The sequence below is a fragment of the Caulobacter sp. LARHSG274 genome, assembly GCF_052871235.1.
This window is the reverse complement of the sequence record NZ_JBIXJO010000023.1, coordinates 1-57,671: the sequence shown is the minus strand read 5'-3', so window position 1 is coordinate 57,671 and position 57,671 is coordinate 1. Positions and strand designations below refer to the sequence as shown.

Below are 57,671 nucleotides of genomic sequence, written 5' to 3'. Positions count from 1 at the left end.
GTCGTCTTCGGACCTGTTCCGAGGACCCCTGCTTCAGCTTCCTGGACGATCGCGAGGCTCGCGCGGCGACGACCACGCCCCGTTCAGCAGCGCCAAGGCGGCGGAACGAGGGGGCCTCGGAACAGGTCCTTTGACCGAGGCCTCAGCGCCGAGGGCAAGCCCCGGCTCTGGAACGTGTTCCAGGCACCCTAATCCGTGACGCAGAGCTTGTGTCCGTCCTGGAGGTGTCCGACCCACGTTGGGCACCTTGCAACTACAGTGGAGTCTGTCTGGACGGGCGCCTAGTGAATGCGCTCGCCCTGAGCAATCTCATCGAGCCCTCAACGGGGCATTCTTGCCGATGCGGTCCGCCGCGAGAGCTCGTTCGTCCGAGGTCAGGTCTTCGGTTCGATAGAGGAGGCTTCGCGTGAGGCCGCAGGGCGTCCAGCCCTCTTTCAGCGCCGCCAGAAGTAGAAGATCCCTTGTTGGCGGATAGTCTGGCCTGAACGTCGCTAGTTCGGCGTCGGCGTCCTTGCAGGCTTGTTTGAGCGTGGCCGCGCTTGACGGCACGCCAAATCCCGTAAATTCCGACAGCGCCTCGGTTTTCATCCCCTCGATCCTCAACGTGCACATCGCCTCGCTGGTCCCCAACAACGCCGGCGTTCTGCAGATCAACCTCGATACAGCCCGCACCGGACTGCCCGCCTGCACCACTGCGACCTACAGCTTCTCGGTGAATACGACGACGCTGGCCGGCCAGACCTTGGCGGCGACGCTGCTGACCGCCATGGGTTCGAATCTGCCCATCGATGTCATCGGCACCGGAACGTGCGAATTCGCCAATTTGGAAGCGGTGGGCATCGTTTCACTGCACCGCTAGTGGTTTCGCCCTAACATTAAGACTCCCCTTGGGGATTCCCTCGGGAGGTGGGGTCGTGCGAGTCTGCGCCATGCGCGCAGGGATTTCCATCACCGTCACGCCTGAGGATCGGCTCCGATTGGAGGCGATCACCCAGGAAGTCTGGCGGGCGCGGATCATCATGCTGACGGCCGACGGTGTCTCATCCGCTTCCTCAACGCCGTCGAGGCCGCCGTCGCGCCGAGCAAGTCCGTCCACGCCATCCTCGACAACTACGCCACCCACAAACACCCCAAGGTGCGCGCGTGGCTGGCCAGGCATCCGCGCTGGGCAGAGCTCTGCCAATCCTTCGATAGACAACCCGTCAGATCCTCTGGGGAAACGACAAGAGGGCGCCTCAATAACCCTGAGCGTAGAGCGAGATGTACTCGATACGCGGCTCACTGCCGCAACCGGTCGTTACGTTGGGCGTATAAAAAATCTGCACTTCGCGACCCGTCGACAGGGCCGTCAACGTCACCGCCATGACGCCATCCTCGCTGTTGGTCGCTGCGATGCGGAAGGACATCGTCTGCCCATTGTCCTTGCGTTTGAGAACGACAGTCCGGCACGAAGGCGAGATGTGCCCCTCGGTTTGAATGATGACGCCGCGAACCGCGTCGGCGTGCGCCGACGCCGCAAAGGACAAGGTTGAGGCAGCGATCAAAGCAGCGATGCTGCGAGCGTTCTTCATCTTCATCGGAGCGATGTCCCAAAATGCGCGGATGGCCTTCGGCCGCTCCGAAGCTCCTGATCCTAAGCGCCCAAGCTTAGGCCCGATTCGCGTGAGAAGGCATCCACCTCACACTCGTAAACAGCCGTATCAGGGGCGTGCGGCGGTTGATCGACCAAGACCTGGCGCGCGTGGATCAGGGCCAGATCGTCTATCGCGCCGGCGACCGGGTCATCGCGATGGGCGCGCTTGAAATGGCCGAATGGGCGCGGCTCCTTGGCCCACGCCATCATCGCCGAGCTGCCGGAGCTGGGACGGCTTAACCGCCGCCAGATAGCGACCCTGGTCGGGGTCGCGGGCAACCGCCTAGCGACTCTCGCAGAAGATGGCCAGCATCACTTCGCTCAACGTTGCCGGCGGGGTTGGACGGCTGGTGAACCTCTCCCTGGCCGCGTGCGCAAGTCCAAGTTGGAAATCGTTCAGGCCGCTGTCGCCGCCTACCTGTCACAGACGGGGACGAGATGGCCGAGGCGGAGTGACGCGCCGGCTCGATAGTCGGGCGGGCGTCCGGTCCTTCCAGCGGGGCCTCTTCACGCTGTTCCACCGGCGCTGGAAGGAAAGGTCAAAGCCTGCGCAGCGCCAGCAGATGACGATAACCGGTCTGGGTCATCCAGCGGGCGCGCGCCAGATGGGTTTCCCAGCAACGGCGACCAAGGTCGGGCGCTTGGTCTGGGTCGCGGCCCAGGACCAGGCGCGTGGCCTCACGCCAGTCGGCGCCGTCCTGGTCGGCGTCGAGCAGGCGTAGATAGGTCACCAGATGACATTGATCGTAGTCGGTGAGCGTCTCCGACCATGGCGGCTCGTCGGCCACGGGATGTTCGATCTTGGACGTCAACCTTAAGCCTCTGCGTGCGGATGCCATGGCGCGCCACTCTATCAGGCGCCTCGCCCGACGCCCTAGTGGCATGGCGCCGGCGGCGTCCATCGCAAACTTCGCCGCACGCGCGCCTGGAGGCGCCGGCTCGACAGGCCTGCCGACGTCCGAGACACTTGTCTGGTGGAACGACGAGCAGCCGCCATGGACGATGTCCACGCCTGCAAGCCTGACTGGCGAAAGGCGCAAACCTATCTGCCGCTCCTGGGCGCCGACCCTCAGGTCTGGGCCTGGGAGTTCGCGCGGCGAGGGCTCGCCAGGGCGGCGTCGGGGGGCGGCGGCCCGGCGGCGGCGGGCGGGGCGCCGGAGCTCTGCTTCGTGGGCGAGGGACCGCCCGGCGACCCGCTGCCCACGGCCCTGTGGCGCTGGCAAGCCGATGGCGCGGTTCCGGTCCTCAGCGCCCGGCCGGCCAGCCCCGGCGACCCCGCCGCCATGGATCTGGCCAGCCTCGACACGCCGATCCTGGTGGTCCGCACGGCCGATGGCGATCAGCACGTCCTGATCAGCGACGGCTTGCGCCGCCTGCGTCTGGCCGTGGTCGAAGGCGATGTCCTGGCCGGGCCGGCGGTCTTTCGCTTCCATTTGCCGGCCCTGGGAAGCGGGCAGGGCGCGCTGGACAATCTTCGTCGTCTGATGGCGCTGCGCGACACCGGACGCCTTGTCGGATCGGGCAGTCGGCCCCTCGCAAAGGCGCCCCGATGGCTGCAGATCCTGCGGGTCCATGACGCGCGCGCGGCCGGCGCCAGCTATCGCGACATCGCCCTGTCCCTGTTTGGCGAGCGCCGTGTCCGGGAGGATTGGGCCGCGGGATCGGACTACATGCGCATGCGCGTGCAGCGGCTGGTGCGAGCGGCGGAACAGACGGTGGCCGGAGGCTATCGGGCGCTCTTCGGGCTCCGTGTGACCGGATTGGAGCCCTCGCGTCTGGTCGAGGTCTGGCGCTCGCCGGCCTGGCTCGGCGGCCGGCTTGCGGGCCTGTTGTGCGCCCTCACTTTCCTGGGGACATGTTTTTCGCCAACCCTTTCATGGCACGGCGCATGCCAATCTTCTGGAGCAGCGCGCCAAAAGTCGGTTGAACCCTCCCGTGTCATGGCGCGCGCGAGCCTCGCACCGGAAAATTGTCGATCGCCTCGGGCGCCAGAGCGCGGCGTCAATTCCAGCTTGGCGACATGAAGCGCTCAATGGGGCCATGGCCAAGTCCCGCGTCGCCCGCTGCAGCCCCGTTCCGCCCGCCTTTCAGCGCGTAGCGGCGCCGCCGGAGGTGATCGACCCGCGCCAGGCGGCGCTGGCCTGGGAGTTCCTGCGCCGCAATCTCGATTATCGGAACGATTATCAGCGCTGGCGCGCCGGCGACCTGATCGGCCTGGCCGAACGCTGGGGCCTGCGGGCGCCGCTCGATCCGGACCTGCAAGACATCGACGCGCGTCGGATTTGGGGAACCGCTGCGAGCGACCACGAAGGCGGGGACCCGGGGACAGCCGCGCCGCAACCCCGGGCTAGGTGTCGTCCCGCGGGATCTTGGGCATGTTCTGCGCCAACCAACGCTCGGCGCCGCGATCGATCTTGTCCTTGTGACCTTCAAGGCTGTCATAGGCCCGGGTGAAGGCCTCGATGAAGAACTGCGGCTGGATGTTGGTCATCCCGTCGCCGACCTTCTGTTCGAACCGATGGAAGGCGGCCAGCTTGATCGAGGCGGCCTGGTTCTCGGCGCAACGCAGGGCGTGCTCCACCGAGCCAAGCATCAGCGCTTCGAAGATACTGACCGGATCGGTGCTCGTGGCGTCGCCAAACCTGAAGATCCTGGCGACGTCCAACGCTCCCGTTCCGGACTCGAAGTTGTAGTAGGTGCGCAGCGGCAGGCCTATGGCGTTTGCGACCTGCCGCGCCGGCAAGTGTCGCAGCTCGCGAAGTTGCTTCAGGATTTGGGACAGGAGCTGGCCCTGGCGTCTCAGCTCCTCGGATGCGCGTTTGACCAAAGCGTTACTCGGCACTTGCTGTGTCTATCAGGCGACAAAGCGAACACCACGTCAAAGCACAACCCTACGTATTGTCGGAAAAATTCGTCTCTGCGCGACTTTCTTCCGCCGAGCCCCAGGGGTCTGCTCACGCGGCGCGCCACTCTACGGGAACGGTTTCCCGACTTTTGGCGCGGGCCATGCCGCGTAACGGTTTGCGGCGTCTCCAGCTTGGCGTCCGAAGGCCAAAAGCCGGCGATCGTCGCTCCGAGGACGGACGAAAGGCCATGTCGGGGCGGCGCGGGGCGCAACGTCAGGTGATAGTGGCGCCTCCATCGTTCGAGTCCGTGCCTTGCCTCCGAAACGCGACGCCTTCGCCCTGGCCTTGGGCGCCCTAAGACGCCGGCTTCGGCAAGGGGAGGATGCGCCCGGCGCGGCCCTGCCGATCCAGCTGATCGCCGCGGAGCTGCGCCTGTCCACGACCCCGGTGCGGGAGGTCCTCTCGCGCTTGGCCGGCGAACACCTCGTCGACAAGCGCGGCCCGGTCTACACCCGGCCGCATCTGGCCGAGCTCTACGCGCTTCGCGCCCTTTTGCTGGAGACCGCTCTGACCCCCGACGCCGGGCGACGGGCGCGGCGGCGGATCTTTCCAGAGCGCCCCATGCTGGCCCTGGGCGACGAACTGGCGCTCAGTCGGACGCCCGCCGATATCGTGACGACCTTGTTTTTCGAGTTGGTCCTGGGCGCCGGCGACCTGATCTTGGCGCAAGCCTACCAGGCCGCCAGCGAGCGCTTGGCGCCGTATCAGCCGCTCGAGGCCCAGGTGTTTTGCGACCTGGACGCGGAGGCCTGGGGCCTGATCGCCGCGTTCGAAGCCCAGGATCCGCGGGCGCTGCTGCTGGGCGCCAAGGCCTATCACCGCCGGCGCATCGCCGCGGCGGCGGCGATCTCCAGCCTCGCCCTGGGTGAAAAATATCGAACGGATATGGTTTGAATGTCGAACCTTCGGGGCGCCCCCTTGAGAGGCCGCGATTGGCGGCGATCTCAAGAAGGAGCCTGTCATGACCCCGATCAACACCGCGTTCCGCCTGCTGCGCTTCGGCTCGGCCAAGACCTTGACCCAGGCCGGCCTGCCGTTCGGCAAGCAGGAGGCCAGCGACATCAGCGACCGCTACGTCTGATCCGCCGCGCCGCGCGCCGCCGGCGTCCGTGACGCCGACGGCGTCGTCCTTCACCTCCATCCCATCAAGGATTTCGTCCAATGACCAAGGTCGTCCAATTTCGCCTTCTGAACCTCGGCTCGGCCAAGGCCCTGACCCAGGCGCAACAGCCGTCCGGCCTGCAGGAAGGCGTCGACATCACCGACTGCTGGGGCTGACCCGCAAGGCCGGGCGTCCCAGGGGCGTCCGGCCCGATCATCCGCGACGACGCCTGGACCCGGGAGGAGGCGATGACGGTTTGGCTGGGAGAGCAGGTCCACGCCGCGCAGGTCGAGACCGACGTGGTCTTTCTCGACATCGCCTCGGACGCCTATTTCTGCCTGGCGGGGGCCAGGGACCATCTTCATCTCGGTCCAGGTCGCCAGGTTCAGGCCAGGCCGCCGCAGGCCGCCGACGACCTGATCGCCGCCGGCTTGCTGACGGCGGCGGCGTCGAGCGCGGTCGATCGCCGCCCGCCGGCCGTCACGCGCGGTCTGGAGGGCGAGACCAAGGCCGTCACACTCCGGGCCTTCCTGGACGCGGCCGACGCTAATCTCCGGGCCGCCGAGGCGATCGCCAAGCTTCCCTTTAGCGCGGTCCTGGCCCTGGCCGGACCGCTGGCGCCGAGCGCCTTCGATCCCCCGGACGCGCGCCTGCTGGCGGAGGCGGGGCGGTTTGACCGCCTGTCGCCGTGGCTGCCCAGGGCCGGCCTTTGCCTGATGCGCAGCCTGCAACAGCGGCTCTATCTCCAGCGCCGGGGCCATCACGCCGCCTGGGTGTTCGGGGTGCGCACCTGGCCGTTCGAGGCCCATTGCTGGCTGCAGGCCGGGGCGGTGGTGCTCGACGATCGGCCAGACCACGTCGCCGGCTTCACTCCGATCCTGGTGGTGTGATTGCATGCGCGACTATCTGGTCATCGAAGCCTACGTCGACGCCGATCCGTCCGCTTGGCGCGCCGCCGAGGCCCTGGTCCTGGAGACCGGGGCCTGGACCAAGGTCGCCGAGCGCCGGCGGTTCTCGATCTTCCTGGAGGCGGGGCGGCCGCCGCCCTACCAGCATCTGCCCAATGTCGCCGGCGGCCTGATCGGCGATGTGTTCGACGCCGACGCCGCCCGTCAGGGTCTTGGTCGGGACTTCGACCTGCTGGGCGTCGGCGGCGATGCGCGAGAGATCGCCGATCGTCTGGTCGACCGGGCCTTCGGCCGCTACGTCGCCATCCTCAGCGACGAACACGGATCGGCGCGGGTGTTGCGCGATCCGCTCGGCGTGATGGAGGCGATCGGCTGGCGGCGGGGCGGCCTGCGCTTCATCGCCTCGCGCTTGCCCGACCTGCCGGCCCTGTGGCCGCAGGCCCTGGCCATCGATTGGGACGGTCTGGCCGCCATCCTGCGCCAGAAGAATCTCGCCAGCCTGATCTGCCCGCTGGTCGGGGTGACCAGCTATCCGCCCGGCGTCCTGGCGGGGCCTGACGGCGCGGGGCCGCGCCTGTGGTCGCCGTCGCGGTTCGCGCGCCGGCCTCGGCGCAAGGCCGACCCGGCGGAATTGCGCCATGCCGTCGACGGCGTTGTCGCCGCCTGGGCCCTGGGACGTCAGGGCGTGTTCTGTGAAATCTCCGGCGGGCTGGACTCGGCGATCGTCGCGGCCAGCCTGAAGCAGGTCGGCGCGCCCCTGGTCTATGGCGTCAATCACAGCTTTCCGCGGGACGAGAGCGACGAGCGTCGCTACGCGCAAGCCGTCGCCGAGCGGATCGGCGTCCCGCTCGAGGTGGTCGCTCGCGAGAGGCTGATCCTCGCCCCGAAGAAGCTTTGCGGGGCCGCCGGCGGCCCGCGTCCCAACTATGTCGGCGGCGATCCCGACCACGACGCCGACCTGGCCGCGCGCCTGGCCGCGCCAGGCGTGGAGGCGATGTTCACCGGGCGGGGCGGGGACGGGGTGCTCTATCAGATGGCCCATCCGGCCCTGGTCCGCGACGTGCTGGGCGGCTTGTCGGCGGGCGGGCTGGGGCGCGGCCTGTCGCGGCTGGCCCGGCGCAACGCCACGACCGTCTGGGACCTGCTGCGGCGCGGGCTGTCGGCCCGGGACCTGACCGGAGGCCTGGGCGTCCAGGCCTTCCTGTCCGACGCGGCGGCGGCGCTCGACCCCGCCCGCCATCCCTGGCTTGAAGAGGCCCGCGTCCTGGACCCGGCCAAGCAACTTCAGGTCCTGGCCCTGGTCAATGGTCTGAGTTCCTTCGGCGAGAGCCAGCGGCACCGGGCCGGCGACGTCATCGACCCGCTGATGAGCCAGCCGGTCGTCGAATTTTGCCTGTCGGTGGCGGCCGGGCGGCTGGCCGTGGGCGACAATGATCGGCCGTTCGCCCGCGCCGCCTTCGCCGACCGCCTGCCGCCCCTGGTGCTGAACCGGCGCGGCAAGGGCGACCTGACGACCTATTTCGCCCAGAGCCTGGGCGGGAGCCTGCAGGCGCTGCGGCCCTATCTGCTCGACGGCCAACTGGCGGTGGCGGGCCTGCTCGATCGGGCGCGGCTCGACGCGGCCCTGACCCCCGAGCGGCTGGTCTGGACCAACATTTCCTCGGAGCTGTTCGTGATCCTGGCCCTGGAGGCCTGGGCCCGGTGCTGGAGCGACCGCCTAGCCGCCGTTTGCGGGGCCGGGGCGCGCCAGGCCAGGGCCTGCTGAGGCCGGGCCCATCGTGCGATCGAGCAGGTCGAACACCCGCCGGAAATAGTCGCGGATATTGCCCGGCGAATAGAAGACGTGACCCTCGCCGCGATAGGTCACGAAGATCGCATCCTTGTTCTGGCGATAGAGGGCGCCGAACAGGGCGGCCGACTGGTCCAGGCCCTTGTCGTTGTCGCCGTGAAAGATCGCCACCGGCGCGGTGATCCTGTCGACATAGGTGATCGGGCTGTTGCGCAGGTAGAGCTGCGGGTCCTTCCAGGGCGGGACGCCCATGCGCGCCTGACCGCTTTCCTGCCAGCCGGCCGAGGCGAAGACCGTCAGTCCGTCCTCGGGAACGGCGTAGACCACCGGGCCCAGGCGCCCATAGGCGCTGGCGAGATTGACGGTGGGGGCGGTGGCGATCACTGCCTTGAACCGCTTGCTCTGGGTCGCCGCGGCGATCACCCCGTAGCCGCCATAGCTGTGGCCCCAGATCGCCACCCGGCCGGGATCGACCAGGCCCTGGGCGGCGGCGGCGTCGACCGGGGCCAGCATCTGGTCGGCCAGGCCCTCGATCGGCTCACGGCCCGCCAGATAGGGCATGGCCGGGACGATGGCGGCGTAGCCGCGCGCGGCCAGGATCTGGGCGTTGACCGTCGGACTGAACACGCCCGGCCCCTGAGCGCGCGGCGGCGTGGCCGAGGCCGCGCCCGGATAGGGCAGGACCACGACCGGCGGCTGCACGCCGGCCGGCAGGTTCGGCGGCAGATAGAGCCAGCTGGTCAGGGCCTTGCCGTCGAGTCCCTGGTGATGAATGGCGATCGGCGCCGCGAAATCGACGTCGGCGAGCGCCGCGTTGACCGTGACCAGCACCTTGGGCGCGGCGCCGGGCGCGACCAGGCGCACGGTTTCCACGCCATGGCGGTCCTGGGCGACCTCGATCCGGGCCCGCGGCGCGACGTCGGTGACGCGGACCTCGGCGAGCGGCGCGGGCAGGCGCTGGCCGGGCCAGGGCAGGGCTGGGCGGGCCGCCGGATCGGCCAGGGCCAGGTCCTTCAGGGCTGGCACGAAGTTCTGCTCGCCCCGGAACCCGGCCGGCGCCGGACCGAACGCGCGCACGGCGCCCTGGGCCAGGCCCCAGGATTGGGCCGACCCAGCGGTGACCCGCCAGACCTGACCCGCGGCCGCCACGGCCCAGACATCGGCGTCCGCGCCGATCGCCCGGCCCTCGGCCGGCAGGCGCGCTGTCAGATTGATGCGGTGATCGCCGTCCAGGCGCCAGTAGTCGGCTCGCCCGCCAGCCGCCGGGCGGGCATAGACCACCGGCGCGCCGTCCAGCCAGCCGCCGAGCGGCAGGCCAGCGGTGTCGTAGGTCTCGCCAAGCGCGGGCGTCAGGCCGTCCAGGTTCAGCGGCGCGCCGGGACCGGCCGCCGGCATGCGCCAGAAGCGCCCCCGCGAGAAGCCGACCTCGCCCTGGCGGGCGAAGACCAGCAGGTCGCGGCCGTCGTCGGACCAGGCCAGGAAGCGGGCCATCAGGTCGCAATCGGGGCAGGGCGTCGTCGTTCTTCCGCTGTCGAGATCGACCATGACCAGGCGCTTGACCGTGGCTTCGGAGGCCGGCGTCGTCGGCTCCGCGAGCGGGTATTGGATGTCCTCGCCCTCGACGATCGCCGCCGCCGTGCGCCCGTCCGGGGATAGGCTGAGGTCGCGGACGTTTCCGGGCGTCAGGATCCGCTGCTCGCCCGTCTTCAACTGGACCTGGACCAGGCCGACCACCGGCGCCTGGGGGCGAAGGCCGCGATCCTGGCCGCTGCCCAGCACGCTGGCGCCCAGGTCCCCCTGGGCCGTGGCCGCCCACTGCTGGATCAGGCGTTGATGGCCGAAGAACCCGAAGCCCATGATCGGGTCGGGAAAGTCCGCGGGCCGCGCCGCCACCAGAAGCTCGTCGTCCGAGCGCCAGATCACGCTGGGTCCCCAGACTTCCTGACGGGGGCTCAGGCCCAGCCACCGCGCCTGGCCGCTCTCCAGCTCGACCACGCCCAGCTCGTAGGCATGGCCGGTCAGCCGCGCCACCGCCAGCCGGCGTCCGCCCGGCGAGACCCCCAGGGCGGTGTAGCCAGGGCCCGCCGGCAGATCCAGTTTATGTTCGATCCCGCCCTGGGCGACGTCGAAGACCTGGATCCGGCCCAAGCCCAGCTTGGTGTTGAAATCCAGGTCGTAACGCGGGGCGCGGTCCCAGCGCTCGGTACGTTGGACCACCAGCCAGCGGTGGCTCGGATCGAGCTTGGCCGAAACCAGCTGTTCGACCGCCAGCAGGCGATCGACCGTGTAGGGGGCGGCCCAGACCCCGGTGGGCGGGGCGAGAGGGGCGATCAGCGCGCAGCCGACCGCGAACGCCGCGAAGCGTCGCATGGCGTGGTCTCCAGACGGGAAGGGGTGTTTGGGGCGGGGGCGGCTACCAGGCCTTGGTCAGGGTCAGGCTGACCACGCGGCCGAGCGGGTCGGCGTTGACCGGGTCGTAGCCGACCGCCAGCGGGTTGTCGTAGAAGGGCGGGTCCTGGTCGAACAGGTTCTGAACGTTCAAGGTCATCGCCAGGCCGTCGACCGCCAGGATCGTGCCCTGCCAGCGCCCCTGCAGGTCGAAGGTCGTCCAGGGATGGATGCGCCGGCCGGTGTCGGCGTAGCTGTCGCCGACATGGTTGAGCCCGGTGGTCACCGACACCGGGCCACGGCTCCAGGTCGCCGAGACCCGGCCGCGCAGGTCGGCCGGATAGCCGGCCTGGCCGGCCAGTTCGGTGCGCGCCGAGGTCGGGGTCAGCTTGCGCCTGTAGCGGGTCAGCCATGACAGGCTGGCGTTGAGGACCAATGGGTGGCCGCGCAGGGTGGTCTTGTACGCGGCCGTGGCGTCCAGGCCCTCGACCTCGAGACGGCCGGTATTGACCTCGCGGGCGTCGATGATCGCCCCATAGGTGTCGATGTCGTAGGCGCTGGTTCCCGAGGCGTTGGGGTCGGCGATCACCGCCAGCACCTTGGCGCGGTCGGCGGGGTTGGTCGCCGGACTGACGCGGGTGCGGAAGGCGGCGTATTCGTCCGGGGTCAGGGCCTGGTTGATCACCACCGGCTGGCCGACCCGGTTCTTGAACACGGTCCGGTAGACATTGAGGCCGACGGTCAGGTCGGGGGCGGCGGCCGGCCTGTAGCTGAGGCCCGCCGTCCAGGAGGCGGCGGTCTCTGGCTTCAGGTCCGGATTGCCGCCTTGATAGACCAGAGCCGGCAGCAGACCGCCCTGATAGGTCACCGGGATCGGGGTGATCGTATAGGGCAGGTGCAGCTCATAGAGCGACGGCGCCCGGAACGACGTGCCGTAGCTGGCCTTGAAGGTCAGGCTCGTGCTGGGCGCCCAGATCAGTCCGACCTTGGGATTTTGGGTCGAGCCGGTGTCGTCATAGTCCTCGATCCGTCCGGCCAGCGACAGCTCCAGGCGCTCGACCCCGGGCAGGGCGTTGTCAGGACCGACCAGGGGCGCGTTGAGCTCGGCATAGACGGCCCTGACCTCGCGGCTGAAGCGGGTCGCAGCCTTTTCGACGGCCGTGGAACCCGACAACAGGCGCGCGCCGCCCGTACGCACCGCCTCGCGGCGGACCTGGCCGCCGACCGCCAGCCGCAGCGTCCCGCCCGGCAAGCGCAGGAGCGGGCCCTCGAAATCCAGGTTGGCCGACTTGAATTGGCTGCGGGTCTTGGTCAGGTCCCAGCCCGACAGGATGAAGTCGAGCACGGCGGCCGGGTTGGAATAGCCCGCCCCGACATAGGGATTGAAAAAGCCGTCCCGGGCGGCGCTGAACGAGGTCAGCGGATTGTCGGGGGCCAGGCCCGCCGCCTCGCTGAGGCGGGTCGTGTTGATCTGGCCGCGGGTGCGGCTGATCCCCAGCTCCTGGGCGTAGGTGCCCGACAGGTCGGCGGTCCAGTCCGCGCCCAGCTTGGTCTTGGCGCCGAGCGCTGCGCCGAGGCTCTCCGAGGTCCCCCAGTTCTTCACCCCGCCGCGCTCGTTGAGGAACGAATAGGCGATGCGCTCGGAGGCCTGGCCGGTGGGCGAGACATAGTAGGGATTGGCCGCGGTCAGGATCAGGGTCGTGGTCGGGGCCACGTTGCGGGCGAAGATCTGGCGGTGGGCGAAGCGGAAATCCCCCGACAGTTCCACCGGGCCGGCCGATTGAGCGACCGAGACCACCGCGCTGTGGCGGCTCGAGCGCGGGATCACGTCATAGGCGGCCTTCTGGTTCTGGGCGTTGACCGTCCCGAGGATGAAATCGCCGGGCCTCAGGCCCACGCCGTTCTGACCGGCCGGTACGGCGTAGGTCGAGACATAGGCGCCCGCCGCGTTGAGCCGCAGGATGTTGGCCGGTTGGCTGGCGGTGACGCTACGGCGATCGGCGCCGCCCAGGGACCGCAGGTCCGCATTGCCGGTATAGGGCCGGTCCAGGCCGTGCAAGGCGTCGCTCTGGGTGTATTCGTAGGCGGCCAGGACGTGGCCGCCCGACCAGGTCCTGCCGAACGCCTGGCTGGCCAGAGACCGCCCATAGCCGCCCTGGGTCGCCGTCCCGGCCGACAGCCGGGTCTCGCCGCCGTCAAGGTCCGTGCGCAGGCGGATGTCGACCACCCCGCCGACCGCGTCCGAACCATAGAGCGCCGAGGCCCCGTCCAGCAGCACCTCGACCCGGCCGACGGCCGCGTAGGGAACCGACGAGATGTCGGAGAAGTCGCCATAGAGGCCCGCGCCGGCCATGCGCTTGCCGTTGAACAGCACCAGGGTGGCGTCCGCGCCTAGGCCCCGCAGGTCCACGCCCGTGCCGCGCAGGGTGTTGTTGAAGTTGGAATCGGCCCCGGTGGCCAGGCTGTCCTCGCTGGCGCTTGCGCCCGAGGCCTGGGGCAGGGACGTCAGGGCTTCGGCGACGCTGGCGTAGCCGGCCCGGTCGATCTCCTCACGGCCCAGGACCACGACCGGCGAGGCGCGGTCCTTGACGCCGCGGATGCGGCTGCCGACCACGACCTCCGACAGCATGGTGGCGTCGTCGCTCGCCTGGACGGGCGGGGCCGCCGCCATGAAATCGGGGCCGGGCGAAGCCAGCAGGTCCGGCGGGGAAGCGATGGCCGAGGTCGGGGTCAGGCCGGGGCGCGGCCGGATGACCAGCACGCTTGGGCCGGCGCGTTGCGCCTCCAGGTCGCTGCCCGCCAGCAGGCGGGCGAGCGCCGCCTCGACGCTGAAGGCGCCGTCGAGGGCCGGGGCCTGGCGGCCCTCGACCGCCCGGCTGGTGAAGATGATCTGGACGCCGGTCTGGCGGCCCAGGGCCAGCAGGGCGTCCTTGAGCGGCCCCTTGGGCGTGCGCACCGCCACCACGGGCGGCTGGGCTGACGGCGCCTGGGCCGACGGCGCCGGGGCGGCCTGGACTTGACCGGCCAGGCCGGCGGTCAGGGCCAGAAGGGAAAGGCCCAGCAGGCCCCGGCGAACCGACTCAACCATGACGGTCATCATCCCCAAAGGCGCGCCGGTTCGCCACGGTGACGAACGCTTTTTCTCGGGGCGCCTATAGTGGAGACCCGCCAGGGGGCGGCTGACCTTACCGGCCTGTGAAAAAATATGACGACGGTCGGCGAACCTCGGGCGCCGGCGTGAAACCGCGCCCTCGCCGCGCGGAGCGCGGACAGCCTGGGCCTGGGAGCTGGCGGGGATCAGGACTTCGGCGCGACCGGCGCCGCGACGGGCCGGTCCAGGCCGGTCAGCTCGATCACCCCGTCGGCGCGGGTCGTGCTCCGAAGGTCCAGCAGCCTGCTGACCCCGTCGACGAAGGCGGTGGTGTCGCCGGCGTTGAAGATCGCCGTCACCGGCTCGTCGGCCGGGACGCCGGGGCCCAGCGCCACCTTCGTGCGGCTGTAGCGGTTGGCCTCGGCCACCGCCTGGGCCAGCGGGGTGTCCCGGAAGGTCAGCCGTCCGTCCGTCCAGCCGGTGGCGGCGGCGACATCGACCGCGACGGGTCGGGCCGGGACCTGGCCGGCCACGTCCAGCCGGGTCCCCGCGCGCATCATCGTCGGGGCGGGGGCGTGGGCCTGGATCACCTGCACCTGGCCCTCGGCCAGGGTGACGCGCACGACCGCGCCGGTCCTGTAGACCTCGAACCGGGTGCCCACCGCCCGCACGGCGGTGTCGCCGGCCGTGACGATGAACGGGCGCGCAGCGTCGTGGGCCACGGAAAACAGCGCCTGGCCCCTGTCCAGGCTGATCGCGCGCCTTTGGCGCGACAGCCGCACCCGCACGACGCTGTCGGTGTTGAGCGCGATCGTCGAGCCGTCGGCCAGGGCCACCACCCGGCGCTCGCCCACCTGGGTGCGATAGGTCTGGCCGAACGGCTGGCCAAGCATCACCGCGCCGGCCACCACCGCGGCGGCAACGGCCAGGCCGGCGATCCACGGTCCAGAACCGCGCCGGATCCAGCCCGGCCGCGCCGGGGGCGCCCGGCGGGCGTTGGCCGCCTGGGCGATGGCCTGCAGCCGGGGATCGTCGGCCTGGGCGGCCACCCCGGCGGCCAGAGCCTCGATTCGGCCATAGGCCGCGTCGTTCAGGTCGTCCTCGCGCCAGGCGTAGAAGTCCGTCACCTCGCGGTGGCTGATCCTGGGGCCGCGCATCTTGGCGTACCAGGCGGCGGCCTCCTCGCGCGCGCGCTGCTGGTCCGCGCGCGTCGGCGCGCCGGGCTGGGCCTGGGCGGGGTTGCGGGTCCGATTATCGCTCATGGCGTGATCCGCCTAGCTCCCGATGAACGCGTCGCATCTGGCGATCGCCTGCCTCATTCGCTTTTCCACCGCGCCCAGCGAGATCCCGCAGGTCCGCGCGATCTCCTCGTAACTTTTGCCTTCGACATGCGCCTGGACGAAAACATCGCGCAACTTTGACGGTAAGGCGAGCAGCATCTCGGCAAAAATGGCCGCCGCGTCCTGGTCGCCCTCGGTGGTCCGCCGATCAAGGCAAGGATCCTGGGGATCGGCAGCCCGTTCCCAGGCCGCTTTGCGGTAGCGGTTGGACGCCAGGTTCAGGGCGATGCGCATCAGCAGCGACTTGGGGCGGCGGATCGGGGCCGAGGGCACGTAGCTGTGCACCCGCAGATAGGTGTCCTGGGCGATGTCGGCGGCGTCCTCGCGGCCATAGCGCAGGGTCAGCACCGAGGTCAGCCAAGCGCGGTGGCGCAGGTACTCAGCGGCCAGGGGCGGGGCCGCCGGGGCGGGGGACAGGGCGTCGTCGGGGGCGATGATTTGAGCGTTGAGCGGGGGCATACTTCATCCCATGCCGAGCAGGGCGAGGGTGAATCCTACCGAAATACGGAAAAACTGCATACGCGAATTTTCCGTATATCTGGTTCGCCGGTCAATTATCGGTCGGCGTCCATGCCAAGCTCGATCTTCGATAGCGTGCATAGACGCCTAGTCGAACTTCTCGTTGAAGCCCGAAAGAGAGATCGCCTTACCCAAAAGATGGTTGGCGAGAGAGTCGGTAAAAGCCAAAGTTTCGTGTCGATGATTGAGCGCCACCAACGACGTGTCGACGTCGTTGAATTCATCGCGCTGTGCAGAGCACTCGGAAAAGATCCAGAAGTTTTCTTTGCATTGCTCGTCGCCGAGCAATCGTGAACCCCTCAACCGTTCGACTGCGACGCCGCGTTGGCGACGAATCTCAAATACGGAAAAACTGCATACGCGCTTTTTCCGTATAGTTGGTTCGCCGGTCCAAACCGTGGTCGGCGCGCATGTCCAAATCCATTTTCGACGGTGCGCACGCTCAGCTCATCGAAATCCTCATTGCCGCGCGGCGCCGATCGGGCCTGACTCAGGCTGAGGTGGCCGCCAAGGTTAGCAGGGATCAGACGTTCATATCGCTAATCGAGAGATCTCAGCGGCGTGTTGATGTTCTGGAGTTCATCGCGTTGGCGCGGGCGATGGGGGAGGATCCTCAACGGCTGTTCGCCGAAGTGATCGCGACAATCCCGGCGTCATTTAAGATCTGAAGTCAGTCTTGGGCGTCTCGCGCGCTGCGCGCGCGACCGCGCTCTACGGCGCCGGACGCGGCAAGCCGCGCCGGCCGCCGCCGAGCCCGCTGCGCGGTCTCGGCCCATTCGGGTGACGATCGCTGACGCGGCCCGCCGGGTTGAAATAGACGGCTCGCGGCTCGGACTGGGTCTGAATTCATCGGGGAAGTTGGGAAAGGTCTGCTTTCCGGCAGCGGCAAGGTTGAGCGCGTCACGGTCTCAGGCAATGCGCAAACCTGACTCATTGCCGACCTTGGGAGGGTCCGCTTTCTGGCCGTGGCAAAACGGGAGCGGTCGGGCTCCCTCTAACGAGAGCCATGACGCTTTTCTGATTTTTGTAGGTCGTCCTTAGGGGCCATAGGCCGGTAGCCGATGCGGCCACTGACCGTCGCCAACTGGCAAGACGGGCATATTCCCGAAGCGGAGGGTATGCAGCCGATGATCACCGATCATCGATGCGAGAAATCTGCTCGGTAAACTTGTTATCTGTGGCGGGGTCGCATCGGGAGACGTAATGTCAGCTGAAATCACGGGGCGAACGAAATGGTAAAAACTATTGCTATTTTCAATAACAAAGGCGGTGTCGGAAAGACTACGTATATGTACCACGTAGCGCACCTTCTTGCCGAGCGCGGCCTCTCTGTTTTGATGGTCGATGGCGATAGTCAGTGTAATCTCACCTCGTACAGTTTGAGCGATGCTGCGATTCGCAAAGCATGGTCGGCCGAAGGCAATAGCATCTACCGCGGCATCGAGTTGGTTGCTCGCGGTATGGGAGATATCCGTCAGCGTGCGCCGAGCCCAGTAGCCAGCGCGAAAGGTAAGCTCTACATAATTCCTGGAGATCTTAGACTTAGCGATTTTGAGGATTTGCTTGGCGATACGTGGAGTGCCGCGCGAGGCGGAAACGAACCCGCGATTAGAGCGCAGTCCGCTATTCATCGATATATTAAATGGGCTGCGGCGAAAGTAAATGCTGATTTAGTTCTGCTTGATCTAGGGCCAAATCTTGGTGCCCTAAATCGGGCAATACTTGCTACGGCAGACTACTTTATAACACCGGTTGCTCCCGATCTTTTCTCTATCCAAGGCACCGAAAATTTAGGCAATAAGCTGGTTGCTTGGCGGAAGGAGTGGGATCAATGCAACGTGTCTTGGACGGATCCCGAACTTTCTATTCCTCGCGGGCGCCCCAGCTACCTCGGTTACGTTGTCCAGCAGCACAATGTTCGATCCAATGCCGCGGGCATGACGGTAGGGTGGCAAATTTATGGAAATGATCTCGAGCAAGCCATTCTCGAGAATATTATCGAAAAGCTGGCTCCAATAGGCCAAGTCATAAAGTGGGATGACGAAGGTTACAGGCTAGGGCAGATTCCGAATCTACATAGTCTCGTCCCTTACTCAATGGACGCCAAAAAGCCAATATTCTACTGTGGCTCTTCCGATGGGTTGCGGGGCGCGCACCTCTCTAAGGCAAAAGAAGCCGCAGTCCACTTTGAAGAAATCGTCGATACGCTTCAGGCCATATCTGCCTAATGTCACGCAGTGTCCGCCCAATGTGAGCGGACACTGCTGTAGGGTCCGGCGGTCGGCGGTGATTTGAATATGAAAGGTCTAGAAACTCTGCTCGATCATCGAAGCGTTCGACGTGGAGTCAGGTGTTAAGCAGCCTTGTGCTTAGAACGGGGCTTAAAATCATCCTGCGGACAGGCTGGGCAGGCGATAACCTTCCCTGACATACTACGCTGGGGCAAGTCCGCGATAGGCTCATGTCGTCCCGCGAGAAGCGACGCGATCCGAGATTCTAGCGCCGAGCGATCGATAGCGTACATTCCCCCACGGGCACCTTCGAATCCGCAATTCCAAGCTGCGAGCGCCTGACCGTAACGCAATGCCGTTTCTAGGCCGTTGACGCCTCCGGCGCGCAGTCCTTCAAGTCCACCGGTGGCCGCTTTAGCGATCAAGCCCGCTGTGCACCAGTCCCCGGACCCGCAGGTATCGGCGACGCGGGCCGCCGGCACGGCATCAAGCGATAGCCAGCCCGAGACATGGCGTCCAAACCGATGGCGATATCGTAATCCTTCAGCCCCTAAGGTCTGTACTTCCACAACGGTACACGATGTCTCAGCCATTACCCCGCCGACTTCAGCGAGTCGCTGGTCGGCGTACTTGACCACATGAGCCAAGGCCAACGCTTCTGAAAGCAGCTTTGGATCAGACTTGCCTGACGGCTCGAAGAAGACCACAGCCCCTTCAGACGCCGCCATCCGAGCAAGCGTCAAGGACGCCCGGGAAAGACGGTCCATGAAGAACACTGAGCTACCTGTCAGGCGAGGTGCAACAGTCTCTACCGCCTGGAGAGTGACCGCCTTGTAGCTTGGTAGCCACTGTCCACAGTGTGGGCATGCCCAAGAAAATTTATGGGTCGGCGTCCCATCTTTTTTTCGGCGGATCTCTTGAATGATAATCGGGGTAGGGGATGTCGGGGCGCAGCTAGCAAATTCAAGCTTTACTCCCCAATGCTTCATGTCGGATCTAACGCGTTGAGACGCCGGATCCCCGTTCATCCGACCGATCGGATATGCATCCCATCCAAGGTACGCGAGGATCGACAACACATTGCCGCAGGTGCCGCCAGCCCAGGAGCGAACAGGGATTTCGGGATCGGCGCTCATGACAAGATCCAGCGCGATCAGACCGGTGCCGAATGCCCGTGGGCGGGAAGGCGAGGTCGTCATCGCGCGGAGCCACTTTCACTGTGCAGCTTTGGTCTAGGCTGCGTATAGACTTCTCCTTCCAGCCAGACGTGGACGAGGTGCGAAGCCTCGGTCACGGTGGGGATGGAGCCATCCAAATGGTAGCCGATTGCCTCCATATAGGCGACAGGCAAATCGCGCTCCAGCGCCGCCATCAAGGCTCCCAGCGCCATGACCTTACTGCCCACGGGAGACAGCACGAGCGAGGACCCTCCAACTTCTTGGAACACTGGGCGCCGTAGATCGTCGAGCCTGAGGATCGTGCGATAGAGATCCAGCGGATCGTCCTCGGCCGCATACACGATATTCCGTGTGTCTACAGACCAGGCGCTCTCGAACTCGGTGAGGAAGGCTTCCGCCAGCTCGTCGCCGAGGCGCGGATTGGTAGCTGGAAAGGGCAGGATTGGGCATGTGTCGTGAGGCGATACGAAGTCATGCAAACGGGTAAGGGCACCCCTGCGACGTACTGCTAACTGTGGGAGCCAGAGTTTTGCTGCAGAGGCTGCGCCGTCGAGGGTCGAGCCCCCGCGAAATCCATGAACATAGCCGGGCGCATCGCCAGCGATGGACTGTATGGAGGCGTCGAGGTTGGGATCGTGCGCCACGAAGACATGCAGATTCACCGGCCCCTTGCCCTGGCCGATCCGCTCCACGAGATAGCGGATCAGCGGGAAACTTGTCCCGACAGAGAGGGCGCTGCTATCGACAACTACATCTGTGAGATCCGTGAAGTCTTGCCGGGCCAGGACGCTGACAGCGTTGCGACCGCCGATAACGGCGCCATCGGCTCCGAAAATATCTATGGGCTCGATGACGGCGCCGACCAGGGTCGCGGCAAGATATTGTGCGTTGCCGACTGCGCGATCGAGAAGATTTTGGGGCGGCTTGGGACGATGTTCCTGCAAAAGCAAGGCTCGAAGCGCGGGCGCAACGGCGGCGATGCGCGTGGCCACCACGGTGGACCTCGGGTCGAAGCCTGCCCCCCCAACAAACAAGACGTTGCGATCAGCTCCCGAGAAATAGTCCGCGATGAAGCCATCCACGGCCTCGCCTCGGTGGGCGACACAAGGGTCCCAGCGGCGTCTGCCGGCCATTGTCAGACCTCACCCAGCATGCGGACGAGATCGCTGGTGCGCCGTTCTAGAAAGCCGCCCCGCTTGAGTGTTAGCCCATGATGGAGCAGCAAGGCCCCGCCCAATTCAATCAGGCACCAGACCTTCTTTTTGGTGCCGTGATTGGGTACCAGGGCAAAGGCGTTGTAGGCCACTCCGAACTGCAACACGCGCGCCAAGTCGGGATGAGTAACGGGGATTGCCTCGAACTCCTCCTGGAGAATGCCGATGGCGTTTGCGCCTCCGCCAAGCGAAGCATTGGCCTCCAGGCTCTTCTTCACACATTCAGCCGCCATGGCGTCAGCTAGGCGCCGTACCGATTGATGCTGGGGAAAATCCCACGCCTTCACAATCTGGCTGGCGCGTTCGCGCAGCAGCTTGTGCTGTGCACCGCTTTTTAAGGTTGGTGGTTTGGCCCTGATGAGTTGGGTTTCCGACTGCGACACAAGGCGCGCCGCAAGTTGAAGGAACTGCTCGGCGTTTTCGGAGCTGGCGTCGCACAGGGGATCGATACCGAAATAGATCGGGCGTTCCTGCCGATGCAGCAGATGAATGCGCGCGCCCTCTGCGACGCCAGCGTCGGCTGTGATTGGTTTGCTGGGTTCGGCGTCTACGGCCCCGTCATCGAAAAGGCTACGCTGTGGAATGCGCTTGGCGTAGCGGCTCATGAGAATGTTCAGCATCGCTAGCCGGACATCCTCGCCATCCTCGCCCGCCGTGCTGAGATAGGAATCGACCTCGGCCTCGAGATCGGCTCGCCTCCCGGCGGATATCGCGTGCTTTCGCTGAAGCGTGTCGACTAGGGCGGCAAGCTTGGCGCGCTTGCCCTCCGCCACGATTTCCGGTTCGGTGGACAATAGGTCGCCAAGGCTGTGCAGGCCGCGCCTGTTAAAGACCTCCATCTGTCGCAGGTACCGCGACGACATGTCCTTGGCCATTTTCCGGAAGGCGCGTCGCTGGCTTGAGCGCTCGGCGTGGCTTTGAAGCCAGATGTCTGTGATCTCCCGCGCCCGCTTCAGGCCTGGTTCCTCGGGTTCTGCCTCTTCGCCGAGGTCGCCCAGGACGTCTGCGGGCGTCAAGGCATCAAGGCGTGTCAGAATCCAACGCCCAACCTTGAGTTCACGCCGTGCGAGCCAGCGTTTCAATGCTGCGAGTTGAGTGGGATGAAGGCTGTGTGCGTCGTCGAAGATCACGAGCGGGCGCAAGTCGAAAACGTCTTCCCCCTCACGGATTCGAAACGCCTCAATCACATCCAGCGGCCTGTAGGCGGCGGCCGCCTCGCTGTCGATGTCCGCAGCGTCAGGCGGCATGAGCGCCGCCGAGATGCGATAGATTGCCAGCTCTACCTCTCGCGCTCGGGTAAGAAGGTCGGGACCGTGAATGCCCCCGATGGCGGTCAACGCGGCGTCCGCGTCAGCCCGCGGCACGATCTCCACGTCGTCGAGCGAAACGCCGGCTGCGATGAAGTTTCGTAGCCAGGCAAGGACCGCGCGGGCCTGAAGAAGGGCGACCATCAAGCCGGTCTTCAATTCCTCAGGGTAGGGAAACTCCCAGAACTCGCGATATTCGCCCTCAAGGGCCAACCGCCCTCCGACGAGCGTCGGCCGATCGTCCGATATCGCTCCACAAGCTGTCAGCGTGTCGATCAATGGTTTGGAAGTCGTGAGACCTCGATTGCGCAGCAACGCCCGCAGCGTCGAATATTGGAATAGCCTGGCGAGGGTCGTCTTCCCGCTGCCCGGCGTTCCGATGATCATCGTCAAACGGTCGTAGAGGCGCCCCTCGACGGCCGGCTTTTGAAAGAAGGTCGCCAGGGGCTCTGGTGTCACGACCGCGAGAAAGGCCTCGTCATCACGAAGATATTCTGTCGCGCGCTTCTCAAAGGGATTTGCCATCGAGCCTCTTTAAGCGTGTCGTTGACGGCGACGGAAGAGAGGTCGCATGGCCGGCGTCGCATCTGGCGCGACGCCACCGCCATCGGTTTCCGCCCAAAGCAAAGCGACCGAATTATTTGGCGTATTATGGTCCAGTACGAGCGGAAGGGCGCAGCCGCCGTACCCGAGGCCCAGGTGGTCAGCGCCGCCTACATCCGTGTGAGCGGTGCGTATGGCGGGATCATAATAGGTGCGCGTCAGCGCTAGAAAATTGTCTTGACGCCCCACAACCGCGTCGATGGGGAGATCTGTCGGTAGAACCGTGCCGTACGAAAAATGCACCGCCTGGGTCCATCCCTCGCCAGCAAGTGCGATCTGAGCGTTCGCTTGCCGTTCTTCAAGCGCCACGGCAGCTGCGGCGGTGCCGATGTAATGGTGAACGCACAGCTCCCAATCGGGGGCGAATAGGTTATCCCCGTTCAAGCTTGCATTGGCGGCGTCGACAGCGGCTTTGAACTTCAGCAGCTTGCCCTTCCACTTCTGTTTGACGCTGTCGAACCGGAGGAAGGAGGTGCCGGTGCCGACGAAGTCGTCGATCAGATAGACGAGCCTGAACCGTGCCTCGGGATCCTTCAATTCCTCGCGTAACGAGGCGAGGAGGTCCTGCCATTTGTCTGCGTCGACCTGTGTTGCCACCACGAGCTGCTCGTTGGTGAGTATGCCGACGTTGGCGTGTCGCACGATGTCAATGCGGGCACCATCCGACAGGCCCATGAAAAGCGTTTTGCGCCGGAGGTCCTCGGCAGCGGCCAGCGCGCCCGGATCAGCCAAAACCCGATAGGGCGGGATGTGTCGTTCCGAGGCCGTCGTTTGCAGAATTCTGTCTCGGACAACGCGGGGGTAGAATTGCTCGACCAGACGCTGCATTTCGCTTGGCCCGACGTAGACAAGATCGTTCCTCACGAAGGCGTATGCCGTTTCGCGCTCAGATTTGTCGAACTGCTGCAACCAGGTCGCAAGGCTTTCGATAAAACGCATGCCGGCCTGAAAGTCGCGATATCCATCGTATTTCAATCGGGCCATCAGTCGGAGCCAATCGAACTCCTGACGGGCGCGATCGTCATCCCAGTCCATAATTTGGCTGAGCGTATTGAGCGCAAGAGCCTGGTTCATCTCGGACCCTTGAAATCGAACCGCAGTCGACCATCGATGGGTGTCAGGCGCCGGAGGTAATCCAGCGTGACCTCAATTCCACGCTGGCCGGGAGGCGCGAGGTTCCAACAGGTTTCTGGGTTCAAACTGACTTCATCGACGCTGAGCGCGTGCGCTTCATGCAAGAGCTCATAGTCGTTTCCGGGCCAGCGCCCCCGGTCGCCGATCGTGAGGTACGGCCCCGGGCCTGAGACGGCGCGTAGACGATCCAGAACGCTGCGTTTCGAAACGCCGGGAGCGACGATATCGACGGAGTGACTGGACCGGGTGACCCTTGCGCCTTGGTCACCGGTCATGATGATCACCTGTTTGGCGAGGTCCCAAAGCCGATTTTCCGGCAAGGGTCGCCTGGCCTCCAAGGTGATCTGGTAGGGGCGATCAGTCTGATCGGCGCTTAGGGCGAGTTCCGGCTGTGCGCGAAGCGCTGCAGCGAGTGGAACGAGCGCCTCGCAGACAGACGAGGTCGCGTCGGGCGCATCATCGACATCAAGGGCGGCGATTTCAGCACCATTGTAGTACCCGACTAGGAAGTTTGGCCAAAGCCGCTCCGGAAGCACGGCTTGGAGGTCTCTGCGAACCGATCCCCCTCGACCCGTGGCGATGGCGATCTGGGCACCAGCTTCAGAGAGCCTGGACAGTTCCGCCACGATCTCCGGTATCGGCGTAAAGAACCGTCGGCGGGCGTCAACCAGCGTGCCGTCGTAGTCGAGAACCACTCCTGCGAACTGGGCTTTCCGCAGCCGGGCTTCAAATCTCTTGAGGGCAGGCTGCCAATATTCGAGCTGGTGATCGCCGCTGAGCACAGAGATCGAGAGACCTGATTTCCGGGTGATCGCGGCGGCGGCGGTGTCCGACAGGTTGGCGACCCGACCTGTGCCTTGCCGGCCTAGTGGCAGATTGTATAGCTTTCGGCCAAATAACGGCACGCCCGGGCGCCCGGGGTCGATTCCGCGCGCCTCCCCAGCCCAACCGGTGATCCGCAGCGCGCCGACCAAACTGCCGAGCGCGGCGGCTGGTGATGGGCCGGGCAAGTCGATGCGCGCCAGCGGGATATCAGAAGGGACCAGCGCCAGGGTTCGTTCGGCAAGCGTCCGGTCCTCATCGGTCAGGAACGCGAGGATCGCCGTCTCGCTGCCCCGTTTGGCAAGCCAATGATGTCGACCGTGGGCGAAGTTGCGGTAGTCGGCGAGTTGAAGGTTTCCGAGCGCGGCTTCGGTGAACTTCGATTCCAGGTCGATCGCGCCGATCCTGCTGCTCGCGCCGTGTAGCACCAACGTTGTCGGGCGCGACCAGAGCGGGGCGGTTGCCTCTTGCCATCGAGCTACGGTTTCAGATTTCTCATCGAGAAACGGACGTAGCTCTTCGGCCGTAGCGGCCCACGTGGCGCCGTGCTGATCGAACTCCGCAAGATAAGCGCGGGTCAGGAGCGCGATGAAAGCCACAAGCGAATTTGTGGCGAGGAATCCATCCTTTCCAGCAGGCGGATCAAACAGGAGCAGATCGACATAGGCGTGGGCTTGAGCCAGTTCAGTCAGGGGGCTGCCGGCTCGTCCGCACAAAACGCCGAGCTGGCGTGGCTCCCTAGCGACGAGGCTCTTGAAGGCCGCAAGAATATCGACATTTCCGCCGCCGGCGCTGAGCAACCAGGTCGCGATCGCAGGCTCAAGCGGCTCGGCCAAAGCTTCCAGAGGGGTGGCAACCGCCGCGATCCGGCCAGTCCAGCGCTGGTGTAGACCGGCGAGAGCGTGCGCCGCAGTTAAGGATCCGCCCGAGCCTATAGCGCGAAGCGACGACAGGGCGGCGTTTCGGATCGCTGCTCGCAGAGAGCCGACATCTGCCAACTCGGCCCAGGCGAAGGTCTCTCCTAACTTCGCCATTTCCGAGGCGTACGGTCTAGCCATTCAATTTTGGACTCTCTGCTCAAGCTTGGACACTGCTCGCCATTGCTCGCGCGTGCAACCATGTGTGGTGAAGTTACCTGACTGCCAGTCTAAACGTCGGAAGCGCCGCCGCTGGATCGGAAAAAATCAGGGGGGAAGATGGTCTGCAGAATGCCTCCTTGCGTCCGACCTTGAAGCTTCGCCTTCTGGTTGCCAAGTCAAGGGGCACCTCTCACGATGCCTCACGGATAGCCGCCATGACCAACGCCAACCCGACCCCGCTCAAGCAGGCGCTCTACGACGCCTACGATGGCTTCGCCGACAGACGGATCAAGAATCTGGAGAGAGGCGATACCTTCATTGTCGATGATAGGGGGCGAGGTGACTTCGGCGCCGACAAGAGCCTGTTTGGATGGTTCGTCCAGATCTTCCTGCAAGTGATCGACGCCGATACCGTCAAGCTTTCGTTCCGGGGGGAGCTCCCATCGAGCAAGGCGACCGAGGACTGGTTCGATAAGCATTTTGCCGAGGACACCAACTTTGGTCGCGAAGTGCTGGTGAAGTTCGGCACTCAGGCCGATCTTACCGCGCTCGGTGACGCTATCGCTGCCGTCGTGGCGCCTGGTACTCGCTATCCCGTGAAAGCCTGGAAATACGTGGCCCCGCGCACCGCCGGCGCGCTCCGCCGGGTAGACCGCGTATTGACGCAAGCGTGGGCCGCAACTTAAAGCCCCAGGCTTGAGGCATTCTCAGGTGTTGAAGAAAAAAGGCGCGAGAGCTCACGGTGCGCGGAAGCAATTGGCGGCTCGTCTCAGCCGCGATTGGCGCGTCTACTCCGGTTCCGCAAAGCATAGGCTTCGAAGCGGGGGTGGTCGCGAGTAATTGGAGAGGTCAGAATGATCCGGGTCCTCGGGAGGTTGGCGCGTTCCTCTATCTGAAGCGTCAGAAGAACGACATGGCCGACGCCGAGGCCATCTGTGAGGCGGTGACCCGGCCGACGATGCGGTTCGTGCCGGTAAAGTCGCCCGAGCAGCAAGGCGTTATGGTGCTGCATCGGACACGGCTGGTTCTGACACGCCAACGCACCCAGTTCTCCAACGCCATTCGGGGTCACATGGCCGAGTTCGGCCTAACAGCGGCGATCGGTCGAGAAGGGCTGGGCAAGCTGATCGCGGTGATCCTCGATCGCGCCGATCCTCGCGTGCCTGGAGAGGCGCGCATCTGCCTCACCATGCTGGTCGATCAGCTTCGCCTAGTGAACCTTCAGATCCTGGAGACCGATCGCCTAATCCGCACCAACGCCCGTGCCACCGAGGTCGGCCGCCGGCTGATGGAAATCCCCGGCGTCGGGCCGCTGCTGGCCAGCGCCATGGTCGCCGCCGTGGCCGATCCTGCGGCCTTCAAGACCGGACGCAACCTGGCGGCCTGGATTGGCCTGGTCCCTCGACAGAACTCCAGCGGCGGCAAGGAGCGGCTGGGCGACATTGCCAAGCAGGGCGATCGATACCTGCGACAGCTGGCCGATCATGACGCCGGTCGGACTATCTGCTGGGGGGCAGATTCCACCGGAAACGCCGATCCAGAAAGCGCCGTCGAAGTCCCACGAATCCACCAAGTCCAGGCTCAATGTGTCGACGAGAGCTTTGCGAGCTACCGGATCGGCCAGGAAGCGATCGCATGATCGAGGTGGTGTCGTCGCCGCGAGGTGAATGGCAAACGTCGCCAAGACCAACCTGTTGCTGGCTCGGCTAAAGCAAGCTCCTAGCTTCGCCCTTGGGTGATGGCCGCAGCAGCCTTTTGGCTGATCGTCGGGAGGCTTTCCTTTTTTCCGATCCAAACCTCGACGTGGCCAACCTTGACCTTCGAGCCGTAGGTCGCGCCCTGGAAACTGACGGCGACAACATGGCCAAGGCGCTGACCTAGGATGTCGGCCAAGCGAAAGGTGAGGTCACGATCTTCCAGGTGAAAATATTTGATCAGCGTATCATCTGGACTGGCGTCCTTCTCCACGTCGACCTCCCGCTTTTCAGCTTGGTCGCCGAGCAAGCTCAGGGCTTGGTTGCGCAGGAGCTTGGTGGCCGGCTTCTGCTCTTTAGTCGGCGTCTGGAAGTAGATGCGAATCGTCGGCGTAGGGGAAATCGGAGCCTTGCAGTAGTAAGCGGTCACAGAGCGAGGCGTGCGCGTTACGGCGGCTCTGGGTTTCAATCCGGGCGAAAGCCTCGCCATTCGGCGGGCCAGTTCCACCTCCGCCCGGTCGCCTGCGTCATAGATTACGACGTTATCCGTATAACGGAAAGTTGGCCGAGAATTTGCCTCTGAAGAGAGGAACCGGGTCCTGATGCCCATGATCTTCTGCGACGTGGCGGCTTCGGAACCGGTTGCGTAGTTTCCCAGTTCGACGGCCAAGTTCTCAGCCTGGGCCCCAAGAATCTCCGAGCCCGTATCGGCCCCTCCGCACCAATAGATATCTACCTGTATGGGATCCAGGGGCGCAGGCTGCACCGCGGACTCCGATTGCGGCGATTGGGAAAAGGCACTGGGCGAATCGTAGATCACCTTAGGGCGCCGCGCGGGTGCCAAGCTGGGTATCTTCGCCGTCGAGCCAGGCGATTGCGCCGCGGTTGCCTCGCCGTCCTGGATGGGCTCACCCGAAAATAATGAGGCCGGCTGCACCCAGTATCGGATCGCTATGGGCACCCTGTCGAACGTCCGCGTGACCCGGAGAGATGACGTCGTCTCGGGCGCCTGTGCAGGAGGCGGCGCGCGCTCTGGCAGCGCGTCCGCCGCGGTGTCTTCCGCATCGGGAATGGGTTCGGGCACGGGGTCTTTCTGAGAGCATTCGCCTATGCACCAGGGCGGAGGTTGGTGCAGGCTGCCATATCTGATGGGCTTTTGCGGTTGCTCCCATTTGCGCGTCAGGTCTGATGTTTGGCTGTTGGCGTAGTCAACGACATCACCAAACTTGGGACCCTTTTGAATGTGGCTGGCCAGTTCGGCCGAGTAGAGGCTGTAGCGTCGCTTGGGCGGCGTGAAGGCAAACGCGCCTTGTCGCGTCGCGTAGGTCACGATGACGCCATCGCGCTCGTCGGCCGTCGCCGAAGGCGCCAGCAGCTTCACGCCGCTCATACTGTCGAGCTTGGCGTAGAGCGGATCATTTCGACAGGAATCGATCACGATCAAGACCGCATTGTCGGTCTGCTCGCCAATCTTCACCAACAGATCTCGTAGATCGAAACCCGAAGCCTTGAAGAAGCTGTCGTCGGTTTTCGAGATCCGAAGCCTGTCGGCGGCGCTCGCCAAATCGATGGGAGCGCCAACACCAAACAGATATTTGTGTCCGTTGATCTCCGCGCCATGGCCCGAAAAATAAAAGACGATCCGGGCGCCCCGAGCCTTATCGATCTTGACCCAGAAGTTCTGGATCTCCGTCGCCATTTGGGCGGGAGTCAGATTGCAGCGCAGCGTCGTCGCGGAGGCTTCTTGCCCCGTATCGGTCGGCCAGCCTGAGGCGACGAGCCTGTCATAGATGAGCTTGGCGTCGTTGCACGACACCCTCAAGTCGGTGAGGAACCCTGGCGGTGGGTTGTTGAAGGGCTCTGTCGCGCCATCGTGGTTGTAGTCGGAGTTCCCGATGATGAGCGCCAGGTTCTTAGGGCCTGACGAGGACGACAACAGCTGCTCGCCATCATCATCCTGCGCCAGAGCCCCCGTCGCGCCAACGCCGACCGCCAAGGCCAGCGTGATGGCGCAAAGGCGCGAAATTGGGTCAGCCGACCATGATCGGAGCGACATATTCCTTCTCCTGGCTTTTGAGCTTTTGTTGAACCAGGACCGCGAAGGCGACGGTGCCGTTGAAGACGCTGGAAGGCGCTAGATCTGTGTCGAAGAGCCTGGGCACATCGATGATCAGCTGCTGGGTCATGGTCTGGACCCGGGGGCCTCGGCTACCTGGACGAAGGCGGCGATAGTCGGCGAACCCCGCGCCGCCCGCCGCCGCGAGGCTGGCCTCCAGACCCGTCAAGAGCATGTACTCGTAAAAGTCGGCCGGCAGCGGTCCCACCACCTTGCCGTCGGCGGCGGCCAGTCCCGCGGCGTTTTGAAAGGATTTCCACGGCCCGTAGGATGTGGTCCTGTCGGCCGAATAGCCGCCAAGAATGACCTGGCATCCCGAAGAGTCGAACCTTGGGTTTCTGAGCCCAGGGCCGGCGGCATGGATGTTGTGCGCGGCCCCGAACGTCCAGACCTCGTTCTTATCGAACGGGTCATAGGTGAGATCGGAGGTCGTCCGCAGAACGATATAGGTGCCGCTATTGCGCAGCGCACCCGGTTGAGGGCGAGGGGAGGCGGCTTTGTGCGTGCCGGCGTTGAAACGATAGTACCCACAAGGCAGGAGGCTGGTGCCCCAGCCCTTGGTGGCCAACGAACAGAACATATTGGCGACCTGGGGCACGGTCGATCCGCTAAACAGTCTGATCGCGCCGTCCGACGGGTGCCAAAGGCCGATCAAACACCTCGGGTTCAAGTGGTCAGGGGTCGACAATTTGACGGAATGCGATTGCGCCCAACCTGCTTCCTGTGAGCCGTCGGCGAGGACGAGACCGCGCAGCCCGACGACCCTCACCGGCCGGGCTCCCGAAAAGACGAAGGCGTTGCGATCCGCGAGTGTCTGCAGAACGCCCGCCGAGAGGTCGAAGGTTTCGGGCGCGGTCAGCCCGGCAAGATGTCGATAATCGGTATTGTGAGCCGCGGTCGCCCAGGCGGGCGCAATTTGCTGGGCGGCCGGAAGGCGCCAGTACTTTTGTTTGGTCGCGGCCAGAGTCGTGGCCGCCGTAGCCGCCGGCGTGGCGTAGTTCTGGCCTTGGGAGATGATGGCCTTTGCCTGAGCCTCATCGCTTGGCAGATTTGGTAAATTGACGATCGCGCGCTGATCAAACAGCGGCTTGGTCTTCTTGATATCTTCGACTTCCAGGATCTCCTGCAGCGCCGAAGATTCGATGTCCATTTCGACATCGCCGTCCAGGTCATCCTGCGCCATGGCGCCTATGGGCACAGCGCTCGCGAGCAGCCCCGCCGCACCCAGCATCGTTCGCCTAGTCACCATATTGTCCCCCCTTGCTCGGTCGCCCGAGGCTGCCAGAATCTCCCGACTGTCTGCGAAGCAACGCCACTGCTCACCTGGCTCAGCGCCATCGTCTGCGAACGGGCGCCGCCAAATTGGTGAGATCCTCGATCACTTGAGAGGCCCTGCACGGACTCTCGCGGTGATCGGTTGAGCCACACATGCCAACTATAGGGTGTGTGACGTAGCGGCCTGTCAATCTTAACAACCAGCGTTCAACGAATATCGGTATGCTGATTGTCATGTTGAATGACGCGCGGGCACAGGCCCCCAGAACTTGCCCGCAAGCCATCGTATTGAAAACTCGTCCCCGGCAAGATCCGTGCTGGCCGCCATGAGCCGAGCTCGCGCAAGGTGCGCGGGAGGCCGAATCTACTGTGCCCCGGCGCTCGCTACGGGACAGGCAAGATAGGCCGGGGGCGGCTCCTTTGCTCCCTTGCAGATGGCGGCTTTGCCCTCCTTGGTCCTGTCCGCGCTCGCCGAAGAGATCGACACCGATCCCAGCCTCGTCACCGATATCTGCGTGGTGGAAAGTTCGGTCTCGTAGAAAAGCGGCTCGCCCCCGCCGGCCGGCGCGACCAGCAGCAGCATTCGCCGTTTCGCGGAGGAGGGAACGGGGGGTTTGTCGCCGTCGATGATCATGACGGTCGCAAAGCAACAGAACCGATCGACATTGACGCTTCGAAGATCGGCGAGCGCCTTGTCCGCGGCCACCTGTTCATAGGCAAGTTCCAGACCGGGAGCCTGGGGCCAGAAGATCAAACTCGGCGCCACGCCGTCGCGAACGAGTTTGTCGTATTGAGCCTGATCGAGCGGCAGGTTCGGCTTGGACGCCTTGCGAAGATAGGCTCCCAGCAGATTGAGATCCTCGTTGGACAACTGCAGCGCGCCGCCCTCGACAATCGGATCCGGGACCGGATGTCCCGAGGCTTTCAGGCTGGCGCGGTCATTGGCGGTAAAGCATTGGCCGCCAACGAAATCGGGCCGCTGGGACCAGATGGTTCCCGCCAAGGCTTCGAGCGTCGCCATATTGGCATCCAGCCGTGTCAAGCCGGCTCGGGTCCGCGCCGCCGCCTTGAAGGTCTCGCAGCTGGTCACGAACCGCGTCGCGACCGGCTGGGCGGTGTTGGCCGCGTCCTGCAGAGCGGTCCATGCGTCGGTCGAAGCTAGGGTGGCGGTTGGATTGGGCGGCGACACCAGGGTCATCGCGCTGATCGGCCCAGGCGTCAGCACCGATGGGGTGGGCTCGCCGGGCGGCACCCCCTGCGACCAGATCGTCGAGGCGCCGAGCGATTTGCGAAACTCCATGGTCACCGTCGCATGGCCAAACACACTATTGGCCGTCGACGAAATATCGCGAAAATCGACGTTGTAGGCGTAGACACCGCTGCCGAGCGGATCAAAGTTGATGGGAGCCGAAGAGGCTCGCGCGCCGGGCGCGGCGGTCCCAAAGACCTTGTTGAGAACCGTATCGATGGCCGCTGGGGCGGCGGTCGGAACGCTGATGGGCGTAAACTGACTGATGACATCGGTGATCGGGCCAAGCGACATCTGCAGACCCCGCCACTCCGCATCGGTTCTGGCGACCTCCGTCAATTGCAGGCTGACGGACTGATTGGGGCCTAAAAGCGTCCATCCCGTCGTGTACCGTCTGACGGTCCGCGACGAGAAGGGCTGGGTCGCCGTCGCGGCCACGCTGGTGTCCACGCCCACGGCGATAATCGGTTCTGGCGTCGTCGTGGCGATCGCCGCGCCATTTTGCTGCAGGACGATCACGGGGACGACGGTGAAGCCCGTAACGTCCTTGAAGCCCAAACGCCGCCAGCGATTGTTGGTGCTCTTGTCTATGGCGTCCATCGCTGCGGTGTCGATCTTGGGATCGATCACCACGCGGAAGTAGTATTGATCCGGCGAAATGGGCGGCATGGGCGTTGGCGAGGAGATGCCGAAATCCTCGGCCGCCAGCGCCTGAGCCGCGGCGTCCTTCGGTGTCTCCGGCGCCTTTGCCTTGTCCTTCTTGGGCTTGCAAAACATGATGCAGGGCAAGGCGGCCGCTGGCGCAGGCGTGGCGATGATGAGAGCAAGGCCGAGTAGTCCGGCCTTGAGAGCGAGGACGTTGCGCATCGTTTCTCCGGGGTAGGACCATGTGATCCCTGGCTTCTGGTCTGGCACCGCGCGCCCGGGATGCCTCAATTCAGGGTGCCGGCATCTCACGGATTGGCTCTTCGAAGATAAGCGCCCACCATGGGCTGCAGGCGGCGGGCATAGGTTCCGCATGTGCCGCTGAGGTCGTCGGGCGCGCCGGCCAACTGGCGCACGACGCCAATCAACTCGGCGATTTCCGGGTCGGAGTTCGAAGGCAGGATCGGCGCAGTCCCATCGCTGGGCTTGTAGCTCGCCAACCCCTTCTCGACCCATGCGCCTCGACCGCTTTGGTAGTGGACCAGTGATCGGCCAGTCATCGCCGCGCGGCGCGCGCCCACGCATTCGGCCAGGTCGGCAAATCCCATATTGCTGCCCTCCAGGCAGGGCTGGAACGCGCCTCGCCCGCGTGATCCATCGATCGCTATGCGAGCGCCATGCTGGTTGAATCCGTCCACGAACAGCAATGAGAGCCGTTGTTTGTCGGCCAGGCCGTCGAAGCTGGTTTCGGCTGCATCCCTGCAAGCCGAGGCCTGCATCAGGAACCATTGGTGAAAGGCATAGACGAGCTTCTGGCCACGGGGGCTTTGCAGGTACTCGGTCATGTAGGGCAGGAAGTCTTCGTAGCCGAGCATGTCATCGACGCCGTAGCGCCGAATGCCCTTGGCGCCCGTTGGTTTGTCGCCGCCCGGACAGGATTGCGTGTAGAAGCAACCTCGGAGGTTCTCAATGGCCCCGCTCGACAGCACCGGCGCCTTGGCCGCGAAATGGCCGTTCAATTCCTTCAGGACCAGCGGCAGCTCCCAGCGTCCCTGATCGAAGTCGATCTGATAAGGACCGAAACTAAGGCCGCTATTGAGGATCACCGCATCGGCGGGTGCGAAGATCGAGCGCGCGTTCCGGCCCGTTCGCGGCTTCAGTGCGTCGACATCGAGGCCAAGTTCGGAGCCGACAATCATCCGGTGAATCGCCCGGTAGTTGGGCGGCAATTTGCTGAAGGTGTCGACAAAACGCTGGTCGTCATCGGCTAGCGAGATGGCTTCGTGATTGGCGTTGTAGGCGGCGTCGGACGCCTGAATGATCCTTTGGCGTAACTTCGCGAGAATCTCGCGTTGCAGCGCGAACTCATAGGCGTTGGGATCGGCCCTGAATGATTTCGCCGCGTCCTTGATGTAATACACCGTGTCCTGACCATCGTCCGACAGGTCCAGGCGCAGAAGGGCGAAGGGGCCTTGCATCACCGGGGATCGCAATTGCAGCGTCTTCTCATCGACGGCAAAGATCCGCCGCTGCGACCCTGGTCCGCTTCCAGAGGCGCGATTGGAAACTTCCACCAACTTGTAGGGCGCGCCATCGGCCTTGGACGGCGGTAACTCATGCACATAGGCCAGGCGCACGAAGATCTTCGCGCAGGCGTACTGCGTCTTATCGGACAGGAAAAGCGCCAGATAGGTTCGTTTTAGGCTCGGCGCGGTAAGGCTGACGCGGGCCGTATCGCTGTCAAGATTGATGCTCCCACCTGGAAGTGAGGTCGAGATCAGATCGCCGCGTCGCGAAGTCACACCCTGCTCGATCGCGACGCCTAGCCCCTCGTCCGACTGATCCGCCCGTGATTTCTCGAAGGTCGCGCCCTCGTCAATGGCGCAATCGCGTGTCGCGGCGCCGGCCGCGACGCCCGATACGAGCGTCAATCCAAGCGCCAAGCACAGGCCCGTTCCCCACCGTGTCATCGCCCCTCGAGTTCCACAACAGCGCGGTTGAACGATTGCCGAGTAGCCGCCTTGAAGTGGAGCTGACGATGAATGGGGGAACACCGTTCGTCAACGAATACGCTCGGCCTTTTAACGGATTAACGAAGACGCTGCTTCGTTAAGCTGAGAACACGAAGAGACGTTCGCAAGCTTGGCGCTGGCCTAGTGCCTTGGGACCGCCTCCAAGGTTCCGCGAGCCAGCTACGTGCAAGGACCGAAAGCCGCGCTTGCCGGGCCGGACGAATTTCGCGAAGGCGCAAACGAGACCGAGGTGTCCTAGCACGCGGGACAAGGGCCGCCGGGTTCGGCGGCTCGGATCGACCAGCCTTTTGGGAACACCATGACGGCCGGCAAGCTGATCCCGGATCCGCCCGGCCTGCCAGGCAGCGACAACCCCGTGGCTATAGGTCCCGCGGGACGCGTTCACATGCCGCTAGCGGACATGCTCACCTATCTTAGGGCCCACCGCGACCGTCCCGCTCGTTTTCTGAAGCCGGAAACCTGGACCAAGCTGCACACGCCAGCTTTCAGCGATTCCTATGCGCTGGGCTGGGTCGTCCGCAAGGACGGCAGCCTCTGGCACAATGGCTCGAACACCATGTGATATGGCGAAGTCCTGGCCGATCCAAAGACCGGCGCCGTCTGCGCCGCTTGCGCCAACGACGCGTCGCCTGGTGCAAAGAAGGCGATGGCGGAGGTGCTCATGTCGGCGAGAGCGGCGACTCTGGGCTGAGGAGCGCGGCCCCTTGAGCGCGGCAGTATGCCCGATTTGTCGACAAATGGCTGTCGATGATCGATCTCAGCTTCGGGCTTACACGGACCCACAGTTTCAGGCGAACGAAGGTCGCGCGAACACCGGCAGCAACGGGTCGATCTCGTTCCGCAAGCCGACGGCGGGAACGTCCAGTTCCTGGAGCTGAAGCAACGGCAGCTCGTGGCGCGACCCGGCCGGAGGTTGACGACCATCTCGGCTCCTTGAGCAGTTACCGATTGGCGGCACGTGCTGGCCAGATATCGCGCAATATGAGGATCAGGGTGATGGCCGCACCGACCAACATCCAAAGCCCGCCAATCAGCAGGCTCTGGCTGATCTCTGTGATGTGGTCGAGAAATTGCCGACCCCCGATCACAGCAGGCCAGATCAGATAGAAGCGGACGCGAAGGCTTGCGCTTTCCAAGGCCGTCGCCGCTGGACGCAGAGCCATGACCAGCACGGTGATCCAGCTGGCGGTGGCTAACGGTAATCCACCCTCGGCGCCCTTGCGGTCTTGCAACAGGAACATCACGCCAGCAGCGAAGACGACCAGCAGTCCGACGAACGCGGCCTGTCGTCCGCCGTCGCTAAGTTCGCCGTACCAGATCTGGATGAAGGAGCCCGAGCCCAGCACGGACACGAGAACGGCCGTGACGACGGCGAGCCGAACCTCGTTGGACATGTCGATCGCCGAGTCGAAGCCCAGCGTCACCCACCAGATGATCACGAAGATTTCGACGATCAGCAACCGTAGCGGCCAGGGAAGCGTGCCCGTGCGGCGATCGGGCTCGCCGGTGATGAGGCACCAGGTGAGAATGACCGCCGCGGCGGCGCCGACCAAGCCCAAGCTCCAAGGGGAGCGCGGCAAGACCGGCGCGATCAGCAGGAGTCCCCACGCCGCCGGCGCCCATCCGCCACGAAGGGCCAGCGGCGACCGCCAGGCCCACGTCTCCTGCCACCAGGCCCGAGGACGGGCGTAGCCGAACACGTAGTATGCGGCGAGCGCAATCGCGGCGGCCTGGGTTCCAACCCACGCTCCAAGCGCGGCAAAGCCGCTTTCCTGGGCAAGTCCATTGCCAAGCGCGATCAGCAACGGAAGGCCCGCCACCAGCCAGATCGTCCAGGCTGGCAGGCCGGGACTGGCGAGACGCGCGCGCCACCATTGATAGGTGTCGGGGTTCAGGTCGGCGACAAGCGTGGCCCGGCGCGTATCGATCTCGCGAAAGAGCGCTCGCACATCGAGTTCCAGGGTCGGCGACAGGCGTGCCTGCCAGCGGGTCGTACTTCCCATGGGCGAAGTCAGGGCCTTGTAGGCGCCGTGAAGTTGAACGCCAGGAGAGGTCAGGCCCCTGCGGAAGCCGATGTCGGAATCCCGATCGAGCACGGCGTCGACCAGATTGTCCCGTCGGCTGATGACGCCGCTCCGGGTCCATGCAAAAGCCTTCATGGCCGGCCGGACGAGCGGGTCCGAACGCGGTATCTCATCAATGATCAGCTCAAGAACCCGCCTCTCGACCTCCACCTGGGTGGCGACCTCCTGGAAGGCGGGTGAGATCAACAACGCATCGAAGGCCGCCTCCACCGCGGCGGGCGGTGGTGGCGGTTCCTCCCGAAGCAAGGTTTCCAGCTGTAGGAACAGCGCCGCATTCGCGGAGGAAACGCCGAAAGCGTCGCCCCGCGCGTCTTCGGATGCCGGTCCGGGGATCGCGACGATAGTATCGCCAAAATCGGGATGCAGCCGGGTCGCGGCCACCGCCGCCTCGGCGGGAACGCGCTCTGAACTGCTTGGGAGATCGTCCGCCCAGGCCCAATCCCAATCGAGGGAAGCAAGCGCCTCCTCATAGGCGGCGCGAAGGGTGGCGAACGCTTCGGCGTCGTCCTCGGGGCTGGTGACCTTCAGGCGGCGGGCGTAGGCGCGGCGAATGGCGTCGCGATCACGGACAGGAGATACGCCGAGAACGGCCCAGATGTCGCTCATAGCCAGCTCTCGCCTTCGAGCGTGTCGAGCGCGTCCGCCAATTCCTTTCGAGCTTGGTCGATCTGGCGAGGATCCTGGACGTCCAGTGCGGTCTCGAAACGAGCGATGAGATCGCCCACCTTCGCGCGACGCTCGCCCAAGAAGCTTTCGTAGCAACGGCTGGCTCGCGCCAGTTCGGCGCGGTTCGCATCGAGTTCCCGCGGGGAGATCTTCAGGGCGGCGAGGGCGGCGCGACGCTTCTCAAGGTCACCGCCGCCCCGGTCGTCTTCGTCGACGATCACCAACTGGCGCCGCTCGTTGGTTTCGGGCACGTGGACGTCGATCTCGATCAGGCCGTTGACGTCGTAGGTAAAGCGACATTCGACAGCGATCTCGCCGGCGCGGCGCGGGGGCACAGGGATTTCGACCTGGCCCAGCTTGACGTTTTCGGACACCAGGCGCGCCTCGCCTTGATAGATACCGAAAGCGACGAACTTCTGGCCGGTCTGGACGGTGGAGAAGGCCTTGGATCGGCTGGCCGGAACGACCGTATTGCGCTCGATGACCGGCGCGAAAATTCCATGCCGCATCGCTCCGCCCGGACCGGTCTCGACGACGTCGACGCCTAGCGAATACGGGCATACGTCGGTCAGAACCACCTCCTTCAAGGCCGCGTCACGCGCCTTGAGCCCTGCCTGGATCGCCGCCCCGACGACGACGGCCTCGTCCGGATGGACGGTGGTCGCGGGGAAGCGGCCGAACATCTTGGTAACGGCGCGACGGACGACGGGCATCCGCGTCGCTCCGCCGACCATGATGATCTCCTTGAGACCATCGGCACGAACCTCGCCGTCGCGCAGGGCGCGCAAGACCGGTTCGCGCAGCCGCGTCAACAGACCGGCGGCCTTGCTCTCAAAGTCGGCGGCTGTGATGTCCAGGGTCCACGCTCGGTCTTTCCAAAGCGTCTCCATGACGACCTCGGAACGTTCGGTGAGCGCCCGCCGTGTTCTTTCGGCCGCCACCCGCAGGCGTTCGCGTAACGCAGGCGCACGCGCGTCCGCTCCCCATTCCTTGGCGAAGCGTGAGGTCATCTGCTCGATCAGCAGTTCGTTGAAGTCCTCGCCGCCCAGCCGGTTGTCGCCAGTCGACGAACGCACCTCGATCACGCCTTCGAAGATCTCCAGGACCGAGACGTCGAAGGTGCCGCCGCCGAGGTCGAAAACGAGGAAGCGCGTCTCGTTATCCAGCTCGTGAATGCCGTAGGCGAGGGCGGCGGCGGTGGGTTCATTGAGGAGGCGCTCGACCTTCAGGCCGGCCAATTCCCCCGCCCGGCGCGTGGCCTTGCGCTGCTTGTCGTTGAAGTAGGCTGGAACGGTGATGACCGCCTCGGTGACGGCGCATCCGAGATGGACTTCAGCGTCGGCCTTCAATCTGGCGAGAACCAGCGCGGAAAGATCTTCGGGACGGTAGTCGCGATCGCCAAGGCGTGTGCTGCGCGGCGTTCCCATGTAGCGCTTGAACGTCGTCGCGGTCAGTTTTGGATGGGTCGACTGGCGCTCACGCGCCGCCATCCCGACGAGCAGCGAGCCGTCGTCGTCAAGACCGACAGCGGACGGCGTCAGATTGACGCCAAGGCTATTGGGAACGAGCTCGACCTTGCCGTCACGCCACACACCAACCGCACTGTTGGTGGTGCCCAAATCAATCCCAACGATCACGATCGCCCCCGAGCTACCCTTAGCTGTCGGTCTAGCTTGACCGCTGCGCGGCGCCTAGATCGAGTGGCGTAGGGGGGATTGAATGTCGTGTTTTTGATGGGGTGCGAGGGTCGGCTATTGGCGCATGTCGCTCCCGCTGGCGATCTGAAGTGCCAAGCCTCTGGGCGTCTATTGTTGATCAGCGGGTGGCGTGTGATGGCTTTTGTCGGCGCGATCGTCGCCCAGCTAGGGAGCCGGAAATGATCATTCGTCGTCGGACCGTGCTTGCGGCGGGCGCCGCCGCCTCCCTGACGCCGGGACTGGCTGCCGCCCAGGGCGGCAGGTCGAACGCGGCGCGCTTTTCGCTCGCCTTCGCACCCCATGAGGGCAGCTTCGCCAGCCGCGGCGGACTGATCGAGCAGATCGCTTTTGCGGCGGACCAGGGGTTCACCGCCTGGGAGGACAACCAGGCGCGGGACCGTCCTGTGGAAGAACAGGAGCGAATGGCGCGGGCGCTCAAGCAACGCGGCATGACGATGGGGGTCTTCGTCGCCAGCATGCCCAAGTGGGCTCAGTTCCGGCCCGTGCTCGGCGGCCCCGATGACGCGGAGCGGGACGCGTTCCTGGCCGACATCCGTGCGTCCGTCGACGTGGCCAAGCGGCTGAACGCCAAGTGCATGACGGTCGTCACCGGGTTCTTGGATCCGAAGACGCCGCTGGATATCCAAACGGCGCGCGTCATCGACGTGATGCGTCGAGCGAACGACATCGTGGTTCCACAGGGCCTGGTCATGGTGATGGAGCCGCTGAACACCCGCATCGACCATCCCAACGTCTACATGCAGACGATTCTGCAGGGTTTCGCGATCGCCCGCGCCTTAAACAGCCCGGCCGTGAAGGTTCTCGCCGACCTCTACCATGCGCAAATTCAGTTCGGGAATCTGATCCCGACGCTGGAGGCCTGCTGGAGCGAGGTCGCCTATGTGCAGTTCGGCGACAATCCAGGCCGCAAGGAGCCGACCACCGGCGAAATCAACTACACCTCGATCGTCCGGTGGCTGAAGTCCCGGCGCTATGAGGGCGTGATTGGCATGGAGCATGGCAATTCCCTGGCCGGACGTCCCGGCGAGGAGCGCCTAGTCGCCGCCTACCGCGAAATTGATCGGGGATGAGGACCCTCCGCTGACGCGGTGGCGATGGCGCAAGAAAGGTCCAGCGCATCGGTCGCGAGTGATGGAGCCTGGGCTACGGGGTCGGATGTCGCCTTCGATGCCGGCGACCGAATGTCTGGAATCTGGAGCAGTTCCAAGGTCGGCTCCTGGCGCACAGCGGTTTTTCGCTTCTGGCTTTCAGGCCGCCGCGAATCCTTGCGCACCCGACGAGATCCGGCTCGCGTCAGCGTGCGGTAGGCGGTTCTGCATGCATGACCTCGCGCCGGCGGAGGCTCAGAGCCGGGTCGTCGTTTGACGTCCACCGTCAACGCAGATCGAAGGTTCTGCTCGTCGCCGAAGCGCCAGTGCTCTGTAGACGCAAGCGCGTCGGCTTAAAGGTGCGCGACCCGTCCCAACGCAGCCGCAGCCGGATCTGGTCGCCAGGTTCCATCCACTGGACGCCGGAAAGCTTCTCAAGGGCGGAGGCCGGTCCAATGACAGAGGCCTTATAGAGGTCGCCCCAGTTAACGAGCGACTGCCCGTCGGCGTTGATCAGAAAGACCTTAATCTCGGACGCGACCATGCCGAACCGCGAGTTCGCGGCGTTGCGCACCGTCACCACCGCCTGCCACTGGCCGTCGGGACCGCGACCAAGCTCGTCCACCTTGAAAGCCCAGATCCCATAGGTCTGGAACGTCCCGGCGCCGACAGGGACGTCGCCCTGGCTCTGGGGCGCGGGAAAGGGAGCAGGAGAGGGCGCGGGAGCCGGCCCGGGCGAAGGGGGCGGCGTCGGAGCGGGACCCGGGGTCGGCGTTTGGTCGGCCGGCGGAAGCGCCCAAGTCGCCACCTGCAGACCGCCGGTGGCCACGATCAGGGACTTGGCGGCGTGGACGTCTGAAAAGACGACCTTGACCCGGCCGACCTGGCAGGGCCCGACGTCACTATCGGGCTGTAAGGCCGTCTTCACTCCCGGCAGCTTCTGGCCCTCCAAATAGACGTCGAAGGGGGCGCTAAGAGGATTGGCGAAGCCGAAACGCTGGACTTTGAGAATGACCTCCAGTCCGGCTCCGCGACGCGCCTGTTGCTCAAGAGCGATCCAGTAGGGGCCGTTCCCGTAATGGAAATCCCCGTCGCTGACCCCGGCCTGGATCCGGCAGGCGAGCCAGGTCGGAGCGTCGTCGGCGAAGTCGGCGTTTATTCCCCTTGGGGTAAAGAAGCTCAGCGAAGTTTTGGCTCGATGGGTTTCCAGCACCTCGCCTGTTTTGGACTTCACGCGCCAGTCGCCCGTCTGCTCGCCGAAGTTGGTCGGAACGAGTTCGAAACTCTCGCCGCCGCGGGGCCCGCGCGCCTGGGTCACGCCGACGAACCGGGTTCCGCTCCAGGTCACGCCGACCACGCCGCCAAGGCTGGTTCTGTAGGCGCCAGCGAACTTGGCTATCTCCTTGAGATCCCCGCTGCTGATGGCGTTGAGCGCCAGGTTGTTGCGAGTCCAGCGCAGGACCGCAGGACCGCTGCCGCTCGCCCGCACCTCCACCGCCTGGAATCTGTCGTCGTCGTCGACCTCGAACTGCACCTGTTCAACCGTGTGGGCCGGGATCGTGTAGTCGAGACTCTCCTGTCGGAGACGGGTGAGATTGTAATAGCCAAGGCCCCCGAGGCGGTCCGGCATGACGACGAAGGCGTAGGCGATGTTGGCCGCCAGGGCCGGACGATCCTGTCTGTTACGGATTGAGATCTGCACCAGGAAGGTGTTCACGGGCCCGCGCCCATAGGTCGTGGTCGACCGTGACACGCCGTCAAAACGCACCTCGCCGCCATCGCCGGCTGAAACGAACTGCCCCTTCACCGGTCCTGCCGGCTCGGTCGCGGGCGGCTGGGTCTTATTGGCCAGGGCCGCAGCCGGGGCTGCGGCGAGCATCAGGGCGCACAGCGCCGGCGCGAGGTGGCGCATGGGAAGTCTCCAGGGTCTTGGATCGAGAAGGCGACGGCCGGTCAGGCGGCGAGGCCGAGCCGTTCGAGGACGTCGAAGTCCGCGGTCGAAAGGGTGGGACGCGCCGCGCGCTCGATGACCGCCGCGAAGGCCTCGGCCGGTGCGTTGGCCTTCAGGCCGCCAAGCAGACTCGCCCGTTCGGCCGGAGCCATGGCCGGGATCATCATCCGCATGAAGGCGATGACCTCGTCCGGGGCCAAGGCGGCGATGATGTCCATCTCGATTTGAGCGAGTTCGGCGTCGTCAAAAAGCGCGCAGAGCTGTGGCCAGACCACAGTCTCTTCCTCCGCCATATGCTCGAAATCTTCGGCAACCAGCGCGACGAAGCTGATGTAGAGCGCGCGGCCGCGCGCCGCGCGCTCGGGGATCGAAGCCCCTTCGAACTTCGCCATGCTCCGCTCCAGTTCGGCGAACCGTCGCCGATGATGGCCATGCTGTGCCTCCAGAGCCACGGCGGCGCCAGGGGCGCGCCGTTCGAGGGCCGGATGGATGTGCCGGTCTTCGTGCGCCAGGTGCTTGGCGCCGAGCGCCAAGTGAGTCCTGAGGTCGGCCATCAGGGCGGATTGGTCGTGCGTGAAGTCGGCTTGACCCAAGCGGATCAACATCTGGCTGTGGGCCAGGCGCAGGCCCTTGTGAATCGGACCATAGAGATCCCAGCGCTTGGCGCCGGCGACGGTAAGGAAGGCGGTGTTTGACATGTACGTCCCCGTATTTGGACCACCCGGGCGTTTGGGGCGGTGATGTGGGACGCTGTCTAGGGGCCGGCCGCCGCCGGCTCATCCTAAATGGTTGCTAAGCCGCAGGGTTGTTTCCTAAAAGAATCCTAGCAACGGGGGCGTGGCGTGGGCGTGATTGATGACGAGCTGCAGGCGTTCATCACCTCGCCGGTGATGATCATGGTGGGTGTTCGCGCCGCCGAGGGCGGGGCGGCGATCGCCCGGGCGGTCGCCGCTCGAACGATCGATGACGGCGTCGATGTGGACATCTTGATCTCCCGGCGCCAGTGGCCCGAAGCGATCGGCGGTCTGGCGGTTGGGGCCTCGGTGACCGCGACCTTCTGCCGGGCCCAGGATTATCGGACCTATCAACTCAAGGGGATAGTGCGGCAGATCGTCGAGGCCGATGCGGTCGACCGGAGCCGCGCCGACGACTACATGAACGACATCGTCGATATCCTGCAGCGTCTGGGCGTGCATCCTGTCCAGATCGCTCGGTTCCTCAACCTTGAGGATCTGATGCGCTTGCGCTTCCGGCCCTCGGCTGCCTTCAACCAGACCCCTGGTCCGGGGGCCGGCGCCGCGCTGGCCGCCGCCTCATGATGATCGCGCTGGGTACCATTCGCGACTGTTTCGAGGGCGTGATCCCGTCGGTGATCGCCACCCTCGACGCGCAGGGCATGCCCAATGTCAGCTACCTGTCTCAAGTGCACTACGTGGATGACGACCACGTCGCCCTGTCGAACCAGTTCTTCACCAAGACGGCCGCCAACATCCGCGTCAACGGCAGGGCCACGGTGTTGACGGTGAGCGGGCGCACCGGGGAGCAATACCTTCTGGAACTGACCTTCGAAGGATCCACGAACGAAGGCGAGGTGTTCGAGCAGATGGCGGCCCAGCTGCGTGCGATCAGCACTCAGCATGGCGCAGACACCGTGATGAAACTGCGTAGCGCCGATCTCTATCGCGTTCTCGATTGTCGCGCGGTGGCCTGTCCGGCCGCAGCGGCGCCGCCGACCGCCAGAGCGCCGGGCGGCGCGCGCTTGGCCGCAGCGGCGCGCTTGGCCTCGGCCGTGGCCGCTCAGAACGACCCTGAAGCGATGATCGACGGAATACTCGACGGGCTGGCGCGCGATCTGGGATTCGCCCATTCGATGATCCTGACTCCTGACGCTGGGGGCGAACGCCTCTCGACCCTGGCCAGCCGGGGCTACGCCAGCGGCGGAGCGGGTTCGCAAGTGACGTTGGGCGAGGGGGTGATCGGCGCCGCGGCGGCGAGACTGCGGCCGGTGCGGCTGAGCGACATGAGCCGAGGCGATCGCCTGGCGGAGGCGGCCAAATCCAGCGCCGAACTGGACGCCGCGCGCATCATCCCCCTGCCGGGCCTCTCCGACCCGCAGAGCCAATTGGCCACGCCCATGGTCAGCCATGGCCGACTCCGCGGGGTGATCTTTGTGGAATCCGACCAGAAGTTCGCCTTCACCCACCAGGATGAGGAAGCTCTGGCCCTGCTGGGCGCGCAATTGGCCGCAAGCCTGCGCTTGGCCGAGTTGGAGGCTCAGGCGGCGCGAGCCGCGCCCCCGGTCCCGGTCCCACCCACCGGAACCGGCGCCGCACCGTTCCGGGTGCGCTATTTTACGGTGGACGACAGCCTGTTCATCGACGACGCCTATGTGATCAAGGGCGTGCCGGGACGATTGTTGTTCTATTTCCTGCGGGCGTTCGAGACCGGCGGCCGGACGGAGTTCACCAATCGCGAGATCCGTCTCGACGCCAGCCTCCGCCTGCCCGACCTCAAGGACAACCTCGAGACCCGACTGATCCTGTTGCGGCGTCGACTCGACGAGCGAGGGGCGCCGATCCGCCTGGTCCGACCGGAGCGAGGACGGATCCGGCTGGAGATGCAGGGCGCGCCGCAGCTCGAGGTGGTGGCGGTCGACTGATCGCCTCAGAACACCTCGATCCATTCATCCAGGGTGCTGTACTCCCGCTTGCCAAAGCAGAACAGGCCGAGGCGATCGGCGCTCTGCTTGCCCCTGGTCAGGACGTAGCGGACCTGTTTGCAGGGAAAAGGCCCGATCGGCGCCTCGCTCTCGACGCGGAACAGGCCCGAGGTGGTCGCGCCTCGCCAGTTGAAGCTTTCGCCGACGTGCATGGCGCCCACCTTCTGTTCGAAGGCCCCGTCCTGTCGCGTCCAGCCCGCAACCAGATGGCGGACCGAGGTGTCGTATTGGTAGCCGCCTTCGCAGGCGTCGCACGGCGATTTTCCAAACTGCTCAAGGGCTTTTTTGCGCGCGGACATGGTCTCGGAGAAGCGCAGGTCCTGCGGTCGGTGAATCTCCCGCGACGAATAGTTGACGGGCGCCGGTTCGGCGAAGCCGGCGGCGGTGGGCTCGTCGGCGATCGCATCGGGCGCGTCGAACGTGGTCGCCGCGGCGGGACCTGGGGTCTCTTCCGCCTTCGGAGAGGGCGGCCGGACCGCCGCGGCCGCGGTCCGAACGGCCCTGAACACCGACAGAGCGTTTTGGACGTCCCCAGCGGGCAGGCCGGAATTCGAGCCGGCGGCCTTGGTCGCCTCTCGCTTGATTGCGCCCAGCAGGCCGCTATTGCCGGCCAGGGCAGGGTGGACGGCGGCGAGGGCCAGAACGGCCGCCGCCGCGAAGGAGGTGGGTCGCATTGCAGTTTCCTTGGCGACGAACGCCGCCGGGTTTCGGGGCGACGAGGTCTATCTCAGGGTGGGCGCTGGAGTTCCTAAATGGCTCCTAAGCGATCCTAAATGTTTCCTAAGAGAACCCGCGTTCCGTCGGATATTGGCCAAAGCTGACGCTGGCGCCCAGGCGTCGTCGACTTGTATCGTTCTTGTCCATTGAAGCGCCGCGGTTCGAAAAGTGGCCGGACCGCTGAACTATCGCCGGGTTCGCTGGAGCTTTCGTGCTGAGCCTGCCGCCTGCCTGATCATGGTGTCGTTCAAGTCATTCACCGAGGCGACGGGGCGTGAAGCCTTGGTCTGGGCGAGCCCGGGTCGTTAGAGCGATGGGCCGGTTCGGCACTGCAGGCGAAGGACCGCTCTTCGGGCAGGCGGCGATGTCGGTGATCTGACGCAAAGCCGTGGCGCTCCCGCCCGGAGGGCACCGATCCAAAGGTCGTGTTCCTGGAGCGATGCCAATGTCCGCATCTGGCGCGCCCCCGTCGCTGAAGCGGACGTGCTCCACCGCCCAGAGGGGTTTCGAGACGTGCCATGATGTCCTCGTTGCCCTGAGATCGGACGCGGCCTAGCTTGGGCCATGGAACCCCAACAGGTCATCCTCGTAGCTCCGAGCAGGTTGTGGCGGTCGCGTGACTTTGGCCATGAGCCGCCGATCCCCGGGCCATTTAGCGTGCGGCTTGATCCCGCGATCAGCCACGTCTGGGCCGGCGTGATCCACGAACCTGGCCACGAGTTTGATGGTCAATCCGTCTATCTTTCGCAGCGACAAAAGGAATGGAGCGGAGAGATCAATGTCGAGGTCGCGCCGGCTGCTCAGCACGGCTATTTCTCCGGATACGGCCATATACATTCCCGGCCGACGAAGCCATTCATTGACGGTAAGCCCCTCAGACCCAGTCCCGTAAAACCGCGAGCGCCCCACGAGAGGCTGATCGCTCTCTGGGCAGGGCCGGAGTATGCCTACAACCGGGTTGTCACGCACGGAACGGCTGAGGTCGCTTCGCTGGCGGCGCACTATGGTGTTCGCCTGCCCGATGATTTCCGCGACTACCTCATTCACGCCTGTTCAACCTTCGATGATGGCGGGGACATGGATGGGTTTGGGAACGCGTGGTGGGGGCTCGAACGCATTCGGTCGTTGATCGAGGAATGCGGCGAAGCGGAGCCAAGCTTGGCGCTGGCGCCCATGAAAGCGCTGCTTTTCGCCGACACGCTCATATGGTGCACGGCATGGGGCATCTGCTGTGGAGAGGGGCCGGACTTCGGCCGCATCTTCTTGGTGTCTGATCGAAATCGGTTCGTAGCAGACAGCTTCACCGAGTTCGTTACTCGTTACCTGGAGGACGATAAGGCGCTGTACTGATACCTTGGCCGACAGCAGCTCAAGGGTCCTCCCAGGGTCGCGTGCCGCCATTGGCATCTGGCCAGGATCGAGACATCGGCAAGGCGTCCGGGCAGCGGACTTTCCGAACTTCGCTTCGGGGTGGTGAGCGGCCGAAGGCGTCGGGCCCAGGATCGGAAGCTGCTCCGATTGGAAGGAGGGCTGGACGAAATTCGCAGGATTCCGCCCAGCCCGTTTGGGTTCAGGTCGCCGATTTCGGCGTGAAGCGGACCCCCTTGTATGTTCTGACAGGATTGCCGCGCTCAAGTTGCTGGTTGAGGCTCCATTGCGATCGGCGGGCCTTGTCGCGTGACGCGCCCCGCTGTTCTTCGATCATCATGGCGAGTTTCAACCGCGCCAACTTGCGGTTGGCGTGCTGCGAGCGCTGCTCTTGCGCGGTGGCGACCAGACCGGTCGGGCGGTGGGTGGCGCGCACGGCGCTATCGGTTTTGTTGACATGCTGGCCGCCCGGACCGCTGGCGCGCAGGGTCTGGTAGTCGATGTCCTCGGCCTTCAAGTCAGGGACAAGGTCGGGCTCCGGCGCAAGGGCGACGCCCACGAACCAGTTTCTGCGGTTATGGCCAGGCCGAAACGGACTGTCGCCGATCCACAGGACCGTGCCGATCCGCCCTGCGACGAATTCCGGCGCCTGGTCGCCGCCGACACGCATCAGCAGCGATGAGGGGTAATCCTCACCGCTCTCCAGGATCTCGCAGACGACGCCATAGGCTTCCGCTTCGCGGGCGTAGGCGGCCGCTAGTTGAGCGACAACCCACCGACATTCCTGCGGTCCCTGTCCGGACGTCAGGTGCAAGATTATCTCACTCATGACGCCGCCCTTGTCTTGTAGCTGAGCAGGGGGCGCAGCCGCGCGATGACGCGCACCAGGCCAGCGTGCTCAAGGTCCGCCACGACCCGCTGAATGTCCTTGTAGGCCTGGGGCGCTTCCTCATAGATCAACCGGCGATCCTCGCAGACGACATGGCTGCCGAGCGCCGTCCGTTGAAGATCGGCGATGCGGAAACGCGCGGACAGCCTTGCGTGCGCGTCCGAGCGGCTCCACTTGCGCCCAGCGCCGTGGGCGAGCGAGCTAAGGGCCCGGTCAGCGCCGTCGGCGATCGGTTCGACCAAGTAGCTGAAATCGCCGCGCGATCCCGGGATGGCGACCAGCCCGCGATCGGCCGGGGCTGCGCCCTTGCGGTGCAGCCATCCGCCAAGGTGGGGCGTCACGCAGTTGTGGCAGATGTCGAGCACAGGCCGTCCCTCGGCGCCGATGGCGTCGCGGAAGCGTTGCGCGATGATCCGCCGGTTCAGCACGGCCCAGGCCTGAGCCTGATCATGCTCGGCAAGATAGGCTTGCCCCGCAGGGCTGGCCGCGAGCATCCCGGCGCTGACGGGCTCTGTCTTGTGCGCCTGAAGAACAGCCTGTCCCAATCCCCGCGATCCGCTGTGAACCATCATCCACACACGATCCGCCTGCAGGCCCAGTGTTTCGAAACGTTCGCCGTCGACGACCTCTTCGATCCGCTGGAATTCCACGAAGTGGTTGCCGCCGCCGATCGTGCCCAGCGCCGGGCCGGCCAAATGCGATGGCAGACCAAAACCCGCCACGGCGGCCAGGGTGTCGCCCGACCAGGGCTCGTCGAGGCCGTGGAGCTTGCGCTCCACGGACCCCAGTCTGAACTTGCGCAAGGGGCTGCTCAGTTCCCACAGGCCCATGCCGCAACCGATGTCGCCGCCCACGAGATGTGGCCAGATCCGATCCGGCGACCAGAATGCGGCGCCCACCGCGATCCCGGCGCCGACATGCAGGTCGGGCAAGCCAACGACGCGCTCGATCCCCTCATATCGGGTCGACGCCTCGAGTTGGTCGATGGCGGCCGGATCCAGGCGGGAGGGGTCCGCCGAGACCAGCGTGATTTTAGGAGAAAGGTTCACAGCGCACCGCCTTTCCCGCCGCAATTGGCTGCGGGCAGGCATTGGGCGAGGCCTCTGATGTCCTTGAGGATCCCATCACGCGGATCGACGAAGAACGCCCGTCGGCGACGCCATCGGTCCTCGCGCCCGAGCACCTCGCCCTCGAACATCCACTCGCCGCGCCGACCGACCGAGATGCGCGTGAGGACATAGTCCTCGATGTGCTCGCGCACATGCATCTTGATCGTGCTGCCGGTGTCGAGGGTGGCGCAGATCTCGCTGAACACGCTGTCCCACGGCCGCCCTCTCCGGCTTCGCAAAAATCGCACGAGAGGTGCGAGGTTTTCGTTGAGTGATTTTGAATAGGGCGCCGCGATGTACGCGTGACGTTTCAGGCCAATGTATTGGATATTCGGATCAGGTGTCCTTTTCAGTTTCGGTGATGGCGCATGACCAGCGCCCCATCGTGGTCGCTCGACGACGACTTTGAACATGTCAGCGCGCATGATCGCCCTCCCGAGAAACGGAAGCCGACGACGCCTGGTTGAACAGCGGATATTTGATGATACGGCGAGGTGTTTTCACCCGGCCGAAAGGGGTCAGGCGAGTGACATCGCCCGACAGCGAATTGCCCATGCAATCTGTTCCTGAAGAGTCTGGATTATGAGGAGATTTTCTTGACGGGCTGAAGTCGCTCGCATGATGTTCTCCTTTCCAGTTTCAGAAACACGCCGGGCTTGGCTGTGACGCTCACTATTGCATTCTAAGGTCAAATTCAAGAGACCGGCTTCGTCGGGGTGAGGGCGACCGATCTATTTGCGCTTTGGGTCGGACCTCGCCGCCGCTGAAGGTCCGGAATCTGGAGACGCATCAAGGTCCGTTCCTGGCGCAAATGGGCACCCTCGACTTGTTGCATTCTGCAACGTGGCGGCGTATTGGAGCTCGACGGCGGTGGCGCAGGAAGCGGTTTCTTCGGACTCAACGGTCGCGGGTTCGAATCCCGCCAGTGGACGAGAGTTCGCTGTAGCTCAGGTGGATAGAGCTTTGAGCATGTCCGCTTCCGAACATTCCCCGCCGTCGCTTTTCTTGTTGCGCAGCGCAACGACCGTCGCTATACGACCGCTCCCGGCGCTTCGGCGTCGGGGCCGATGGTGGCGCAGGGAGCGGGTTCATCGCTCATAACGAGGTGGTCGGGGGTTCGAATCCTCCCGTGTGGCGCAAGTCGCATGTAGCTCAGTCTGGTAGAGCACCTTCCGCTTCCGATTTTCCCCATCGGGTTTCCAAAGGCCGCCAGTGGCGCAGCATTTCGGGTTCTTCGGGTGACGGTATGCAGGCGAAAGCCAGGCGCCGTTGTCTCCGCGAGGAGGCAGTCCGGAATGCGATTTTTCCCTGGTGGGTCGTCGGCGGCGGCGACAGGTATCGGGTCCTTCGTCTCCAGCACAAAGGGCGGCCGGAGCGCAAGCTCAACTGGGTCTGGACGCTGACACGTCCGGCGGAAGCGCCCTCCCGATCCGCTCATTCCCCGCCGACAATTTTTTCAGTCCAGCTTGTTGCATTGCGCAACAAGCTGGACTAGAGAACCCCGGTCTTCGACACGCGATGCGCTGACGGCGCCCGCGAGCCGGAGATCCGATTTGGCGATGACGAGATCCTGACTTCGATGATGAAGCCATACCGCCCAGAGGGTTTGAAACCCTAAGCCCCGACGCCGCCTGGCGATCGGGGATCTGGACGTCTCGTCCCGCTCCGATCGGCCCCGCAACACGACGTCAGGAAGGAGGCGCGCCATGCGCTTCAACATCTTCGCCAAGCGCCCCGACGTCACCTTCGAGGGCGCCCCGGCCATCAAGCTCAACGCGGAGCAGTCGCTGCGCCGTTCCGTGCTCTCGTGCCTCCTCTGGGAGGACGAGTTCTACGAGGACGGCCTGGCGATCGCCGACCGCATCGCCGCCCTGGCCGCCGAGGTCGCACCGCAGGTCGTCGCCGACCTGGCGATCGAGGCGCGCGAGCGCTTCAACCTGCGTCACGCGCCGCTGATGCTGCTGTGCGCCCTGGCGCGCACCGGCTCGGGCACGCCGCTGGTCTCGGAGACCATCGCGCGGGTCATCCAGCGGGCCGACGAGCTGAGCGAGTTCCTGAGCCTCTACTGGCGCCACGGCCGCAAGCCGCTCAGCAAGCAGATGAAGAAGGGTCTCGCGACCGCCTTCGGCAAGTTCGACGCCTACCAGCTGGCCAAGTACGACCGCGATGGGCCGGTGAAGCTGCGCGACGTCCTGTTCCTGGTTCACGCCAAGCCCGGGGACGAAGCCCAGGCCGCCCTGTGGAAGCAGGTGGCCGAGCGGTCCCTGCCGTCGCCGGACACCTGGGAGGTCGCCCTCTCGGGCGGTGCCGACAAGAAGGTCAGCTTCGAGCGCCTGCTGGCCGAGCGCAAGCTCGGCTACCTCGCCCTGCTCCGGAACCTCCGGAACATGGATCAGGCCGGCGTCGATGAAGCCCTGGTCAAGGACGCCATCCTGGCGCGGCGCGGCGCGGAACGGGTTCTGCCCTTCCGCTACGTGGCGGCGGCTCGGGCGGCGCCCCGGTTCGAACCCTGGCTCGATCAGGCCCTGGCCGAGACGGTGCTGGAAGGCCCCGTGTTCGAAGGGCGGACGATCATCCTGGTGGACGTGTCCCCCTCGATGGCCGTGCGACTGTCGGCGAGGTCGGACCTGACCCGGATGGACGCGGCCGCCACTCTGGCCTCGATCGTGCCGGGCGACGTGCGGGTTTTCTCCTTCTCCAATAAGGTGGTGGAGGTTCCGGCCCGTCGGGGCATGGCAGGGGTGGACGCGGTGATCCGGTCGCAGCCCAGCAACGGCACGTTGCTGGGTAAGGCGGTGACCCACGTCAACACCCTGGCCCATGACCGGCTGATCGTCGTCACCGACGAGCAGTCGCAGGACGCGGTCCCGGATCCGAAGGCGGCCAAGGCCTACATGGTCAATGTCGCCAGCGCCCGGAACGGCGTCGGCTATGAAGGCCGCTGGACTCACATCGACGGCTTCTCCGAGGCGGTCCTGGGCTTTATGCGTGAGCACGAACGGCTCATGAGCGAGGCCCGATAGGATGACCCCGGAGGTCCTTCGGCAGGCGGCGATCACCCTCTTCGGAGAACGGGGCTGGATGTCCCGGCTCTCCGAGGCCCTGGGTGTGGACCGGTCATCGGTGTCTCGCTGGTTCGCGGGATTGCCGGTGCCCGGTCCGGTCGCCGCCGCCGTCGAGGCCTGGCTGGTGATCTACAAACTGACCGGTCGTCGTCCGGGCGAGTTCGACGAACTTAGCCCGGCCGACGATCTTTCCGGCGACGCCTGACGGTCCGCCCCCGCGTGCTCTTCGCGAAAGCTTTCCATGTACCTGTCCATCGCGACCACACATCAGCCGGCGACCGACCTGGGCTTTTTGTTGCATAAGCACCCCGGTCGCGCCCACGAGACCGAGCTTCCGTTCGGCAAGGCGCACGTCTTCTATCCGGAAGTGTCCGAGGCGCGCTGCGAGGCGGCGCTGCTGCTGGATATCGACCCGGTGGCGTTGGTGCGCGGCAAGGGCCGCGCCGACGGCCTGCTCGATCAGTACGTCAACGACCGCCCCTATGCCGCATCGTCCTTCCTGTCGGTCGCCATGGCACGGGCTCTGCGTACCGCCATGGCCGGAACCTCGCGCGAGCGGCCGGAACTGGCCGAGCAAGCGATCCCGCTGGAAGTCCTCGTCACGCCGCTGCCGGCTCGCGGCGGCGGAGCCGAGCTCGTTCGGACGCTGTTCGAGCCCCTGGGCTGGACCGTGGGCATCGATCCCGTCCCCGGCGTCGACTCCGACACGTCTCGTTACGTCACGCTTCGACTTACCGGGACCGCGCGGCTGCGCGACCTGCTCAACCACCTCTATGTGCTGATCCCGGTGCTGGACGACGACAAGCACTACTGGGTCGGAGAAGACGAGATCACCAAGCTGATGAAGCGTGGCGAAGGCTGGCTGGAGGGCCATCCCTCTCGCGACCTGATCGTCCAACGCTACCTAATCCACCGCCGAGCCCTGGCGCGCGATGCACTGGAGCGTCTGGCGCCCGAGACTCGCGACGAGGCTGTCGAGCCCGCCGCTCGCAAACCCGCGCCCGAAGATGCGCTGGAGGCGCCGCTACGCCTGAACGACGAGCGGATGGTCTCAGTGGTCGACGCCCTGCGCGCCAGCGGCGCCAAGGCGATCGCCGACCTGGGCTGCGGCGAGGGTAAGCTGCTCGCTCGGCTGCTCAAGGAGCGCTGGGTCGAGCGGCTGATCGGCGTCGACGCCGCAGCCCGCGATCTGGAATGGGCGGCCAAGCGGCTGAAACTGCATATGGTCGGCGGACCGCCCGAAGGTCGCGTCACCCTGCTGCACGGCTCGGTCACCTATCGTGACCGGCGCTGGGAAGAGGTGGACGCCGCCGCCTTGGTGGAGGTGATCGAGCACCTAGACTTGGATCGCCTGCCCGCCCTGGAGAAGGTGGTGTTCGGCGCCGCGCGCCCGGCCACGGTAGTCGTGACCACGCCGAACGTCGAATACAACGCGCTGTTCCCCAACCTCGCGACCGGCGCGTTTCGCCACCCTGATCACCGCTTCGAGTGGACGCGCGAGCAGTTCCGCGCCTGGGCGGCGGCGATTGAATCCGCCTGGGGCTACACCGCCGTGTTCGACGGCATCGGCAAGACGGACGAGGCGCTGGGCGCCCCGACCCAGATGGCGATCTTCACCCGAGACCAAGCATGACCACCCTCGAAATTCCCGACTTCGCTCTGGTCGTGCTGATCGGCGCCTCGGGCTCCGGCAAGTCGACCTTCGCCGCCAAGCATTTCGCGCCGACGGAGGTGATCTCGTCGGACTATTGCCGCGCCCTGGTATCCGATGACGAGACCGACCAGTCGGTCAGCGCCGACGCCTTCGATCTGGTCAAGGCGATCGCTGAGAAGCGGCTGAAGCACCGCAAGCTTACGGTGATCGACGCCACCAATGTCCGCATGCCCGATCGCAGGGCCTGGGTGGAGCTGGCGCGCCGCTGGCACGCCCTGCCGATCGCCGTGGTCGTCGATCCGGGCATCGATGTCTGCGTCGAGCGCAACCGCGCGCGGCCCGACCGCCCGTTCGGCGCCAACGTCGTCCAGCGCATGGTCTCGGAGATCCGTAAGGGCCAGGGCGGCCTGCAGCGCGAGGGCTTCCGCCACGTCTGGAAGCTAACCAGCGCGGACCAGATCGACGCCGCCACCGTCGAGCGCAAGCCGCTATGGACCGACAAGCGCGACGACCACGGGCCGTTCGACATCATCGGCGACGTGCACGGCTGCGCGACCGAGCTAGAAGAGCTGCTGACCGTCCTGGGCTACCAAGTGGCCTGGGGCGAGGTCCTGGGTGAACGGTCGGCGACGATCACCCCGCCGGGAGGCCGCAAGGCTATCTTCCTCGGCGACTTGGTCGATCGCGGCCCCAACTCGCCTGACGCGCTGCGGATCGCCATGAGCATGGTGGCGGCCGGCACGGGCTACTGCGTGCAAGGCAACCACGAGCGCAAGCTGGGTCGCTGGCTGGGGGGTCGCAAGGTCACGATCGCTCATGGCCTGCAGCAGACCATCGACCAGCTGGACGGCGTGGATCGCGGCTTCAAGGCGGCCCTGCCCGCCTTTCTCGACGATCTGCGCAGCCACCTCTGGCTGGACGGCGGCCGTCTTGCCGTCGCCCATGCCGGACTGAAGGCGGAGATGATCGGCCGGGGCTCCGGCGCGGTGCGCGAGTTCGCCCTCTATGGCGAAACGACCGGCGAGATCGACGAGTTCGGCCTGCCCGTGCGCGCTGACTGGGCCGCGTCCTATCGTGGCGAGACGGCGGTGATCTATGGCCACACGCCCATGCCCGAGGCGCAGTGGGTCAACAACACGCTATGCATCGACACCGGTTGCGTGTTCGGCGGCAAGCTGACGGCCCTGCGTTGGCCCGAAAAGACCTTGGTCGAAGTACCCGCCCAACAGGTGTGGTGCGAGCCCGTGCGACCGCTGGCCCCGGCCGATGGCGGTCGCTCCAACCAAGCCCTGGCCGACGATCTGCTCGACATGGAGGATGTCAGCGGTCGTCGCTGGATCGACACCGAATTCCGGGGTCGCGTTGTGGTGGCCGAGGAGAACGCTTCGGCCGCGATCGAAGTCATGAGCCGCTTTGCCCTAGCTCCCAAGTGGCTGGCCTATCTGCCGCCGACTATGTCGCCCAGCGAGACCAGCGCTCAGGTCGGCTGGCTGGAGCGGCCTGAAGAGGCGTTCGCTCACTATCGCGAGCGCGGCGTCGCCAGCGTGGTCTGCCAGGAAAAGCACATGGGCTCGCGGGCGGTGATCGCCCTGTGCCGCGACCCTGCCGCCGCACAGGCGCGGTTCGACGCTTCCGCCGGCGAGACCGGCGCGATCTGGACCCGCACGGGCCGCGCGTTCTTCAACGACCCCGCCACGACCGAAGGCCTGCTGGCCCGACTGCGCGGCGCGGTCGATGCGGCGGGTCTGTGGGATGAGCTGTCCACCGACTGGCTGTTGCTGGACGCCGAGATCATGCCGTGGTCGGCCAAGGCCGGCGCGCTGATCGACGCCCAGTACGCGCCGGTCGCGGCCTCGGCCAAGGCTGGCCTCTCGGCAGCGTCCGACGCCCTGGCGCGGGCGGCGGCCCAAGGCGCGCCGGTCGGAGACCTGCTGGCCCGCTTCCAGGATCGCGGCGCCCGGGCCGACCTCTACGCCCACGCCTGGGAGCCCTATGTCTGGCCGGTGTCGGGCGTCGACGACCTCAAGGTCGCGCCGTTCCACCTGCTGGCCAGCGAGGGCAGGGTCTGGTTTAACCGCGATCACGTCTGGCACATGGGCTTGGCCGACCGGCTCGGCGCGACGGGCGACGCGGTGATCGCGCCGACACGCTGGCGCGAGGTTCATCTCGCCGACGAGGCCGCCTGCGCCGACGCGGCCCTGTGGTGGGAAACCCTCACGGCCGGCGGCGGCGAGGGCATGGTCGTCAAGCCGCGCGACTTTGTGGTGCGTGGCAAGAAGGGCCTGATCCAGCCTGCCCTGAAGGTGCGCGGCCGCGAGTATCTGCGGATTATCTACGGACCGGAATATGACGCGCCCGAGCACCTCGAACGCCTGCGCGAGCGCGGTCTGGCCGGTAAGCGCAATCTGGCTCTGCGTGAGTTCGCCCTCGGCCACGAAGGCCTCAAGCGCTTCGTCGCCCGCGAACCGCTGCGCCGGGTGCATGAGTGCGTCTTCGCCGTCCTAGCGTTGGAGAGCGAACCGATCGATCCCAGGCTTTAAATCCAGGCCGACCTGTAGTGGTAGTGTTGCAGATTGGACGTCCGCTTTCCGGCACGAGGTCAATGTCTGCTGATGGCGCGGCCTCGCCACGACAGCCCATCGGGAGATGAACTGTCGTTCTCGGGGCATTGTCGCAGTTGTAGCGGCGGATCGAGCGCCTCGCCGCGCCGCCCTATTGCTTGGCGATCGCCGTGACCTCGCCCGATCCGTCATGAAGCTTCAGGTCGAAGGCCACCTTGTCGCCGACCGCCACGCCGTCCAGGAGGGCCGGCGCGGCCTTGAAGCCCATGGTCATGGCCGGCCAGCCGGCCTCGGGGATGGCGTCGTGGTCCAGGGTGATCGTGCCGGCGGTCTTGTCGATCGCCGTCACGACGCCGACGCCCTTGGCCATCTTGTCGGCGGGCGCCATGTCCATGCCGGCCATGTCGCCGCCGGCCGTCGGGGCGGGCGCGGCGGCTGGGGCGGGCGCGGCCGGCGCGGCGGGCGCCTCGGTCTTGCGGCCGCAGGCGGCCAGGCTTGTCGTCGCCAGCAGGGCGGCGAGGGTCAGGGACAGGGTCTTCATCAGCTAATCTCCTTGGCCTGAGGGGAAGTGGAAAGGGAGACTCGGGTCCGTCGGCGGCGCAGCAGCAGGTAGCCGGCCGGGACGACGAACATCGACAGCAGAGGGGCGGTGAGCATTCCGCCGATCATCGGGGCGGCGATGCGGCTCATCACTTCGGAGCCGGCGCCATGGCCCCAGAGGATGGGGGCCAGGCCCGCCAGGATCACCGCCACGGTCATGGCCTTGGGCCGCACACGCAGCAGGGCGCCTTCGCGCACCGCCGCCACGATCTGGACGGATGTCGGGTCCGGCCCCAGGGCCTCCATGGCGTGCTTGAGGTAGATCAGCATCACCACCCCGAACTCGGCCGAGACCCCGGCCAGGGCGATGAAGCCGACCCCGGTGGCCACCGACTGGTGGAAGCCAGCTAGATAGAGCGTCCAGATGCCGCCGGTCAGCGCGAAGGGCAGGGTGGCCATGATCAGGCCCGCCTCGTCGAAGCGGCGGAAGATCACATAGAGCAGGACGAAGATGATCGTCAGGGTGGCCGGCACCACGACCTTCAGGCGGTCGGCGGCCCGCTGCAGATATTCGAACTGCCCCGAATAGGAGAGGCTGACGCCGGGCGAGAGCTTCACGCGCTGATCGACGGCTTGGCGCAGGTCTCCGACCACGGAGGCCAGGTCGCGTCCCCGGACATCGACATAGACCCAGGTCGTGGGACGGCCGTTCTCGCTCTTGAGCATCGGCGGCCCGTCGGCGATGCGCACGTCGGCGACCGTGCCCAGGGTGATCTGGGCGCCGCCCGGCGTCAGCATCGGCAGGGCCCGCAGGCCTTCGAGGCTGCCCCGCAGTTCGCGCGGATAGCGGACGCTGATCGGGTAGCGGGCCAGGCCCTCGACCGTCTGGCCGATGGTCTCGCCGCCGATCGCGCCGGAGACGATCGACTGGACGTCGTCGATGTTGAGCCCGAACCGGGCGGCCGCGGCCCGGTCGATGGTCACGTCGACATAGCGCCCGCCGGTCAGCCGTTCGGCCAGGGCCGAGCTGACGCCCGGCACGTTCTTGGCCACGGCCTCGACCTCGCGGGCGACGCTGTCCAGTTCGGCCAGGTTGGCGCCGGAGATCTTGACCCCGATCGGGCTCTTGATGCCGGTGGCCAGCATGTCGATGCGGTTACGGATCGGCGGCACCCAGACATTGGTCAGGCCCGGGACCTTCACCCGCTCGTCCAGTTCGGCGACCAGCTTGTCGGGCGTCATGCCCGGCCGCCACTGATCGCGCGGCTTGAAGCGGATGGTGGTCT

Annotated in this window: 47 protein-coding genes and 1 pseudogene; 21 read left to right on the top strand and 27 right to left on the bottom strand. The window is 65.6% G+C overall.

Translation table 11 applies throughout. From position 1 onward, the window contains the following. The first annotated feature begins 529 nt into the window (after window positions 1-529). The gene (locus tag ACIPQB_RS23600) at window positions 530-859 is read left to right on the top strand and encodes a hypothetical protein (RefSeq protein ID WP_446487687.1); all 330 of its coding nucleotides are present in this window, start codon (window positions 530-532) and stop codon (window positions 857-859) included. A 376-nt stretch (window positions 860-1,235) separates the two neighbouring features. On the opposite strand, the gene ACIPQB_RS23595 is transcribed toward ACIPQB_RS23600, so the two are convergent. Then, window positions 1,236-1,577, bottom strand: coding sequence for a hypothetical protein (locus ACIPQB_RS23595; protein ID WP_446487686.1), 342 nt, complete (start codon window positions 1,575-1,577; stop codon window positions 1,236-1,238). 140 nt (window positions 1,578-1,717) lie between these two features. Here ACIPQB_RS23595 and ACIPQB_RS23590 point away from each other — a divergent pair, with 140 nt between their 5' ends. Further along, entirely contained in the window at window positions 1,718-1,873 is a 156-nt protein-coding gene (locus ACIPQB_RS23590; protein ID WP_446487691.1) for a hypothetical protein, read from the top strand. 299 nt (window positions 1,874-2,172) lie between these two features. Here ACIPQB_RS23590 and ACIPQB_RS23585 read toward each other — a convergent pair whose 3' ends face one another. Further along, window positions 2,173-2,445, bottom strand: a complete 273-nt coding sequence (locus ACIPQB_RS23585) for a DNA -binding domain-containing protein (protein ID WP_446487685.1) — start codon at window positions 2,443-2,445, stop codon at window positions 2,173-2,175. Between the two features lie 183 nt (window positions 2,446-2,628). Between ACIPQB_RS23585 and ACIPQB_RS23580 the strand changes: the two genes are divergently transcribed. Together ACIPQB_RS23580 and ACIPQB_RS23575 are read left to right on the top strand one after the other, a co-directional pair. Next, window positions 2,629-3,657, top strand: coding sequence for a DUF2285 domain-containing protein (locus ACIPQB_RS23580; RefSeq protein WP_446487684.1), 1,029 nt, complete (start codon window positions 2,629-2,631; stop codon window positions 3,655-3,657). 16 nt (window positions 3,658-3,673) lie between these two features. After that, complete coding sequence (locus ACIPQB_RS23575) at window positions 3,674-4,087, top strand: transcriptional regulator domain-containing protein (protein ID WP_446487683.1); 414 nt, start codon at window positions 3,674-3,676, stop codon at window positions 4,085-4,087. Here the strand turns inward: ACIPQB_RS23575 and ACIPQB_RS23570 are convergent. Continuing rightward, window positions 3,981-4,475, bottom strand: a complete 495-nt coding sequence (locus ACIPQB_RS23570) for a helix-turn-helix domain-containing protein (RefSeq protein WP_446487682.1) — start codon at window positions 4,473-4,475, stop codon at window positions 3,981-3,983. The genes ACIPQB_RS23575 and ACIPQB_RS23570 overlap by 107 nt on opposite strands. 316 nt (window positions 4,476-4,791) lie before the next feature. Here ACIPQB_RS23570 and ACIPQB_RS23565 point away from each other — a divergent pair, with 316 nt between their 5' ends. From ACIPQB_RS23565 to ACIPQB_RS23555, 3 genes are all read left to right on the top strand, one after another. Further along, on the top strand, window positions 4,792-5,433 hold the full coding sequence (locus ACIPQB_RS23565; RefSeq protein ID WP_446487681.1) for a GntR family transcriptional regulator: 642 nt from the start codon (window positions 4,792-4,794) through the stop codon (window positions 5,431-5,433). Window positions 5,434-5,889: 456 nt separating this feature from the next. Next, window positions 5,890-6,531: a lasso peptide biosynthesis B2 protein gene (locus tag ACIPQB_RS23560; protein ID WP_446487680.1), complete on the top strand. Its 642-nt coding sequence runs from the start codon at window positions 5,890-5,892 to the stop codon at window positions 6,529-6,531. Between the two features lie 4 nt (window positions 6,532-6,535). Then, entirely contained in the window at window positions 6,536-8,314 is a 1,779-nt protein-coding gene (locus ACIPQB_RS23555) for an asparagine synthase-related protein (protein WP_446487679.1), read from the top strand. Here ACIPQB_RS23555 and ACIPQB_RS23550 read toward each other — a convergent pair. From ACIPQB_RS23550 to ACIPQB_RS23535, 4 genes are all read right to left on the bottom strand, one after another. Then, window positions 8,267-10,708, bottom strand: a complete 2,442-nt coding sequence (locus ACIPQB_RS23550) for a prolyl oligopeptidase family serine peptidase (RefSeq protein WP_446487678.1) — start codon at window positions 10,706-10,708, stop codon at window positions 8,267-8,269. The genes ACIPQB_RS23555 and ACIPQB_RS23550 overlap by 48 nt on opposite strands. A gap of 43 nt (window positions 10,709-10,751) precedes the next feature. Further along, window positions 10,752-13,814 (bottom strand): TonB-dependent receptor domain-containing protein, encoded by a 3,063-nt coding sequence (locus ACIPQB_RS23545; RefSeq protein WP_446487677.1) that lies wholly within the window; start codon window positions 13,812-13,814, stop codon window positions 10,752-10,754. A gap of 209 nt (window positions 13,815-14,023) precedes the next feature. Next, a complete protein-coding gene (locus ACIPQB_RS23540) occupies window positions 14,024-15,079 on the bottom strand; it encodes a FecR family protein (protein ID WP_446487676.1) in 1,056 nt (351 codons plus the stop codon). Between the two features lie 12 nt (window positions 15,080-15,091). Next, window positions 15,092-15,616 (bottom strand): RNA polymerase sigma factor, encoded by a 525-nt coding sequence (locus ACIPQB_RS23535; RefSeq protein WP_446487675.1) that lies wholly within the window; start codon window positions 15,614-15,616, stop codon window positions 15,092-15,094. A gap of 111 nt (window positions 15,617-15,727) precedes the next feature. Between ACIPQB_RS23535 and ACIPQB_RS23530 the strand changes: the two genes are divergently transcribed. The 3 genes from ACIPQB_RS23530 to ACIPQB_RS23520 all read left to right on the top strand — a co-directional run bounded on the left by ACIPQB_RS23530 (window position 15,728) and on the right by ACIPQB_RS23520 (window position 17,904). Beyond that, window positions 15,728-15,970 (top strand): helix-turn-helix domain-containing protein, encoded by a 243-nt coding sequence (locus ACIPQB_RS23530; RefSeq protein WP_446487690.1) that lies wholly within the window; start codon window positions 15,728-15,730, stop codon window positions 15,968-15,970. Window positions 15,971-16,086: 116 nt separating this feature from the next. Next, window positions 16,087-16,344, top strand: a complete 258-nt coding sequence (locus tag ACIPQB_RS23525; protein ID WP_446487674.1) for a helix-turn-helix domain-containing protein — start codon at window positions 16,087-16,089, stop codon at window positions 16,342-16,344. Between the two features lie 564 nt (window positions 16,345-16,908). Further along, a complete protein-coding gene (locus ACIPQB_RS23520; RefSeq protein ID WP_446487673.1) occupies window positions 16,909-17,904 on the top strand; it encodes a ParA family protein in 996 nt (331 codons plus the stop codon). A gap of 125 nt (window positions 17,905-18,029) precedes the next feature. Here ACIPQB_RS23520 and ACIPQB_RS23515 read toward each other — a convergent pair whose 3' ends face one another. The 5 genes from ACIPQB_RS23515 to ACIPQB_RS23495 are packed head-to-tail and all read right to left on the bottom strand — an operon-like array spanning window position 18,030 to window position 25,001. Continuing rightward, the gene (locus ACIPQB_RS23515; protein WP_446487672.1) at window positions 18,030-19,043 is read right to left on the bottom strand and encodes a PfkB family carbohydrate kinase; all 1,014 of its coding nucleotides are present in this window, start codon (window positions 19,041-19,043) and stop codon (window positions 18,030-18,032) included. 59 nt (window positions 19,044-19,102) lie between these two features. Beyond that, window positions 19,103-20,167 (bottom strand): hypothetical protein, encoded by a 1,065-nt coding sequence (locus ACIPQB_RS23510; RefSeq protein ID WP_446487671.1) that lies wholly within the window; start codon window positions 20,165-20,167, stop codon window positions 19,103-19,105. Window positions 20,168-20,220: 53 nt separating this feature from the next. Next, complete coding sequence (locus tag ACIPQB_RS23505) at window positions 20,221-22,131, bottom strand: hypothetical protein (RefSeq protein ID WP_446487670.1); 1,911 nt, start codon at window positions 22,129-22,131, stop codon at window positions 20,221-20,223. A 9-nt stretch (window positions 22,132-22,140) separates the two neighbouring features. After that, the gene (locus tag ACIPQB_RS23500; RefSeq protein WP_446487669.1) at window positions 22,141-23,283 is read right to left on the bottom strand and encodes a phosphoribosyltransferase-like protein; all 1,143 of its coding nucleotides are present in this window, start codon (window positions 23,281-23,283) and stop codon (window positions 22,141-22,143) included. After that, window positions 23,280-25,001: an HAD hydrolase family protein gene (locus ACIPQB_RS23495; RefSeq protein WP_446487668.1), complete on the bottom strand. Its 1,722-nt coding sequence runs from the start codon at window positions 24,999-25,001 to the stop codon at window positions 23,280-23,282. Before ACIPQB_RS23495 ends, ACIPQB_RS23500 begins: the two co-directional genes overlap by 4 nt. Window positions 25,002-25,459: 458 nt before the next feature. Here ACIPQB_RS23495 and ACIPQB_RS23490 point away from each other — a divergent pair, with 458 nt between their 5' ends. Beyond that, window positions 25,460-25,930: a hypothetical protein gene (locus tag ACIPQB_RS23490; protein ID WP_446487667.1), complete on the top strand. Its 471-nt coding sequence runs from the start codon at window positions 25,460-25,462 to the stop codon at window positions 25,928-25,930. A 203-nt stretch (window positions 25,931-26,133) separates the two neighbouring features. Next, window positions 26,134-26,721: pseudogene (locus tag ACIPQB_RS23485) on the top strand (IS110 family transposase); the annotation flags it as partial. A 242-nt stretch (window positions 26,722-26,963) separates the two neighbouring features. On the opposite strand, the gene ACIPQB_RS23480 reads toward ACIPQB_RS23485, so the two are convergent. From ACIPQB_RS23480 to ACIPQB_RS23465, 4 genes are all read right to left on the bottom strand, one after another. Continuing rightward, on the bottom strand, window positions 26,964-28,994 hold the full coding sequence (locus ACIPQB_RS23480; protein ID WP_446487666.1) for a caspase family protein: 2,031 nt from the start codon (window positions 28,992-28,994) through the stop codon (window positions 26,964-26,966). Next, window positions 28,969-30,237, bottom strand: coding sequence for a hypothetical protein (locus ACIPQB_RS23475; RefSeq protein WP_446487665.1), 1,269 nt, complete (start codon window positions 30,235-30,237; stop codon window positions 28,969-28,971). The genes ACIPQB_RS23480 and ACIPQB_RS23475 overlap by 26 nt, the downstream gene beginning before the upstream one ends. Window positions 30,238-30,693: 456 nt before the next feature. Continuing rightward, window positions 30,694-32,445: a hypothetical protein gene (locus tag ACIPQB_RS23470; RefSeq protein ID WP_446487664.1), complete on the bottom strand. Its 1,752-nt coding sequence runs from the start codon at window positions 32,443-32,445 to the stop codon at window positions 30,694-30,696. A gap of 86 nt (window positions 32,446-32,531) precedes the next feature. Further along, the gene (locus tag ACIPQB_RS23465; protein ID WP_446487663.1) at window positions 32,532-34,154 is read right to left on the bottom strand and encodes a hypothetical protein; all 1,623 of its coding nucleotides are present in this window, start codon (window positions 34,152-34,154) and stop codon (window positions 32,532-32,534) included. A gap of 487 nt (window positions 34,155-34,641) precedes the next feature. Between ACIPQB_RS23465 and ACIPQB_RS23460 the strand changes: the two genes are divergently transcribed. After that, a complete protein-coding gene (locus ACIPQB_RS23460; protein ID WP_446487662.1) occupies window positions 34,642-34,818 on the top strand; it encodes a hypothetical protein in 177 nt (58 codons plus the stop codon). Window positions 34,819-35,197: 379 nt separating this feature from the next. Here ACIPQB_RS23460 and ACIPQB_RS23455 read toward each other — a convergent pair whose 3' ends face one another. Then, window positions 35,198-36,946 carry a hypothetical protein gene (locus ACIPQB_RS23455; RefSeq protein ID WP_446487661.1) on the bottom strand — a complete coding sequence of 583 codons (1,749 nt, stop codon included), beginning with the start codon at window positions 36,944-36,946 and terminating at the stop codon, window positions 35,198-35,200. Further along, a complete protein-coding gene (locus ACIPQB_RS23450; protein WP_446487660.1) occupies window positions 36,943-38,643 on the bottom strand; it encodes an Hsp70 family protein in 1,701 nt (566 codons plus the stop codon). The genes ACIPQB_RS23455 and ACIPQB_RS23450 overlap by 4 nt, the downstream gene beginning before the upstream one ends. A gap of 239 nt (window positions 38,644-38,882) precedes the next feature. On the opposite strand from ACIPQB_RS23450, the gene ACIPQB_RS23445 reads away from it, so the two are divergent. Continuing rightward, window positions 38,883-39,794, top strand: a complete 912-nt coding sequence (locus ACIPQB_RS23445; protein ID WP_446487659.1) for a hydroxypyruvate isomerase family protein — start codon at window positions 38,883-38,885, stop codon at window positions 39,792-39,794. Between the two features lie 304 nt (window positions 39,795-40,098). Here the strand turns inward: ACIPQB_RS23445 and ACIPQB_RS23440 are convergent, their stop codons facing one another. Further along, entirely contained in the window at window positions 40,099-41,724 is a 1,626-nt protein-coding gene (locus tag ACIPQB_RS23440; protein WP_446487658.1) for a hypothetical protein, read from the bottom strand. A 41-nt stretch (window positions 41,725-41,765) separates the two neighbouring features. Then, window positions 41,766-42,461, bottom strand: coding sequence for a hypothetical protein (locus ACIPQB_RS23435; RefSeq protein ID WP_446487657.1), 696 nt, complete (start codon window positions 42,459-42,461; stop codon window positions 41,766-41,768). 144 nt (window positions 42,462-42,605) lie between these two features. Between ACIPQB_RS23435 and ACIPQB_RS23430 the strand changes: the two genes are divergently transcribed. Both ACIPQB_RS23430 and ACIPQB_RS23425 read left to right on the top strand, forming a co-directional pair. Further along, entirely contained in the window at window positions 42,606-43,082 is a 477-nt protein-coding gene (locus ACIPQB_RS23430; protein WP_446487656.1) for a hypothetical protein, read from the top strand. Continuing rightward, a complete protein-coding gene (locus tag ACIPQB_RS23425; protein WP_446487655.1) occupies window positions 43,082-44,422 on the top strand; it encodes a GAF domain-containing protein in 1,341 nt (446 codons plus the stop codon). The genes ACIPQB_RS23430 and ACIPQB_RS23425 overlap by 1 nt, the downstream gene beginning before the upstream one ends. 5 nt (window positions 44,423-44,427) lie before the next feature. Here the strand turns inward: ACIPQB_RS23425 and ACIPQB_RS23420 are convergent, their stop codons facing one another. Further along, complete coding sequence (locus ACIPQB_RS23420) at window positions 44,428-45,156, bottom strand: hypothetical protein (protein WP_446487654.1); 729 nt, start codon at window positions 45,154-45,156, stop codon at window positions 44,428-44,430. 700 nt (window positions 45,157-45,856) lie between these two features. On the opposite strand from ACIPQB_RS23420, the gene ACIPQB_RS23415 reads away from it, so the two are divergent. Further along, window positions 45,857-46,549 carry an SMI1/KNR4 family protein gene (locus ACIPQB_RS23415; protein WP_446487653.1) on the top strand — a complete coding sequence of 231 codons (693 nt, stop codon included), beginning with the start codon at window positions 45,857-45,859 and terminating at the stop codon, window positions 46,547-46,549. Between the two features lie 220 nt (window positions 46,550-46,769). On the opposite strand, the gene prfH is transcribed toward ACIPQB_RS23415, so the two are convergent. Genes prfH through ACIPQB_RS23395 form a run of 4 tightly spaced genes read right to left on the bottom strand, consistent with a single transcriptional unit; the run spans window position 46,770 to window position 49,120 of the window. Beyond that, a complete protein-coding gene (prfH, locus tag ACIPQB_RS23410; protein ID WP_446487652.1) occupies window positions 46,770-47,381 on the bottom strand; it encodes a peptide chain release factor H in 612 nt (203 codons plus the stop codon). Between the two features lie 11 nt (window positions 47,382-47,392). Then, window positions 47,393-48,505: an RNA ligase RtcB family protein gene (locus ACIPQB_RS23405; RefSeq protein ID WP_446487651.1), complete on the bottom strand. Its 1,113-nt coding sequence runs from the start codon at window positions 48,503-48,505 to the stop codon at window positions 47,393-47,395. Then, a complete protein-coding gene (locus tag ACIPQB_RS23400; protein ID WP_057185006.1) occupies window positions 48,502-48,990 on the bottom strand; it encodes a hypothetical protein in 489 nt (162 codons plus the stop codon). Before ACIPQB_RS23400 ends, ACIPQB_RS23405 begins: the two co-directional genes overlap by 4 nt. Further along, complete coding sequence (locus ACIPQB_RS23395; RefSeq protein WP_446487650.1) at window positions 48,980-49,120, bottom strand: hypothetical protein; 141 nt, start codon at window positions 49,118-49,120, stop codon at window positions 48,980-48,982. Before ACIPQB_RS23395 ends, ACIPQB_RS23400 begins: the two co-directional genes overlap by 11 nt. 1,151 nt (window positions 49,121-50,271) lie before the next feature. Between ACIPQB_RS23395 and ACIPQB_RS23390 the strand changes: the two genes are divergently transcribed. From ACIPQB_RS23390 to ACIPQB_RS23375, 4 genes are read left to right on the top strand one after another with little or no spacing between them, the layout of a single operon-like run. Beyond that, complete coding sequence (locus ACIPQB_RS23390) at window positions 50,272-51,588, top strand: TROVE domain-containing protein (protein WP_446487649.1); 1,317 nt, start codon at window positions 50,272-50,274, stop codon at window positions 51,586-51,588. A gap of 1 nt (window position 51,589) precedes the next feature. Continuing rightward, complete coding sequence (locus tag ACIPQB_RS23385; protein WP_446487648.1) at window positions 51,590-51,835, top strand: hypothetical protein; 246 nt, start codon at window positions 51,590-51,592, stop codon at window positions 51,833-51,835. Window positions 51,836-51,871: 36 nt separating this feature from the next. Then, window positions 51,872-53,263: a 3' terminal RNA ribose 2'-O-methyltransferase Hen1 gene (locus ACIPQB_RS23380; RefSeq protein WP_446487647.1), complete on the top strand. Its 1,392-nt coding sequence runs from the start codon at window positions 51,872-51,874 to the stop codon at window positions 53,261-53,263. Continuing rightward, entirely contained in the window at window positions 53,260-55,824 is a 2,565-nt protein-coding gene (locus tag ACIPQB_RS23375; RefSeq protein WP_446487646.1) for a polynucleotide kinase-phosphatase, read from the top strand. Before ACIPQB_RS23380 ends, ACIPQB_RS23375 begins: the two co-directional genes overlap by 4 nt. A gap of 172 nt (window positions 55,825-55,996) precedes the next feature. On the opposite strand, the gene ACIPQB_RS23370 is transcribed toward ACIPQB_RS23375, so the two are convergent. Together ACIPQB_RS23370 and ACIPQB_RS23365 are read right to left on the bottom strand one after the other, a co-directional pair. Beyond that, entirely contained in the window at window positions 55,997-56,386 is a 390-nt protein-coding gene (locus tag ACIPQB_RS23370) for a copper-binding protein (protein WP_310079215.1), read from the bottom strand. Continuing rightward, a partial coding sequence (locus ACIPQB_RS23365; RefSeq protein WP_446487645.1) for an efflux RND transporter permease subunit occupies window positions 56,386-57,671 on the bottom strand: 1,286 nt, incomplete at its 5' end. The genes ACIPQB_RS23370 and ACIPQB_RS23365, both read right to left, overlap by 1 nt.

Excerpts from the sequence above, each read along its gene's own strand:
- ACIPQB_RS23555 (WP_446487679.1), top strand. The coding sequence starts at position 6,536 with ATGCGCGACTATCTGGTCATCGAAGCCTACGTCGACGCCGATCCGTCC.
- ACIPQB_RS23560 (WP_446487680.1), top strand. The coding sequence starts at position 5,890 with ATGACGGTTTGGCTGGGAGAGCAGGTCCACGCCGCGCAGGTCGAGACC.
- ACIPQB_RS23445 (WP_446487659.1), top strand. The coding sequence starts at position 38,883 with ATGATCATTCGTCGTCGGACCGTGCTTGCGGCGGGCGCCGCCGCCTCC.
- ACIPQB_RS23525 (WP_446487674.1), top strand. The coding sequence starts at position 16,087 with ATGTCCAAATCCATTTTCGACGGTGCGCACGCTCAGCTCATCGAAATC.
- ACIPQB_RS23515 (WP_446487672.1), bottom strand. The coding sequence starts at position 19,043 with ATGAGCGCCGATCCCGAAATCCCTGTTCGCTCCTGGGCTGGCGGCACC.
- ACIPQB_RS23500 (WP_446487669.1), bottom strand. The coding sequence starts at position 23,283 with ATGAACCAGGCTCTTGCGCTCAATACGCTCAGCCAAATTATGGACTGG.
- ACIPQB_RS23380 (WP_446487647.1), top strand. The coding sequence starts at position 51,872 with ATGTACCTGTCCATCGCGACCACACATCAGCCGGCGACCGACCTGGGC.
- ACIPQB_RS23370 (WP_310079215.1), bottom strand. The coding sequence starts at position 56,386 with ATGAAGACCCTGTCCCTGACCCTCGCCGCCCTGCTGGCGACGACAAGC.
- ACIPQB_RS23490 (WP_446487667.1), top strand. The coding sequence starts at position 25,460 with ATGACCAACGCCAACCCGACCCCGCTCAAGCAGGCGCTCTACGACGCC.
- ACIPQB_RS23395 (WP_446487650.1), bottom strand. The coding sequence starts at position 49,120 with ATGGGCAATTCGCTGTCGGGCGATGTCACTCGCCTGACCCCTTTCGGC.
- ACIPQB_RS23575 (WP_446487683.1), top strand. The coding sequence starts at position 3,674 with ATGGCCAAGTCCCGCGTCGCCCGCTGCAGCCCCGTTCCGCCCGCCTTT.
- ACIPQB_RS23540 (WP_446487676.1), bottom strand. The coding sequence starts at position 15,079 with ATGAGCGATAATCGGACCCGCAACCCCGCCCAGGCCCAGCCCGGCGCG.
- ACIPQB_RS23420 (WP_446487654.1), bottom strand. The coding sequence starts at position 45,156 with ATGCGACCCACCTCCTTCGCGGCGGCGGCCGTTCTGGCCCTCGCCGCC.
- ACIPQB_RS23520 (WP_446487673.1), top strand. The coding sequence starts at position 16,909 with ATGGTAAAAACTATTGCTATTTTCAATAACAAAGGCGGTGTCGGAAAG.
- ACIPQB_RS23400 (WP_057185006.1), bottom strand. The coding sequence starts at position 48,990 with ATGCGCGCTGACATGTTCAAAGTCGTCGTCGAGCGACCACGATGGGGC.
- ACIPQB_RS23385 (WP_446487648.1), top strand. The coding sequence starts at position 51,590 with ATGACCCCGGAGGTCCTTCGGCAGGCGGCGATCACCCTCTTCGGAGAA.
- ACIPQB_RS23460 (WP_446487662.1), top strand. The coding sequence starts at position 34,642 with ATGCCGCTAGCGGACATGCTCACCTATCTTAGGGCCCACCGCGACCGT.
- ACIPQB_RS23475 (WP_446487665.1), bottom strand. The coding sequence starts at position 30,237 with ATGGCGCAGGATGACCTGGACGGCGATGTCGAAATGGACATCGAATCT.
- ACIPQB_RS23580 (WP_446487684.1), top strand. The coding sequence starts at position 2,629 with ATGGACGATGTCCACGCCTGCAAGCCTGACTGGCGAAAGGCGCAAACC.
- ACIPQB_RS23390 (WP_446487649.1), top strand. The coding sequence starts at position 50,272 with ATGCGCTTCAACATCTTCGCCAAGCGCCCCGACGTCACCTTCGAGGGC.
- ACIPQB_RS23550 (WP_446487678.1), bottom strand. The coding sequence starts at position 10,708 with ATGCGACGCTTCGCGGCGTTCGCGGTCGGCTGCGCGCTGATCGCCCCT.
- ACIPQB_RS23455 (WP_446487661.1), bottom strand. The coding sequence starts at position 36,946 with ATGAGCGACATCTGGGCCGTTCTCGGCGTATCTCCTGTCCGTGATCGC.
- ACIPQB_RS23375 (WP_446487646.1), top strand. The coding sequence starts at position 53,260 with ATGACCACCCTCGAAATTCCCGACTTCGCTCTGGTCGTGCTGATCGGC.
- ACIPQB_RS23595 (WP_446487686.1), bottom strand. The coding sequence starts at position 1,577 with ATGAAGATGAAGAACGCTCGCAGCATCGCTGCTTTGATCGCTGCCTCA.
- ACIPQB_RS23440 (WP_446487658.1), bottom strand. The coding sequence starts at position 41,724 with ATGCGCCACCTCGCGCCGGCGCTGTGCGCCCTGATGCTCGCCGCAGCC.
- ACIPQB_RS23470 (WP_446487664.1), bottom strand. The coding sequence starts at position 32,445 with ATGCGCAACGTCCTCGCTCTCAAGGCCGGACTACTCGGCCTTGCTCTC.
- ACIPQB_RS23435 (WP_446487657.1), bottom strand. The coding sequence starts at position 42,461 with ATGTCAAACACCGCCTTCCTTACCGTCGCCGGCGCCAAGCGCTGGGAT.
- ACIPQB_RS23425 (WP_446487655.1), top strand. The coding sequence starts at position 43,082 with ATGATCGCGCTGGGTACCATTCGCGACTGTTTCGAGGGCGTGATCCCG.
- ACIPQB_RS23545 (WP_446487677.1), bottom strand. The coding sequence starts at position 13,814 with ATGGTTGAGTCGGTTCGCCGGGGCCTGCTGGGCCTTTCCCTTCTGGCC.
- ACIPQB_RS23535 (WP_446487675.1), bottom strand. The coding sequence starts at position 15,616 with ATGCCCCCGCTCAACGCTCAAATCATCGCCCCCGACGACGCCCTGTCC.
- ACIPQB_RS23505 (WP_446487670.1), bottom strand. The coding sequence starts at position 22,131 with ATGGCAAATCCCTTTGAGAAGCGCGCGACAGAATATCTTCGTGATGAC.
- ACIPQB_RS23480 (WP_446487666.1), bottom strand. The coding sequence starts at position 28,994 with ATGTCGCTCCGATCATGGTCGGCTGACCCAATTTCGCGCCTTTGCGCC.
- ACIPQB_RS23530 (WP_446487690.1), top strand. The coding sequence starts at position 15,728 with ATGCCAAGCTCGATCTTCGATAGCGTGCATAGACGCCTAGTCGAACTT.